Below are 54,884 nucleotides of genomic sequence, written 5' to 3'. Positions count from 1 at the left end.
ACGACGCTGGTGCGCCGCAGGAACCTGTTCGGCTATTTTTACCTCGCCGCCATCACGCCTTTTCACAAGGCGATCGTTCCGGCATTGCTCGCGCAGCTGAACGAGCCGGTGCAATCGATCGTCAGTTGACGGGCGTGACGGTGAAGCCCTGCTGGCGCAGGAGTTCGACCAGGCCTTCCTTGCCGGGCAAATGCAGCGCGCCGACCGCCATGAAGACGTTGCCGCCTTTCAGGATGGGTTCGGCCCGTACTGCCATGGTCCTGTTGCGGTCGACGATGATCCGCTGCTCGAAATCGGCGTAGCCGAGATCGCCGGGCGAGATTTTTTCGGCCACTGACCGCATCATCGGCATGATCATGCCGGTGTCGCCGGCGAGATAGAGGTCGGTCATCGTTGTCAGCACGTCGTCGATCGTCTTGCCGAGCGCGAGCGTTTCGATGAGCGCCCGCAGATGCCACTCAACGGGAAGCGAATCCATCGCGGAGAGCTGCTCGACCAGGGTCTCCAATCCCTTCAGGGACTTGCCTCGGCTGACGGCGTCCTCGGCGAGCTTCTTGTCGAGGAAGGAGGCGCCGGCGGACTTGCGGGTGAATTCGCAGGCCGGCAGGGCGACGAAGCTGGCGATCATCCAGGGTTTCATCCTGGCGACCAGGGGGAGCGGAATGCCGCGCGCCTTGAGGCCGTCTTCGAGAAGCGCCTCGTCCTTCGGCTCGAGGAAATCGTTGATCGTCCTGTTGTCCGCAAACATCGTCAGCTCGGGATGCATCAGGATAGCGGCGCTCGCCTTCTTCTCGTCGATGATCTCGTCGGACTCGACGACGACGGTCAGCGCCCCGGCATAGGCATCCGCGGCGCCGGCGGGCATCGCCAGCACGCGCGGATCGGTCACGTGCATGGTGCCGAGCAGGAAGGACGGCGCCAGACCTTGCCCTTCGATCTTCCAGAACAGGCCCTTGCCGTTCGGTACGGCATCGGCTTCGCGGCGTATTGCGGCCAGGCGCGCCGGGTCGGACCGCTCGAGACCGGCGAGAACATTGCTGCCGTCGCAGTCGGCCCCTTCTGCGGCCTCGGCCTGCGAGATCGAGAGCAAGGTGACGAGAAGGCTCGCGGCCAACAAGACGTGCATCAGCGCGATCAGCCACAGCAGGCCGTCGGCCGCCTTGGCGGCAAGAGTGCGAACGGGTTCTGTGAGCGTCGTCATGCGTGTCGGTCCCCCTGCAAATATAGTTCGAACCCTACGCCGCCCCGGTCACGGGTTCCTTAACGCGCGTGGTTAATGGGCGAGCGCGTCGAATTCTAGGACGGTTTCAGGAAAGGCGTGAGCAGTTTTGGGAGTTAATCCTTTTAGGCGCGTGGATGGGCGCGATCGTAGATTTCCAGGAGCCGTGCCGAATCGACGCCGGTATAGACCTGCGTCGTCGAGAGACTGGCGTGGCCGAGCAGTTCCTGGATGGTGCGGAGATCCCCGCCGCCGGCGAGCAGATGGGTTGCGAAGGAATGGCGCAATGCATGCGGCGTCGCCGAATCGGGCAGGCCGAGGGCGGAGCGCAGCTTCTGCATCTCGCGCTGGATGATGGCGGGCTGCAGTTTACCGCCGCGGGCGCCGCGGAAGAGCGGCTCGCCCGATCCGGGATGGTAGGGGCAGAGCTTCCTGTAGGTCGCCACCGCCTCGGTCGCCGCTCCGATCAGGGGGACGATCCTGGTCTTGCCGCCCTTGCCGGTGATGCGCAGCGACGCCACGCCTGAAAAGTCGTCGGGCGTCAGATCCAGCGCTTCCGATATGCGCAGGCCGCAGCCGTAGAGGAGCGTGAGGACGGCGGCGTTTCGCGCAGCGATCCACGGCTCCTCGGCGAGCTGTGCATCGGTGGTCACGACCTTCAGGGCGTCGCGATCGGTCAGCGGTTTCGGCAGCGATTTGGGCTGCTTCGGCGAGCGCACGGCGCCGGCGCCGGCGGCGTTGGCAAGGCCGTTCTTCTCCAGATAGCGAAGGAACGAACGAAGCCCCGCAAGGCCGCGACCCAGTGTGCGCGCGCCGGCTCCGTTTTTGCGCCGCTGCGCGAGAAAGCCGCGCAGATCGGCCGGCCTGAGGGTGCGGATGTCCGCCAGCCGCGGCGGGCCGGCGAGATGCCCGGTCAGAAATGTCAGGAATTGACGCGTGTCGCGCTCATAAGCCTCGATCGTCTGTCCGGACAGGCGACGCTCTTCGGCAAGGCTTGCAAGCCACCGCTGACGCTCCGCCATCACCTCGGGGTGGCCGATCACAAGAAGCTCGTTCATAGGCGCCGTCCGTATCTGATTCCATCGGCGAGCATGCCTCCAGGCCTCTTATGTTTTTGCTAACATGCTCTTGGAATTTGTCATTCTTCGATCATATTGAATTGCGATGTTCGCTCTCAGCAACCAGCGGATGGGACCATGGCGAGACGTGATTCGGCGAGCGCGCTGGCGCATTTTGCGGAGGCAGTGGCGCTGGTCTCGCAAGGGCGCCCCGGGCATATCGTCGACACGCTGATCGCCGAGCGCGGCCAGAAGATCGTCCGCCATCCTCTGTGGCCCGTCATGCGGCCCTTTCTCCATACGCTGCTCAACTATCGCAAGGCGATTGAGTTCGCCAATGCGGTTGCGAATATGCCTGGCTTCCAGGCCTTCGAGCATTTGAGCGCGCTGCTTTCGCTCGACATTCGCGTCGACAAACCGGAGCGCATCCCGGCAAGCGGCGGATTTCTGCTCGTCAGCAACCACCCGACCGGCATCGCCGACGGCATTGCAGTGTTCGATCTCCTGAAGAGCCGCCGCCCGGACATGATGTTCTTCGCCAATCGCGACGCAATCCGGGTCAATCCGCGTTTCGTCGAGATGGTCATCCCGGTCGAATGGCGCGAGGAGTATAAGAGCAAGCTCAAGGCGCGGGAAACGCTGCAGGTGACGAACCGGGCGATCGAAGACGGCAAGGCGACCGTGCTTTTTCCCTCCGGCCGCATCGCTTACTGGGCCGATGGACGCCTCAACGAGCGCCCCTGGAAAAGCTCGGCCGTCGGCTTTGCCCGAAAGTACGACCTGCCGATTCTGCCGGTCCATATGAGCGCGCGCAATTCCGGTCTCTTCTACTGGTTCGCCAAATGGTCGACGGAACTGCGCGACATGACCGTGTTCCACGAACTCTTGAACAAGAAGGGCGACCTCTTCGATTTTCGTGTCGGCAATCTCATCCCGCCGGAGGCGATTGACGGCGACCCGACGGAAGTGACCCGCGCGCTCGAGCACCACACAGTCTTTGAACTCGCCAAGGATAGCGACGCGATTTTCGCCGGACCGGTGACGGGATAGGACATGCCCCCGAATCCGGGCTGCCGGCCAGCTTCTCCGCGCAGGCGGGATGAGGGGCAATTCACCGGCACTCCCGACCCCCAAAGCACGAAGGCCCCGCATCGCTGCGGGGCCTGCGAACGCTGCGCGTGATCTCAGATCGATCAGGCGATCCGCTGGCCGGTCTTGGCCCAGTCGGCGAGGAACATTTCCAGGCCCTTGTCGGTCAGCGGGTGCTTGACCAGTGCCTTCAGTGTCGCCGGCGGGGCCGTGACGACGTCGGCGCCGATGAGGGCGGCTTCCTTGACGTGGTTGACCGTACGGATCGAGGCAGCAAGGATTTCCGTCTCGTAGCCGTAGTTGTCGAAGATGTGGCGGATTTCGCGGATCAGGTCCATGCCGTCGAAGGCGGTGTCGTCGAGGCGGCCGATGAACGGCGACACGAAGGTCGCGCCGGCCTTGGCGGCGAGCAGAGCCTGGTTGGCGGAGAAGCAGAGGGTGACGTTGGTGTGATGGCCGTCCGAGGTCAGCGCCTTGCAGGCCTTCAGGCCGTCAAGCGTCAGCGGCACCTTGATGCAGATGTTGTCGGCGATCTTCGCAAGCGCGGCCGCCTCCTTCATCATCTCGCTATATTCGGTGGCGGTCACTTCGGCCGAAACCGGCCCCTCGACGATCGAGCAGATCTCCTTGGTAACCTCGACGATGTCGCGCCCGGACTTCAGGATCAGCGACGGGTTGGTGGTTACGCCATCGAGCAGACCGAGATCGTTCAGTTCCCGGATTTCCTTTACGTCGGCGGTATCAACGAAAAATTTCATGGGACCGTTCCTTTGGCATTCAGCCGTTCAGACGCCTTTCCGCTTGCGGGGAAAACCACGGCGGAAATCGCGCGCGTTGAAACTCGGGTGGAACCGTGACAAACCCTTGCTCTGCAAGGAGGCGGTTCGCTGTGCAGTTTTCTTTAACTGAAAGCGGTGGCAAGGTCACGGCAAAATGACGCTTGATTCAACCGATTTATTCGGCGCTCTCTTCGACCGTCGCGTGGTGCCCGTTCTGGTGCCGATGCCGGCACTGAGGCCCTATTCCTACGCGGTGCCGGACGGCATGGCGGTCGAGCCGGGCTCGATCGTGCAGGTGCCGCTCGGGCCGCGGCTCGTCGTCGGCGTCGTCTGGGACGGTCTGGACGACGGCACCGTCGATCCGAAGAAGCTGAAGGAGGTCGAGAAGGTCTTCGACTGCCCGCCGCTGACGCGCGACATGCGTGCTTTTCTCGATTGGGTAACGTCCTACACGATCACGCCCCCCGGCCTCGTCGCTCGCATGGCGCTGCGCGCGCCGACCGCCTTCGATCCCGAGCCGATGGTCGAAGCGCTTCGGCTGACCGAACGGCGCCCGGAACGCATGACCGCCGCCCGCGAGCGCGTCCTTGCGACGGCGAGCGACGGCTTTTCCTGGACCCGCTCCGGCCTTGCCCATGCGGCCGGCGTCTCGTCGGGCGTGATCGACGGACTTCAAGCGCAGGGCGTGTTCGAAACGGTGTTCATGCCGCCGCCGCCGGTAGTTGCCGCACCCGATCCGGATTTCGCGGCGCCGCGCCTCGAGGGGCCGCAGAAGCAAGCTGCCGCCGATCTGCTCATGGCCGTCGAGGAAAGAGACTTCTCCGTTTCGCTGATCGACGGCGTCACGGGCTCCGGCAAGACCGAGGTCTATTTCGAGGCGGTCGCCGCGACGCTCCGGGCCGGCAAGCAGGTGCTCATTCTGCTGCCGGAGATCGCGCTCACCGCAAGCTTCCTGGAGCGCTTCCAGAATCGCTTCGGCGCCAAGCCGGCCGAATGGCACTCCGACCTCGCCCCGCGCATGCGGGAGAAGGTGTGGCGGCAGGTGACCACCGGCCAGGTGCGCGTCGTCGCAGGCGCCCGCTCGGCGCTGTTCCTGCCCTTCGAGGATCTGGGGCTCATCATCGTCGACGAGGAGCACGACCCGGCCTACAAGCAGGAGGACCGAGTGTTCTACAATGCCCGCGACATGGCGGTCGTGCGCGGGCGGATCAGCGGCTTTCCCGTCGTGCTGGTTTCCGCGACCCCTTCCATCGAGAGCCGGGTCAATGGCGAGGTCGGACGCTACCGGCCGATCCACCTGCCGACCCGTTTCGGCGATGCGGCGCTGCCGCAGCTTGGGGTCGTCGACATGCGGCGGCATCCGCCGGAGCGCGGCGGCTTCCTCTCGCCGGTGCTCCTGAACCAGGTCGGCAAGGCGATCGGCCGCGGCGAGCAGTCGCTCCTGTTCCTGAACCGCCGCGGCTATGCGCCGCTGACGCTCTGCCGCGTCTGCGGCCATCGCTTCCAATGCCCGGACTGCTCGAGCTGGCTGGTCGAGCACCGCTTTCGCGGCCAGATCCAGTGCCATCATTGCGGCTATTCCGAACGGACGCCGGAGGCCTGCCCCGAATGCGGCACGCTCGATCACCTGGTCGCCTGCGGCCCGGGAGTCGAACGCATCGCCGAAGAGGTCGAGCGGCATTTCCCGGAAGCCCGCACGATCGTGCTCTCCTCCGACCTGATGGGCGTCAAGCGGCTGAGGCTGGAGCTCGAGGCGATCGCCCGCGGCGAGGCGGACATCGTCATCGGCACGCAGCTCGTCGCCAAGGGGCACAATTTCCCGATGATGACGCTGGTCGGCATCGTCGATGCCGATCTAGGCTTGGCCAATGGCGATCCGCGTGCGGCCGAGCGGACCTTTCAACTGCTGTCGCAGGTGACGGGACGCGCCGGGCGGACGGGTCTCAAAAGCCTCGGCCTGTTGCAGACCTACCAGCCGCAGCACCCGGTCATGCAGGCAATCGTGTCCGGCGATTCGGATGCCTTCTACGATCGCGAGATCCATGAGCGAGAACGGGCGGCGCTGCCGCCCTTCGGCCGGCTCGCCTCGATCATCGTCTCGGCGGATACGCGCGGCGATGCCGAGGGCCATGCCCGCGGTTTGCGCAATGCCGCGCCGCGCGTCGACGGCATTTCGGTGCTGGGCCCGGCGGAGGCGCCGCTGGCGCTCATCCGCGGCCGACACCGCTTTCGCCTGCTCATCCACGGACGGCGCAACAGCGACATGCAGTCCTTCCTGAAGGCGATGATTTCGGCAGGCCCGAAGGAGCGCGGCTCGGTCAGCGTCCAGCTCGACGTCGATCCGCAGAGTTTTCTGTGATCTGAGGGTTCGGTCACACGATGCGGCCGATTCACATCGTCGCAAACATGCGCTAGACCAAAAGACGCGCCGCCGGGAATCGCTTTCGGGCGGGCGATAGTGACGATCTGGCGCGGGGATGGGCATGGAGTTTTACATTCCGACGGAAACCGGGGAGTTCCTGGCCTTTTGCGCGGCCGGCGCGGCGATGCTGATCGGCCTCGTCATGCTTTTTGCACCACGTCTCGCCTTTCGCGCCGCCGGTATCGGCATCGCCGAGGGACGGCGCGGCGGCCTGGCGGAGGCGCGCTCGACCATGGGCGGCATGCATGTCGGCCTCGGCCTTGGCGCCATTCTGCTTGCCCAGCCGATGGTCTATCTCGCCGTCGGGGCTGCTTTCGCGCTTGCGGCGTTCGGCCGCATATTGTCGATGATGAGCGACAACGGCGCGACGCTTTTCAACTGGGCGGCACTTGTCGTCCAGTCGGCGCTTGCGATCCTGCCGCTCGCCTATGTTTTCGGGTTCATCTGACGATCCTGGCAGGGGCGCAAATCCGGGCTCCACGAATTTACGGCAAAATTCCGCCGAAGGGGGCGGTGTTATGCCGCATTCCTGCCGTTGGCGTGTTGCGAGTCCAAACATCCTATGCTAGACGAACCGCGAATTGCGGGGGAAGTGGGTCGAAAGGCCTCGATATCCTGCGAGTTATTGCAGCAAATTCAAGATGTTAAGCCAACGGTTCGCCGCAGCTGACGCTCTTGGATGATTTTGAGAGAAGCTTGTGCCCGTGGCAGACACATCCCAGCTTATTTCCGGCGTTGCAGAAAGATATGCGTCTTCGCTTTTCGAGCTCGCCCTCGAGGCTGGTTCGGTCGATGCGGTCGGTACCGATCTCGATCGCGTGCAGGCGCTGATCGACGGCAGCGACGACCTGAAGCGGCTGATCGTGAGCCCGGTCTTTTCCGCCGACGATCAGTTCAAGGCCGTCTCGGCACTCGTCGAGAAGTTCGGCTTCTCCGGCCTGGTCGGCAACTTCCTCAAGGTCGTGGCGCGCAACCGCCGCCTCTTCGCGCTGCCGGGCAGCATCCAGGCGTTCCGCCTGATCGCCGCACGTCACCGTGGCGAAATCACTGCCGACGTCACGTCGGCACATGCGCTCACCGAGGCGCAGCAAAACGAATTGAAGGCGACGCTCAAGGGCGTCACCGGCAAAGACGTGGCGGTCAACGTCACCGTCGACCCGTCTATTCTTGGAGGTCTGATCGTCAAGGTCGGGTCCCGCCAGATTGACACCTCCCTTCGCACCAAACTCTCTACCCTTAAGCTTGCACTGAAAGAGGTCGGCTGATGGATATCCGCGCCGCGGAAATTTCCGCAATTCTTAAAGATCAGATCAAAAATTTCGGCCAGGAAGCGGAAGTTTCCGAAGTCGGCCAGGTGCTTTCCGTCGGTGACGGTATCGCCCGCGTCTACGGCCTCGACAATGTCCAGGCAGGCGAGATGGTCGAATTCCCGGGCGGAATTCGCGGCATGGCGCTGAACCTCGAAGCCGACAATGTCGGTGTGGTTATCTTCGGCTCCGACCGTGACATCAAGGAAGGCGACACCGTCAAGCGGACCGGCGCCATCGTGGACGTCCCGGTTGGTCCGGAACTGCTCGGCCGCGTCGTCGACGCGCTCGGCAATCCGATCGACGGCAAGGGCCCGATCAACGCCAAGCAGCGCGCTCGCGTCGACGTCAAGGCTCCCGGCATCATTCCGCGCAAGTCGGTGCATGAGCCGATGTCGACCGGCCTCAAGGCCATCGACGCCCTCATCCCGGTCGGCCGCGGCCAGCGCGAGCTCGTCATCGGTGACCGCCAGACCGGCAAGACCGCGATCATTCTCGACACGATCCTCAACCAGAAGGCCATTCACGACAATGGTCCGGAAGGTGACAAGCTCTACTGCGTCTACGTCGCCATCGGCCAGAAGCGCTCGACGGTCGCGCAGTTCGTGAAGGTGCTCGAAGAGCGTGGCGCTCTGCAGTACTCGATCATCGTTGCCGCCACCGCTTCCGATCCGGCGCCGATGCAGTACCTCGCTCCGTTCGCCGGCTGCACGATGGGCGAATACTTCCGTGACAACGGCAAGCACGCCCTGATCGGCTATGACGACCTTTCGAAGCAGGCCGTTGCTTACCGCCAGATGTCGCTGCTCTTGCGCCGCCCGCCGGGCCGCGAAGCCTATCCGGGCGACGTCTTCTACCTGCATTCCCGTCTGCTGGAGCGCGCTGCAAAGCTCTCCGACGACAACGGCGCCGGCTCGCTGACGGCTCTGCCGGTCATCGAGACCCAGGGCAACGACGTGTCCGCGTTTATTCCGACCAACGTTATCTCGATCACCGACGGCCAGATCTTCCTTGAAACCGACCTGTTCTACCAGGGCATCCGCCCGGCCGTTAACGTCGGTCTCTCGGTTTCGCGCGTCGGCTCCTCCGCCCAGATCAAGGCGATGAAGCAGGTCGCAGGTTCGATCAAGGGCGAACTCGCGCAGTACCGCGAAATGGCGGCCTTCGCGCAGTTCGGCTCGGACCTCGACGCCGCTACGCAGCGCCTCTTGAACCGCGGTGCACGCCTGACCGAACTCCTGAAGCAGCCGCAGTTCTCGCCGCTGAAGACGGAAGAGCAGGTCGCGGTGATCTTCGCCGGCGTCAACGGCTATCTCGACAAGCTGCCGGTCAACCAGGTCGGCAAGTTCGAGCATGGTCTGCTTTCCTACCTGCGGTCGGAAGGCAAGGCGCTCCTGGATACCATCCGCACGGAAAAGGCGATCTCGGACGACACCAAGGCCAAGCTGAAGGCTGCAATCGACAGCTTCTCCAAGTCTTTCGCCTGAGCGGACCTCAACTAGGACGGACAACGGATGCCTTCACTTAAGGATCTGAAGAACCGGATCGCCTCCGTCAAGGCGACGCAGAAGATCACCAAGGCGATGAAGATGGTCGCCGCGGCGAAGCTTCGGCGTGCCCAGGAGGCGGCCGAGGCCGCCCGGCCCTATTCGCAGCGCATGGCTGCCGTTCTCGCCAACATCGCCCAGGCGGTCGGCGCGGACGACAGTGCGCCGGCGTTGATGACGGGTACCGGCAAGGACGACACGCATCTGCTGGTCGTCTGCACGGCCGAACGCGGCCTTTGCGGCGGCTTCAACTCGCAGATCGCCCGCTTTGCCCGCGATCATATCCGCAAGCTGCTCGCTGAGGGCAAGACGGTCAAGATCATCTGCGTCGGCAAGAAGGGCTTCGATATCCTGCGGCGTGAATTCGCGTCGCTGATCATCGACCGCGTCGACCTGCGCGAGGTCAAGAAGATCGGCTTCGAGAATGCCGACCGGATCGGCCACAAGGTCATCGAACTCTTCGAAAAGGGCGAGTTCGACGTCTGCACCTTGTTCTATTCCGAGTTCAAGTCCGTCATTTCGCAGATTCCGACCGCCCAGCAGCTCATTCCGGCGTCGGCCGGCGCGGTAGCTGCCGAGGCCGACAGCGCATCGGCGATCTACGAATACGAGCCGGACGCTGCGGCCATCCTCACCGACCTCATTCCGCGCAACATTTCCGTCCAGATTTTCCGGGCCCTGCTCGAGAACGTCGCCGGCGAAATGGGCGCCAAGATGAGTGCCATGGACAATGCGACGCGCAATGCCGGTGAGATGATCAACAAGCTGACGCTCAACTACAACCGTCAGCGGCAGGCGCAGATCACCAAGGAACTCATTGAAATCATCTCGGGCGCTGAAGCGCTCTAAGGTTACGAGAAGAGGGTAAGGATTATGGCTAAGGCAGCTACCCCGAAAGAAACCGCAGCGGTGAAGAAGCCCGCTGCTCCGAAGAAGGCAGCTACCGCCAAGACCGCCGCTGTTGTGGCTACGGGTGCTGTCGGCCGCGTGACGCAGGTCATCGGCGCCGTCGTCGACGTCGCATTCGAAGAAGGCCAGCTCCCACAGATCCTGAACGCGCTGGAGACCGACAACAAGGGCAACCGCCTGGTTCTCGAAGTCGCACAGCATCTCGGCGAAAACTCCGTCCGCACGATCGCCATGGACTCGACCGAAGGTCTGGTTCGCGGCCAGTCGGTCACCGACACGGGCGGCCCGATCTCGGTTCCGGTCGGCAAGGAAACCCTCGGCCGCATCATGAACGTCATCGGCGAACCGGTTGACGAAGCCGGCCCGCTGAAGACCTCGGCGCGCCGTGCGATCCACCAGGACGCGCCCTCCTATGTCGAACAGTCGACGGAAGCGCAGATCCTCGTCACGGGCATCAAGGTCGTCGACCTGCTCGCGCCTTACGCGAAGGGCGGCAAGATCGGCCTGTTCGGCGGCGCCGGCGTCGGCAAGACCGTTCTGATCATGGAACTGATCAACAACGTCGCCAAGGCACACGGCGGTTACTCGGTCTTCGCAGGCGTCGGTGAACGCACCCGCGAAGGCAACGACCTCTACCACGAAATGATCGAGTCGGGCGTGAACAAGCATGGCGGCGGCGAAGGCTCCAAGGCCGCGCTCGTCTACGGCCAGATGAACGAACCGCCGGGCGCGCGTGCTCGCGTTGCTCTGACCGGGCTGACGGTGGCCGAACAGTTCCGTGACGAAGGTCAGGACGTTCTGTTCTTCGTCGACAACATCTTCCGCTTCACCCAGGCCGGTTCGGAAGTGTCGGCTCTGCTCGGCCGCATTCCGTCGGCCGTGGGTTATCAGCCGACGCTCGCCACCGACATGGGCGCGATGCAGGAGCGCATCACCACGACGACCAAGGGCTCGATCACCTCGGTGCAGGCGATCTACGTTCCGGCCGACGACTTGACCGATCCGGCACCGGCGACCTCGTTCGCCCACCTCGATGCGACGACCGTTCTGTCGCGCTCGATTGCCGAAAAGGGCATCTACCCGGCCGTGGATCCGCTCGACTCGACCTCGCGCATGCTCGACCCGATGATCGTCGGCGAAGAGCACTACGAAGTGTCGCGCAAGGTGCAGTCGACCCTGCAGCGCTACAAGGCGCTTCAGGACATCATCGCCATCCTCGGCATGGACGAGCTCTCGGAAGAGGACAAGCTCGCCGTTGCCCGCGCCCGCAAGATCGAGCGCTTCCTGTCGCAGCCGTTCTTCGTCGCCGAAGTCTTCACCGGCTCGCCGGGCAAGCTGGTCGCTCTCGAAGACACGATCAAGGGCTTCAAGGGCCTCGTCAACGGTGAATACGACCACCTGCCGGAAGCCGCCTTCTACATGGTCGGCTCCATCGACGAAGCGATCGAGAAGGCCAAGAAGCTGGCTGCCGAAGCCGCTTGATGGGCGATGCTCTAAATCAGTTCTGCTGCGACACCCTGAGGGAGGTCGCGGCAGAACTTCCCGAACCAGCAGAGCCAACGGTCTACATTTCGGAAGGCGGTGTGCTGATGATGGTCGTAGGGATAGTCCAAACCGAGGAAGGGCTCGGTTATATGGATCATGTGGTCATGCACTGCCCGTTTTGCGGAACCAAGTTGCAGGACTCTGAAGCCATCGCTGAAAAGGTAAGTCACTAATGGCCGACAGTTTCAATTTCGAGCTTGTTTCCCCGGAGCGCCTGCTGCTTTCCGCAAAGGTGACCGAAGTCGTCATCCCGGCAACCGAGGGTGAGATGACCGTTATGGCCAATCACGCCCCGACGATGACGACCGTCAAGCCGGGTGTGGTCACGGTCAAGACGGCCGACGGCAAGACCGAGCGTTTCGCCGTCTTCGGCGGCTTCGCCGACATCCTGCCGACGGGCTGCACGCTGCTTGCCGAATCGGCGGTCCATGTCGACGAACTCGATCGCACGGTTCTCGAAAACCGCATCGACGAGGCGCGCGCCGAGCTGGAAGGGGCGATCGACGAGAAGAAGACCCGCGTCGAACAGTTTATCGCAGAACTGACGAAGCTCGGGGAGATCGTCATCCCCGCCTGAAAGGGACATCCCGACAAGGGAAACGACCGATAGACACATCAGACCCTGCCTCGAGCGGGGTTTTTTGTGTCCACTCACGGGCCGCGCTCCCGCATTGCAGCAATGCCGTGGCCGTAGTCTTCTCCTCGCAGGCGGGGCAAGGGGACTGGGAAGGCGTCACGTGTGTCTCTCACCCCGCTTGAGGAGAGAAGGTGGCCGCCAGGCTGGATGAGCTGGAATGCTAAGCTGAGATCGCCACCAACGAAGAACGCCCGGACGATGTCCGGGCGTTCTTCGTTGGTGAGGACGGGAGGATCGCCCTCCGGGGCACCAAGCTTAGCCTGCCGCCCGTTCCGTTTCGCGCTTCTGGGCGTAGTAATGGCCGAAGCGGTTTGTGAGGAAGGTGTCGAGGGAAATGTCTTCCTGGCGGATAAAGCCCCTGGTCGGGATATTGCCTTCGGCGAGCAGGTCGAGGACGGCGCAGATGCTGCCGGCCGTGGTGATCTGGATGCCGCTCTGCATGCGCCCGGCGACAACGCCGCTATAGACCTTGTTGGCATAGGTCTCCTGGATCAGGCGGCCTTGGCGGAAACCGGAAACGGTCACGAAGATGACGACGACGTCCTGGGTCGTGGTCGGCAGCGCGTTTTCGAGAATGTCCTTCAGCACCTCGCGGCGATGGCGCAGCCCGAGATCGTTCAGCAGCGCCTTGAAGATCGCGGCATGGCCGGGATAGCGGATCGTCTTGTAGTTCAGCGTCCGGACCTTGCCCGTCAGCGTCTCGCACAGCGTGCCGAGGCCGCCGGAGGTGTTGAAGGCCTCGTAGGTGACTCCGTCGAGCGAGAACTCCTCGCGCTCCTCCATCGCCGGAACCTCGATCAGCGACCCTTCGACGATCGCCTCGCAGGGCTCGATATATTCGTTGATGACGCCGTCCGTGCTCCAGGTGAGGTTGTAGTTCAGCGCGTTCGACGGATATTGCGGCAGGGCGCCGACGCGCATGCGGACGCTTTCCAGCGTGTCGAAATGCCGGGTGAGATCATTGGCGACGATCGAGATGAAGCCGGGTGCCAGGCCGCATTGCGGGATGAAGGCTGTCTTGGCCTCCGCCGCGATCGCCTTGACCTGGCGGGTCGATTCGACGTCTTCGGTCAGGTCGAGATAGTGGATCTCGGCCTCGGCGGCGGCCTCGGCGATTGCCACTGTCAGGTGGAACGGTGCGGCGCTGAGCACGGCGAACTTGCCGGAGAGCAGGCCGACAAGAGACTTCTTGTCGGCGATGTCGATGACCGCCGTCGAGATCGCCTCATGGCTCTCGACCTGCTGCAATTGCTCGGCGCTGCGGTCGGCGACGCAGACGCGGTAGTCGCCGGTATGGGCCAGCATGCGGGCGATGGTGGAGCCGATCTTGCCGGCGCCGATGACAACGATGTCTTTCATTTTTTCTTTTCCCTCAGGGTATGAGCCTTTTCATTGCCATTGTCCTCCAAGTAGAAGTTGATTCGAAGCTGCAAAATAGCTAAATCGTCGGTCTATAATCGGCACTTTGCCGAAATGGATCGACGATATGCAGGTCACCGATAAGGACAGAGAGCTTCTTGCCATTCTCAGCGAAAACGCCCGCATGCCGACGGCGACGATCGCACGGCGATTGGGCTTGTCGCGCACGACCGTGCAGGCTCGCATCGAACGGCTCGAGCGCGAGGGTGTGATCGCCGGCTATGGCGTGCGGCTTGCCGAAAGCTACGAGAAGGGCCTGGTGCAGGCGCATGTGCTGATCACCATCGCACCGCGGGCGCTGGGCCGCGTCACGCCCGAACTGACTGCGATCAGCGAGATCCGCACGCTGCATTCGGTCAGCGGCAGCTTCGACCTGATCGCCATCGTCGCGGCGGCCTCGATCAGCGAACTGGACTTGCTGATCGATCGGATCGGCGAGATCGAGGGCGTCGAAAAGACGCTGTCGTCGATTATTCTCTCGACACGCATCGACCGCTGACGGCGCCTGACTTTCAGTGCGCGGTACCGCTTCCGGATGCCGTGTTCCAGGCGCTCGGACCGCGAATGACGGAATTGATCGAGCCATCCCCGGGCGCAAGCCACGTCTCGCGGTCGAAGTACAGTTCGGCGGCGCTCTTCGGTTTCGTGCGTGCCGTCTGGTTGGCAAGGAAATTGTAGCGGGGCGTGTCACCCGATTCGCGCCGGAATTGGATGCGGCTGCCGAAACGCTTGAGATCGAATTCGCCGAGCGCCTGTATCTTCAGCGCGATGCTCTCGCTATCGGCCCAGTGAACCTGACTCAGGAAGACCGAAGCAGCGGCGGCGGCCGCGCTGGTGACCGCCTGGGTGTCTTCCGCATGCTCGATGTTGAGCTTCACGCGGAACGAGGTGATTTCATCCTCGTCGCTGCCCTTGACAAGAATGAAGATGGACGAGCTTTTTTCCACGCCCGGGCGGGCAAAGGGGATGAGCGAAGAGCATTCCCATCGACCGCTTTCGGCGGATTTCCATTCAAGCTCGCGGAAGCCGGCCTCCCGCAGGCCATCGCAAAGAGCGCGCGGGTCGCTGCGGATCTGGCGGATGAATTGCTGCTCCGGCGTATCGAGATCCTCGAATGTCCGGGCCGGCAACAGCGCCCGCGGCGGCTCCGCTTTCCTGGGGCGCGTGCGGACGGGCTCGGGCGCAGGCGCGGCCTGAGGGAGCACCTCTTGCAGTCCCATGGCCGTCAGCATCTGCTTCAGGTTGCGTTGCTCGTTGGCTAGCAGCACGGTCGCCAGGATCGCCGTGAAAATCAACGCCACGGCGGACAGGAAGAAAGCAACGCCGGAACGGCCTTTCTGCTTCTTCTCCATGCCACCGTTGCTCCGCCACGAAGCCGATCCCCGACTTTTCGCCCGGGCATCGCTCCACACTCAAAAGACGGCGCACAATACGGGATCATCGCGCCGGCGTCCAAGGGGCATCACGCGCGAAAAGGTCTGTTGTGGGGAGGGGTCGCCGGCGAAAATTCCTATTCGACGCGGGTCCGCCGTGCCTCGGCGCGCGCGGTCCTCCAGGTGGAATGGGCGAAGGCGAGGAGAAAGACCACCGTCATCAGGAGGACGATGGTGGGCGCCGGGGCGCTGTCGATGAAGAAGGAGAGGTAGACGCCGGAGAAGGAGGCCAGCACCGCGACAGCGACGGCGACGATCAGCATGCTGCGGAACGTCCGCGTCAGGAGAAAGGCGATGGCGCCGGGGGCGATCAGCATGGCGATGGCGAGAATCAATCCGACGGCCTTCAATGCGCCGACGATGGTCAGCGACAGGATCGCCAGCAGCCCGTAATGCAGCCATCCGACCGGCAGGCCTACGGCGCGCGCCTGGGCCGGATCGAAGGCGTGCAGCAGCAGGTCGCGCCATTTCAGCGAGAGGATGCCGGCGGCGAAGAGTGCGATCAGGCCCGTTTCGAGGATGTCGCCCCAGCCGATGCCGAGCATGTCGCCGAACAGGATGTGGTCGAGGTGCACGTCGCTCTGGATCTTGGTGTAGAGCACCAGGCCGAAACCGAACATGCCGGAAAAGACGACGCCCATCACCGTATCCTGCTTGATGCGGCTGTTTTCCTTGAGATAGCCGGTCAAGAGCGCGCAGGCCATGCCGGCGGTAAAGGCGCCGACGGCAAGCGGCAGGCCGACGATGTAGGAGACGACGACGCCCGGGAAGACCGCGTGCGAGATTGCGTCGCCCATCAGCGACCAGCCCTTCAGCACCAGGAAGCAGGAGAGCATGGCCGTCGGGATGGCGACCAGCACGGAGATCAACAGCGCGTTGCGCATGAACTCGAATTCGAAGACGGCGGTGAGCATGTCGAGAGACATCATCGCGTGGCCTCCAGGGCTTCGGACGCGCGACGACGGGCGGCGAGCAGCCCATGCTTCGGCGCGAAGACAAAGGCGAGAAGAAAGATCAGCGTCTGCAGCACGATGATGATGCCGCCGGTGGCGCCGTCGAGGAAATAGCTCGCATAGGCGCCGAAGAAGCTCGTGAGCGCGCCGATGGCGATGCTGATCAGGATCAGCCGCGGGAAGCGGTCGGTCAGCAGATAGGCAGTGGCGCCGGGGGTCACGACCATGGCGATGACCAGAAAGGCGCCGACCGTCTGCAGCGCGGCCACCGTGCTTGCCGAAAGCAGCGTGAAGAACAGAACCTTCAGGAAGGTCGTATTGATGCCGATCGAGCGGGCATGGCTTTCGTCGAAGAAGGTGACCATCAGGTCCTTCCACTTCGCCGACAGGATCACCAGCGAGACGAGGCCGATGATGGCGAGCTGCAGCGTATCGGCCGGGGTGATGGCGAGGATGTTGCCGAGCACGATGGTCTGGATGTTCACCGAGGTCGGCGACAGCGACACCATGAACAGGCCGAGGCCGAAGAAGGAGGTGAAGATGAGGCCGATGATCGTGTCTTCCTTCAACCGCGTGCGCTGGTTCAGGAACAGCATGGCTCCCGCCGCGAGTGCACCGGAGAAGAAGGCGCCGAGCGAGAAGGGCAGCCCTAGCATATAGGCGCCGGCGACGCCGGGCACGATCGAATGGGAGAGTGCGTCACCGATCAGCGACCAGCCCTTCAGCATCAGATAGGCCGACAGAAAGGCGCAGACGGCCCCGACCAGCGCGCTGACCCACATGGCGTTCAGCATGTAGCCATAGGTGAAGGGTTCGGCGAGCGTGGAGATCATTCGCTGTCTGTCTCCGTCTCGGGTCTCGCCGGTTGCGTCACCATCTTCCCGGTCGCGCCATACATGACAAGCGGACGCTCGTCGTCCGTAATGACCGCCAGCTGTCGTGGATCGGCATCCTCATGCAGGCTTTCGCCGCCGAGCACGAAATGGCGCAGCACGCCGCCGAAGGCGAGTTCGAGATTGTCGCGGGTAAAGGTGGTCTCGGTCAGGCCGTAGGCGAGCACGGTGTTCTTCAGGAGCACGGTCCGGTCGCAGAATTCCGGGACGCTGCCGAGATTGTGGGTGGAGACGAGCATCACGCGTCCCTCGTCGCGAAGCGCCAGGAGCAGGCGGATGATCGCGTCCTCGGTCTTCACGTCGACACCCGTGAAGGGTTCGTCGAGCAGGATGACGCGGCCATCCTGGGCGAGCGCGCGGGCAAGGAAGACGCGCTTCTTCTGGCCGCCGGAAAGCTCGCCGATCTGGCGTCTGCGGAAATCGCTCATGCCGACCCGCGCCAGCGCTGCCTCGACCGCCTCGTGGTCGGCCCGTTTCGGCATGCGCAGCATGTTCATGTGGCCGTAGCGGCCCATCATCACCACGTCCTCGACGAGGACCGGAAAATTCCAGTCGACCTCCTCGGCCTGCGGCACATAGGCGACGAGGTTCTTCTTCAGCGCCTGCGGCACGTCGAGGCCGAGGATCGAGATATCGCCCTTGGCCAGCCGGACGAAGCCCATGATCGCCTTGAACAGGGTCGACTTGCCGCTGCCGTTGACCCCGACCAGCGCGGCGATCGTGCCGGTCGGTATTTCGAAGGACGCGTCATGCAGAGCGCGATGGCCGTTGCGATAGGTGACGGTGGCGTTGCGGACGCGGATGCCGCTGCCCTCGTCCTGGGGACTCGGGCGCGGCGTCGGCCGGGCCTTTACCTGAAGGTTCATTGCGAAAGACCTTTCGCGATCGTTTCGGACGTCACGCGCAGGAGATCGATATAGGTCGGGACCGGTCCGTCGGCCTCGCTCAGGGAATCCACATAGAGCACGCCGCCATATTTGGCACCCGTCTCGCGCGCCACCTGCTGTGCCGGATCGGGCGAAATGGTGCTCTCGGAGAAGACCACCGGAATATGATTGGCCCTGACCGCGTCGATTACCTTGCGCACCTGCTGCGGCGTGCCCTGCTGGTCGGCATTGATCGGCCAGAGATAGAGCTCCTTCAGGCCGAAATCGCGGGTGAGATAGCTGAAAGCGCCTTCGCTCGAAACCAGCCACCGCTTTTCCGCCGGGATCTTCTCGAGCTCTGCCTTGATCGGTGCGATGGTCGCTTCGATCTTCTTCTTGTAGGCCTCGGCATTCGCCTTGTAGGTCTCGGCATTCGCCGGGTCGAACTTCACGAAGGCGTCGCGGATATTGTCGACATAGATCATCGCCGCCGACGGCGACATCCAGGCATGCGGGTTCGGCTTGCCGGTATAGGGGCCTTCGGCAATGCCCATCGGCTCGACGCCCTCCGAGACGACGACGCCGGGTATCTCGTCGAAGTTCTGAAAGAATTTTTCGAACCAGAGCTCGAGGTTGAGGCCGTTCCAGAGGATGAGCTGGGCGTCATGCGCCTTGAGGATGTCACGCGGCGTCGGCTGGTAATTGTGGATCTCGGCGCCCGGCTTGGTGATCGATTCGACGATCGCCGCGTCACCCGCGACGTTCTGCGCCATGTCGGCAATGACCGTGAAGGTCGTGACCGCCTTGAATTTCTCCGCTGCTGCTGCTGCGGGCAGGAGGGAAAGGACAGCCACTGCCGTTGCTGCCGTCAGTATCATGCGCCGTGTCCGATCGATCATCCATCGCTCCTCAATCCTGAACCGGCGCTATGGGTAGGCGAATGGCCTGCATAAGTCAATGCACATGAGAACCATTTGCAACTGGCTATTCCCAAAAGGTTTGCCCTTGGCTAGTGTCGCCCGCATGAGACAAAGCAAGAATCGGATCACGGAACTGGAAGGCCTTCTTCGTGAAGGGGGCGTGCGCGTGACCCGTCAACGGGCTGCGATTCTGAAGATTCTCGCCGAGGCCGAAGACCATCCGGACGCGAGCGAACTGCACCGGCGCGCCAAGGAAATCGATGCGACCGTGTCGCTCTCGACCGTCTACCGCACCCTGTCGGCGCTGGAGCAGCAGGGGGTCGTGCAGCGACACGCCTTCGAGAATGCCACCGCCCGCTTCGAGACGGCCGATGCGCCGCATCACGATCATCTGATCGATATCGATACCGGCGCCGTCATCGAATTCCGCTCCGACAAGATCGAACAGCTGCAGGCGGAAATCGCCGCCGAGCTCGGCTACGACCTGGTGCGCCACCGGCTGGAGCTCTATTGCCGCAAGCGCAAGGATTGACCTCATCGGCGCGGCCCGTGGACACCCGATTGGGCATCCTTGGTGCGCCACTGGAATTTGCGCGAGTAGCGTCTCTGAGCTAGCCGCGCCTAATACTCTCTCTCGAAAAAGATACCGCCGGCTGCCGCGCCGTCGCCGGCTGCCTCGCCCTTCAGCTTCACGCCGCGGCCGATGTCGAGATTGATGATCGCCTTGCTGGAGGCCGAATCCGAGCCTTGCTGCAGCTCGAGATAGGTCCGGTCGTTCAAATATTTGCCGGCCCGCACCTGGGCACCGCCGCTCTCGTCGGTAGTGATGTCGAGGTCGTCAACGCCGAGCTTGTTGCGCAGGCCGTCGAGCAGCGAGGTCGAGCCGCCGCCGGCAAGCTGGCTGACGGCCGAGGCGAGCTGGGCGATCTGGAATGCCGACAGGTTGTTGAGCGACCGGTTGAAGATCAGCTGCGCCAGGATCTCGTCCTGCGGCAGTGCCGGCGAGGAGGAGAAGGTCACCGTCGGGTTGTTGGCGGGCCCGGCGATGTTGACGGTGATGGTGGTCGAACCGGCGCTCGAGGTGGCGTCGAGGTCGAGCGTCGGTACGAGGTCGCCGCCGAAGCCGATATGACCGTCCGTGAAGGTCAACCGCTTGCCGAGAATTTCGAGCCGGCCGCGCCGCATGTCGAAATCGCCGGAGACGATCGGCCGGACAGCGGTGCCGCGGATCGTCAGGTCGCCGCCGAGTTCGGCATCGATGCCACGGCCGCGCACGAAGAACTGTCCCGGCGAACGGACCGCGAGATCGAAGGCGATGACGCCGCCGCCGTTGACGCCGGAGCCGCCGCCGGACGTATCCCTGCGCACGTCCCGCGCCATCTGCCGCACGCCGGCCGGCGCGTTCCTGTGCTGGATGTCGATCGCCGAGAGTGACGTCGGCAGCCTTTCCGGCACGGTAATGGCTGCCCTGCGGATCGTTAGCTGGCCACCAAGCGTCGGTGTGGCGACGAGCGGACCCTTGAGTGTCAGGTCGCCGGCAAGATTGGCGGTGAAGAGCGTGCCGTCGACATAGGTGGCGTTGCTGAGGCGGATTCTGAGGTCGGCCGGGAAATTGGAACCGGCCGCAATGCCAATCGTGCCGCTCGCCTCGATCGACCCGCCGCTGGCGAGGTTGCCGGAAAGCCTGGTGATCGTCGCCTGTCTGCCGTCGAGCGTGACATTTGCCGCAAGGTCATTGAGCGCGAGATTGCGCCGGACATCGACGAGCCGGCCGCCGGCCGTCGACACGGTGCCGGTGATCTGCGGCGCGCGGGCCGGCCCGGAAAGGGAAAGATCGACCTTGGCCGAGCCGGTGAGGGTGAATCCCTGCTCTGCCATGGTGGCGGCAAGCAACGCGAAGGGGACATCACCGGCGAACTTCATGGACATCGGCATGCTGCCGGCAATATCGATATGGCCGCCGCCTCGGAAGGAAAGGCCACCCGGCCCCGAGACGGTCGCGTCGAGCGTGACGCGGTTGTCGGCAAAGCGCCCTTTCGCAGCGATTTGGAGCCCCGATACGCCGGCGCCGCGCGCGGCCGCCACCGAAGCGCCGCTCCATCTGAGATCATAATTGACGGCGGGTGCCGCGGCGGTGCCGCTGATCTCGACCGTTCCGTCGATCGTCCCTTCGGCGCCGAGCGTCGCCGCGAAAGTGTTGATCAGCGCGGCGGGCAGAGCATTGAGCTTCGCGGAAATGTCGAGCCTCGCGCCGGCGGTTCCGGCGACGGCGATCGTGCCCCTCGACGCCTGGATGGTGAGGTCGCCGAGGCGGACGGTGCCGTTCTCGATGGCGACGACGGTCGGCTTGGCGAGCCTCAGCGGCAATCGCCGCGGCGCCGCCGAAAACGAGGCGAGGCGGATTTCGGTACGGCCGTCGGCGCTTGCCAGATCGCCCTTGGCCGAGAGCGGCGCCCCGTCATACTGGCCGCCGAGATCAAAACCCGTCCTGCCGCCCTGCTGGTCGAAGGCCAGTTCGAAAGCGGAGACGCGGTTCTGCCCCTGGGCGACGCTCTCGGCCCTGACGGTTCCGCGGATCGCCAGCGCGGCGATATCGGCGATGCGGATATCGGCCACGGGCCTGGTGACCGTCAGCGCGTCGCGCTTGATGTTGCTGCCGCTTGCCTTGACCGACACGGAGGTGACGCCGTTCGCAGTCGCGATTGCCGCCGACCCCGAAAGATCGCCGGATGCCTTCTGGCCGGCCATGGCGGCGACCAGGCCGAGATCGGGAAGGCTGAAGTCGATGGTGCCGTTCGGCTTGAAATCCGCCGTCAGCTCGATCGCGCCGGTGACGCGATTGTCGCCGATCTTGGCCTCGAGCGTCGGAATGGATGTGAGGCCTTCCGCCGATACCACTTCGGCCCTGACGTCGATCGGCTGGCCGTCGAGGGCGCCGGTTGCGGTGAGTTTTGCCTGCGGGCTCCCCGGTTTGACCGTCGCGTCCGCGGTGACCGTCAGGTCGCTCAGCGACCGGCCGGCAAGCCTTGCGCCGCTCGACGTCAGCTCTCCCTTGATGGCGAGCGCATCAAACGGGCCGGAAATGTCGGCGTTGAAGCCGGCCTTGCCTTCAGCATCGGCGAGCAGCTTGCCGAGATCGGGCAACGTGCCCTCGACATCGGCCGTCAGCTGACCTGCCGCAACCGTCGCCGAGCCATTGGCGTTGACGGTGCCGGACTGTACGTCGAAGGCGCTCAGCTTGACGCTGCCATCGGCACCGGTCTCGACCTTGCCCGAGACGGTCACCGGCGTGTCGAATCTCGCAGCCAGCCCGCCCGGCAGGAAGCTTGGCTCGGCATGCACTTCGAAGCTTGCCGTTGCCGCTTTTTCGGCGCGGGCGAGACTGCCGGTGATATTGCCGCGGAAGCCGGGGCTCTCGATCACCGTCGGGTCGAAGCTGATCGTCGCCTCCGTGACGGTGACCGTGCCCTTGGCGGTGAGGTCCTGCGGGGCAAGACCGCCGGATCTGAGCGAGGACATCGAGGCGCCGCTCCAGGCGAGGTCATAAGCGATCACCGGCGCCTGCGCTTCGCCGTCCATATCGACGGTGCCGGCAATGGTGCCTTCGGCGCCGAGTGTCGGCGCGAAAGTGTTGATGAGCACGGCGGGCAAGTCGTCGAGATTCGCCCTGAGGTCGAGCTTGTCGCCGGCTGTCCCGGAGACGGCAACGGTACCCGTCGATGCCTGGATGGTGAGGCCGTCGAGCTGCGCTACGCCGTTTTCGATCGCGATCATGGTCGGCGCTGCGAGCTGCAGCGGCAAGCGCCGCGGCGCCGCCGAGGCGGAGGCGAGGCGGATTTCGGTGCGGCCGGCATCGCTCGTCAGCTCGCCCGAAGCCCTGAGCGGTGCGCCGTCATAGAGGCCCTCGGCCGAAAAGCCGGTGCGGCCGCCCTGCTGTTCGAAGGCGAGGTTGAGGTCCGCAACCCGGTTTTCACCCTGCGCAATGCTCTCCGCGCTGACACTGCCCTTGATGGCCAGCCTGGCAATATCGGCGATGCCGAGATCGATCGCCGGCTTGGCGATCGTCAGCGCGCCGCGCTCTACGCTGTTGCCATTGGCCTTGAGCGCCACCGAAGTAACGCCATTGACGGTCTCGAGCGCCGCCGAACCGGCGAGGTCGCCGGAGGCCTGCTGGCCGGCCATGGCGGCGAGCAGGCCAAGATCGGGCAGGGTGAAGTCGAGCTTGCCGTTCGGCTTGAAATCGGCCGTCAGGTCAATCGCACCGGTCAAGCTGTTGTCGCCGATTTTCGCTTCCAGGGTCGGAATGGACGTAAGACCGTCCTTCGAGACGACGTCGGCGCGAATGTCGATCGGCTGGCCGTCGAGCGTGCCAGTGGCGGTAAGCTTCGCTTCGGGACTGCCGGGCGTCGCCGTCGCATCGGCGTTGATCGTGAGTTCACTCAAGTTACGTCCGGCAAGCGTTGTGCCGCTCGACGTGATCTCCGCCTTGACGCCGAGCTTGCTCAGCGGACCGGATGCGGCCGCCTGGAAATCCGCGCTGCCCTTCGCGTCCGGCAGAAAGCGGCCAAGCTCCGGAAGCGTGCCCTTGATATCGGCGGTCAATGTCTGGCCCGATAGCGTGAGCGAGCCGGAGGCTTCGACCGCTTCGGATTTGATCTCGAGGCCGCTCAGCTGGACGCTGCCGTCCTCTTCGGTGACCAGATTGCCGGAGACGGCGATCGTCTTCTCGAATTTTTCGGCGAGCGCCGGCGGCAGAACCGCCGGAACGGCGAAGAGCTTGAAGGCCGCCTCGAGCGTCGAGTCGGCGCGATCGAGGCCGCCGGTGACGGAGCCGCCGATGCCGGGGCTCTCAAGCGTCAGCGGATCGAACCGAATGGCATCCGGCGCGATCGCGATCGTGCCGGCGAGCTTCATCGGCGCCTGTAGCGCCCGATTGAGATCCGCGTTTGCGAACCGGGCCTCGCCGATCTCCACGGTCGCCTTCAGCGATCCCGCCTGCGTTTCGAGGTTGAAGGCGTCGCTTTGCGCTGCGAGCCGGATGGCGCCGAGATTGCCCTGCGGGAGCCCGAGCGAGACGACGTCGGCGGCGACGTCGAGGATCGCCGATTGTCCCTCGCCGATCAGCGACAGGTTTGCCGTATTGATCCGTGCCTGCAGTTCGCCATCCTTCAGCGGCCAGCGGAAATCGAACGGTCCGCCGGTGCCGGCTACGCTTGCCTGAAGGTTGTTCTCGCCGCGGCTGTCGACGGTTCCCGAGGCGTTCAGCGTCAAGGCGCCGGTCGCGAGCTTGCCCGCTTCGATCCGGACCTTGCTCTTCCCGTCGAAGGCGGCGGTCAGGTCGATGCTGGTCGATCCCTCAAAAAGCGGCCTGAAAGCGGCCGGCATCAGCTGGGCGAAAGCCCCGCCGCCGGAGACTGTGAGGTTGTGCATGCCGTCGGCCGCCAGCACGTGGCGGCCTTCCAGCCGTAGAAGCTCGCTGCCATCGAGCGATGCGGTGCCGGAGCCCGTCCAGTCGGAGAGAGGTCCCTGTCCGGTCACCTGGATATCGACTGCGGGCCCTCCCGGCAGCCGCAGCAGCGTGGCGAGCAGCCCGCCCTTCGGCTCGGAGATTTCGGCCTCGAGCCTCAGCGCGTTTCCGGCCGGATTGAAGACGAGATCGGCGATGGCGCGTGCTTCCGGCCGGTCGCGCTCGGCGGCATCGATCGCGAGCGCAATGCTCGAACTGGTGGCGTCGACCTTGCCTTTCGCGGTCAGGAACTGGTCCTTGCCGGCGATCGCCTTGCCGATGACGATCTCCTTGAGATCGAGGGCATCGATCTTCACGTCGACCGGCAAGGCGAGTGTCCGTCGCACTACTTTCGTTTCGGTGGAGGGGATCGGCAGCCGTTCGAGGCGGACGGCAGCCGCCGAGATGCTGCTTGCATCGAAGCGCATCGACAGAAGCTCGGCCGGCGACCAATTCACCGAGAGGTCGCGGACCTCCGCATAGATTCCCTCGCCGTCGAAAAGCGTCACTGTTCCAGCCGTGAAGTCGCCGGTGAGCAGCGCGCCGGGATCGGAAATGCGGACGATCTGATCGGGGGTTGCCGCATATTTTTCGATCGCCCAGGCGACGACGCGTGCGCCGGGCACGGTGAAGCCGAGAAAGGCGACGAGGAGAAGCAACGCGACCACAGTGACGCCGAGAAAGGCGAAAAAGTAGCGCAGCGCTGATCGAAATGTGCCGATAACCTGATTCATGTCCTATCCATAGACCATGTTACGCCGCTCTGGAATCGGCAGGGCGCAAGCGCATTGCGCCTACAGCGACGCGTCCAACCAGACGCGCAAGGTCGCTGCGGCACTTTCAATTGCTGCATGATTTTGTCCCTAACCCGATTCGGATCTCAGGAATCATGCAGTGGCCTATCCTATCACGGCTTGTCCGCGCGCATCAGAAGGATTGGCCGATGCCTGCGTAGATGCCGTAATCGGTGCCGTCCGGATATTTGTTGAGCGGCACTGCGAAATCGAGACGGATGGGCCCGAAGGGCGTCGCATAGCGCAGGCCGATGCCGGCGCCGGCGCGAATGTCGGAAAAATCGGGCGTCGTGCTCGCCGAAACGCTGCCGGCGTCGATGAAGGGTACAACCCCGATCGTATCGGTGACCGCAATCCGGACCTCCAGCGAGCCGTTCACATAGGAGCGGCCGCCGGTCTCCTCGTTGTCGGCATTGCGCGGGCTGATCTCCTGGAAGGAATAGCCGCGCACCGAGCCGCCGCCGCCGAGGAAGAAGCGCCGGGTTGCCGGAATGTCGGAAAGTTCGTCGCCGCCGACCAAAACGCCGGCGCCGAGCTTGCCGGCAAGCACGAAGCGATTTTCGCTACCCGGTGCGTAATAGGCGGAGGCGGAGGTCTCGAAGGAGCTGAAGAAAGTCTGGCCCTCGATCTCGTAGCTCGGCTTCGCATTGATCATCGCCCGATAGCCTTCGGTCGGGTTCAGCTTGTCGTCGCGGGTGTCGCGGACATATTCGAGCGGGATCGCGGCGGTCAGGTAGGAATTCGAGCCGAAGGCGTCGTCGATGTCCGCCCAGCCCAGCTCGGCTCCGAGAGAAACGGTATCCTCGGGCGTAAGCTCGAAACCGGCGCCGGCCGCGGCGGTGATGGTCTTGGCGTTATAGGCATCCGGATCGGCGATTGCCGCCTTGAGGCTTGCCGTGAAGGTCGACGCCGGGCCGAAGGCACCGGGCTTGGCAAAGAGAATTCCGGCCGAATAGTCGAGACCGCCGACATCCGTGGTTTCGCCGATCCGGTCGACGGAGCCCTCGATCCTCAGCGATTCGGCGCGGCCGAAGAGATTGCGATGACCCCAATAGCCCTGCAGGCCGAGGCCGTCGGTCGTCGACACTTGGCCGCCGAAACCGAAATAGCGGTGCTTGCCCTCGGACACCTGGATGTTCATCGGGATCGTGCCATCCGACGCAAGCTGATCGGCCTCGACGATGGTGACGCTGGAGAAGACGTTCAGCGTCCTGAGCCGCTCCGCAGCCTTGCGGATGTTTTCCGGCGAATAGGGCCGGCCATGGTTGAGGCGCGAATAGTCGCGCACGAAATTCGGATCGACGGTCTTGGTGCCGGTAACCGTGAGCGCGCCGACCGGCGCGACCGGTCCGGATTCGGCCCTGATCGTCACGTCGACCGTGGAGGTCGCATGGTCGGCGACGACGCTGCGCTCGGTGATCTTGGCAAGCGGCCGGCTCTGTTCCTTGAGGTCGATGACGATCTGCTCGCCCGCCTTGATGATCAGCGTCGAGTCGGCACGGGCGCCGCGCGTGAGGTCGTAGGTCGCCGGGTCGAGCCCCGCGGCATCGCCCTCAAGCCTGATCGCATCGAGCGTGAAGGCCGGTCCCGGCGAGACGCGCACCGTCACCGGCACCGCCTGGCCATCGGGGAAGGAGGGGTCGGGCGGCAGGCTGTCGATGTCCTGGCCGTTGATCAGGATCGTGATGGTGCCGCCGTAACGCGCCTTTTCGTAGAGCGCGGCCAGCAGCCGCTCCCGGTCGTCGCGCGCCTTGATCAAAAGGCCGAGGTCGCCGGAGACCGGCTTCTGCTGATCCTGATTGAGCTGTGAAGAATTTTCGAGCGCCTCGCGCAGCTCCTCGTCGTCCGTTCCTGGCTCGAATGTAAGCGTGTAGTTGACGGGGTCGAGAACCTGCACCTGCTCTTCGGCGCTCTCGAAAAAACGCATGCCGAAGATTTTGATCGCATGCGCCTTGCCGGCGAAAATCGGCCCGAGCGCCGTCGACGCGGCAAGAGCGAGTGCGGTCGCCGCCTTCCAGTACGCATTACTCGAGCGTGGTGGAGACATCCTCCGCATCCCGTTTCAGGCGACTCTTTACTCACTGCCTGCATGTGCGGCAATGGGCACTCTAGCAGGGCAAAGTTTTCCATTTGTTAACGATCAGCGCCGGTCGCATCCACCCCCGAAGCGGCGATTCGGGTCGGATTTTGCGCAAAAAGGAGTCATTCTGTGGTGCTTCGGGCACAAAAGAGCGGCGGGCAGCCGGCCGGGGCGGACCGGGGCTCCAAGCGGCCGTCGCAGCGATCCTGACGACCGGAATGGACGGTGCGCGCTCGCTTCGCCGCCCGTCGTAGCGGGAGGAACAAGCCCGGCTCATGGCTTCCTGCTCGCGTCCTGCTTCCGGAATGGCTGCCTCTGCGGCGCTCGACATCGCGACCTACTTTTCGTCTGGAGCCGCGCTTTCGACGTAGCTGTCGTGCCAGTTCCACCACTCGTAGGGCGGGGTCTGGGGATAGCCCTCGGGCGAGTCCTCCCAGGCCTCCTGCCGGCCGAGCGGCGTGATGTCGAGGTAATTCCAGGTGCTGCCCATCTGCTCGTCGCCGCGGTTGTTGATGAAGTAGGTGCGGAATATGCGGTCGCCGTTGCGGTAGAACACATTCGTGCCGTGCCACTCGTCCACGCCGAAGTCGGCGTCGAAGCCGTCTGTCACCGTGAACCACGGCACCGCCCAGCCCATCCGCGCCTTCAGCCGCGCGATGTCCGCCTGCGGCGCCCGCGAGACGAAGACGAGGGTTGTGTCGCGGGCGTTGAGATGGGCGAGGTGGGCGACGTGGTCGGCCACCATGGAGCAGCCCACGCAGGCGTGGTCGGGCCAGCCTTCCACGCCAGGCTCGAAGAAGGCGCGGTAGACGATCAACTGGCTGCGGCCCTCGAACAGGTCGAGCAGGCCCACTTTGCCTGTTGGCCCCTCGAACCGATACGCTTTCTCCACGGCCATCCACGGCATTCGCCGGCGCTCGGCGGCGAGCGCGTCACGGGCGCGGGTCAGGGCTTTTTCCTTGACGAGCAGCTGCTTGCGGGCCGCCTCCCATGCCTGCGGTGAAACGACCGGTGGCGTTTGCATGGCTGGCTGTGCGTTTTTCTGTCCGTTCCTCACTGATGTGGGCATGGCCTCAAACCTCCTAAGCCGGCGAAATTTCCGCGCTCCCGAGGTGAAGCGCGATCCCATTCGCCGTTCATCACTCTGTTGGTCCCGAGGTAGTCTTGCACACAAGTGTGGCGGCATGCCGATGAAGCGGCTCGCGTGGTTCGACTTTCCCCGAGCCCTGCACCGCTTGGTCTTGAAGGCTCGCTGCCGCTCCGTCTGTCGACATCGGTGAAAAGCGACCTATCTTGCTCGACTGTCGTCTATCAACGGAGTGTGACATCAATGGCCGACAAGACGTCCATCAAGCCGGCGAAGGTCGCTGCGAAGGCGGGCAAGCCGCGCGAGCCGGCCGCCAACTCCCCGGCCCGAACATCCGCAAAAGCCACGGCGAAGAAGCGGACGGCATCGCCCAAGGCCACCGCGACCAAGACAAGCGCTTCCGCGGCGGCCGCGGATGCGACGCTCCTCTCCGGTGGCAACCCGCAGATCGCCAAAGGCCATGGCGACGCGCCCGTGCAGGCCTATATCGCCGCCATGCCGGGTTGGAAGAGCGACATCGGGCGCCGCCTCGACGCGCTCATTACGCGCACGGTTCCCGACGTGCGCAAGGCGGTGAAATGGAACTCGCCGCTATACGGCATGGAGGAGCAGCACTGGTTCCTCGGCATCCATTGCTTCACGAAATATATCAAGGTGGCTTTCTTTCGCGGCACCTCGCTTAGTCCCGTGCCGCCTGGCGACTCCAAGCAGAAGGAGGTGCGTTATTTCCATATTCACGAGGAGGATGAGCTCGACGAGGCTCAGTTTGCCGCCTGGGTGAAGCAAGCCAGCCAGTTGTCCGGCGAACGCATGTGAGCGGAGGGGGCAAGGGCGTGCGTGACTGCAATCTTGAAGAGAGTGAAACAACCATGGAGAAGAGGATGGAAGGGGAAAACTCTCCCTCTCAGCTGATAGATGCGAGGATCGAAGAGCTGAGCGATTGGCGGGGTGAGACGCTCGCCGGAGTTCGAAAGCTTATCAAGGAGGCCGACCCGGAAGTCATCGAGGAGTGGAAGTGGCAAGGGGTTCCGGTGTGGTCGCATGCCGGGATCATCTGCACCGGCGAAACCTACAAGAGCGTCGTCAAGCTGACCTTCGCCAAGGGCGCTGCGTTGGAGGACCCTGCACGCCTGTTCAACTCCAGCCTCGAAGGCAATACCAGGCGCGCCGTCGATATCCATGAGGGCGAGAAAATCGACGAAGAGGCGTTGAAGGCGCTCGTTCGGGCCGCGGTGGCACTGAACCTGTCGGCCAGAGCGGCCGGCCGCTCTCAGAAGAATGCAAAGAGCGCTTGAGAGCTCATGCAACGGCCCGGATTCGAAACGACCCCGGATCGCTCCGGGGCCGGTTGTCCGATGATCGTCGCGGCAATCAGCAAGCGTCGATGTAGCGGCGGCCGTAGCGGTCGCGGTAGTAGCACTGGCCCGGCTGGTCGGTGACATGGCCGATGACGGCGCCCGAAACACCGCCGATGGCAGCGCCGACGGCGGCGCCGCGCACGTCGCCGGTGATCGCGCCGCCGATGATTGCGCCCGACGCGGCGCCGATGCCGGCGCCCTTTTCCGTCTGCGTGCAGCTTGCGACCGCCAGGGCGACCAGAACGAGTGCGATGGCTTTCTTCATGTTGTCCTCTCCGATATCCACGGATGTCAGCCTGTCGCCTCGTCCGTCTCTTGAGTGATGGTGGCAGGACGCGACCCGCGTCCTCCACTTGAACTTGCAAAGCGGAAAATACCCCGCCGCCCAGGAAAGTCCACTGGAGGCGGCGTGATCGTCCGGCCGCAAGATAATCCGATCCTTCCTGAACAGAAGATGAAGGCGCTGTTCCCGACGTCACATGCCATATCGGCACCCGAGACGGTTGCGACATCCGAAAAAGGACAAATGATACAATGCCGCCAACGGGCCCCGGCACGCCCGTGAACACACTTGGGCCGAATTGGCCCTGCGTTGGCGCGAGAGCGGATGGCGAAATGCCAATGACGCCAGGTGCGCGGCGTCTGCGATGATCGGGCGTTGTTGGTGCAGCTTATCCGCGAAATTCCGGATTGACCGGTGCCCATGTCGACTGCGACATGCATCGTAAGGCGTGGGTGCCGCCCATTTGGCGGTGATCGGCCTTCGGCGCAGGCGCAGGCTCGTCAAGCGCGACCATGGCGGCGCGCGAAGCCGGCATGGTCTCGGTCACGCTCGCGGATGTGACGGCTATTGCATCGAATTTGCTGACAAACCTTCTTGCCCGCGCGGCGTACCGCGCCAAATTCGTCAAGCGTATGACCAGAGGCACGCTCGCGGCTGCCCGACGCGGAGGCGGACACTACAAAAAAGGGCGGCCCGGGCGTCTTTTTTGCAATTGCTTGACTTCGATCAAAGTTAAGGGGATTGAGTTGCCCTAGCCATTTTGGAATAGTTCAAAACTAGGGGCCTTTTGCCGCAGACAGCGCGCGAGGGTCATTCCGGGGTTGACCCCTGGCCCGCTTTGAAAGAACAAAGGCGGCAGGGCATCGGAGATGATGATGGATTTCGAGAGTTTCTTTAAGAACGAGCTGGATGGGCTGCATCAGGAAGGCCGCTATCGGGTCTTTGCCGATCTCGCCCGCCATCGCGGCGATTTCCCCAAGGCGACGCGCTACACGGCCGACGGCGCCCAAGAGGTCACCGTCTGGTGCTCGAACGATTATCTCGGCATGGGCCAATCTCCGGTCGTCACCGAAGCGATGAAGCGGGCGATCGACGAATGTGGCGCCGGCGCCGGCGGAACGCGCAACATCTCCGGAACCAATCACTATCACGTTCTGCTCGAGCGCGAGCTTGCCGACCTGCACGGCAAGGAATCGGCGCTGCTCTTCACCTCGGGCTATGTCTCCAACTGGGCCGCGCTCGGCACGCTCTGTTCGAAGATTCCCGGCGTCATCGTCTTCTCGGACGCCGGGAATCACGCTTCGATGATCGAGGGGATCCGCCATTCGAAATGCGAGCGCGTCATCTTCAAGCACAATTCGGTGGCCGATCTCGAAGCGAAACTGGCGGCGGCCGATCCGCGTGCGCCGAAAATCATCGCCTTCGAGTCGGTCTATTCGATGGACGGCGACATCGCGCCGATTAAGGAATTCTGCGATCTCGCCGACAAATACGGCGCGATGACCTATCTCGACGAAGTGCACGCGGTCGGCATGTACGGCCCGCGCGGCGGCGGCATCGCTGAACGCGAAGGGCTGATGCGCCGGCTGACCATCATCGAGGGCACGCTCGGCAAGGCCTTCGGCGTCATGGGCGGCTACATCACCGGTTCGGCGGCGCTCTGCGATTTCATCCGCTCCTTCGCCTCCGGCTTCATCTTCACGACCGCCTTGCCGCCGGCGCTCGCCGCCGGCGCGCTCGCCTCGATCCGCCACCTCAAGGGAAGCCAGCTCGAACGTTTCGCCCATCAGGAGCGGGTGCGCCGGCTGCGCTCGCTGCTCGACCAGCGCGGCATCCCGCACATGGTCAATCCGAGCCACATCGTCCCGGTGATGGTCGGCGACGCCGCCAAGTGCAAATGGATCTCCGACCTGCTGCTCGACAATTTCGGCGTCTATGTCCAGCCGATCAACTATCCGACCGTGCCGAAGAAGACCGAACGGCTGCGCATCACCCCGACGCCGCTGCATTCGGATGCCGATATCGACCATCTGGTCGGCGCGCTGCATTCCCTGTGGTCGCGCTGCGCGCTGGCACGCGCCGTCGCGTAAGCTACGGCGTACCTATATCAGATCAGCCCGGCCGCCGTTTGCCGGGCTTTTTCATCCGCCGCGAAGACATCCTCCATGGTCGCGGCGGCCGGCAGGTCTGAGAGCCGATCCATCACTTTTTCGACGATTTCAGCCATGGCGAGAAAGCCGATGCGGCCCTTGATGAAGGCTTCGAGGGCAGTTTCCTTGGCGCCGTTCAGCACCGCGCCCTGGATGCCGCCGGCCTCCATGGCGTGTCGCGCCAGGCGGATCGCCGGGAAGCGCGTCTCGTCGGGAGCTTCAAAGTCGAGCCGGGCGAGCTTGGCGAAGTCGAGCCGCTCGATCGGCAGCTCGCAGCGTTTCGGATAGGAAAGCGCGTAGCCGATCGCCGTCCGCATGTCGGGGCAGCCGAGCTGCGCGAGCACCGATCCGTCGCTGTAGCCGACCATCGAGTGGACGACCGACTGCGGATGGACGATCACCTCGATCTGGTCGGGGCGCAGGCGGAAGAGATGGCGTGCCTCGATCATTTCCAGCGCCTTGTTGAACATCGAGGCGCTGTCGATCGAGATTTTCAACCCCATCGACCAGTTCGGATGGGCGCGGGCGACGTCGGCCGTCACATGCCGCATCTCGTCGAGCGTCTTGGTGCGGAACGGGCCGCCGGAGGCCGTCAGGATGATGCGCTCGACGGCATGGCGCTGGTCGTTTTCAAGCACCTGGAAGATCGCGTTGTGCTCGCTGTCGACGGGCAGCAGCCGGCCGCCGCCCTTGGCGACCGCCTCGATGAACAGGCTGCCGGCGGAGACGAGACATTCCTTGTTGGCGAGTGCGATGTCGGCGCCGCGGCGGGCGGCGGCAAGCGTCGGGCCGAGCCCGGCATTGCCGACGATGGCCGCCATGACCCAGTCGGCGTCGCGTTCGGCCGCTTCGATCAGGCCGCTCCGCCCGGCCGCCACTTCGATGCCGCTGCCGCCGAGCGCATCCTTGAGTTCGCCATAGCGGTGTTCGTCGGCGGTTACCGCCAACTCCGCGCCCATCCGACGCGCCTGGTCGGCAAGCAGCGGTATGTTGCCGTTTCCTGTCAGGGCAGCGATTTCGAAACGGTTGCGCCCGCCGAGCCGCTCGACGACGTCGAGCGTATTGGTTCCGATCGACCCGGTGGCCCCCAGTATCGTCAGACGGCGCTTCCTTTCGTCGCCGGATGCCATTGCCAAATCCCGTATTCTTCTCGTTTGATCGATTTAGATAGGCTGTACAGCCGAAAGCCGCCGGCAACAAGGGCAGAGGTGGCCGCTCTTCTCTCTCCGGCACTGCTGGAGTAAGAATCGATGTGGCGGCAAGGTTGCGCCGTTTTCGTGAGGAGTTCCCGATGCTCAAAGCCCTGACAGCCGCGTCCTGTGCCTGCGTGCTGATCGAACTCGCTTCGACGCGATCGGTCGCCGCGGAAAGCGTGCCGGAAGAACTGATCGGCTCGTGGCTGGCCGACGATATTGGCGGTGACAGGGTCATCGATCATCCGCAGACGGTGCTGGAAATTCGCGAGGACGGTACCTACGGCGGCATGGGCGGCTGCAACATGTTCACCGGCGCCTTCAACCTTTCGGAAAAGACCATCACCTTCGGACCCACCGCCGCAGCGCGCACCATGTGCGCTCCCGAAATCATGGAGCAGGAGCAGCGGTTCCTTGATACGCTGAAAAACGAGCTCAGCTGGAAAGTGAATGGCGTGAGGCTCACGCTGACGGGACCGGACGGCACGCCCGTGATGCGGCTCGTGTCGGCAGAGGCGTCGTCTTCCGGGGTCGCAGAGGTGACGCTGCGAATTCCGGGCGCCGACGCGGCCGAGCGGCAAAAGGTTCGCTACGACTGCGGCGGCGAGAGGGTGGAAGCCGAATACATCCATGCTGGCTCCGTCTCGCTCGTCGCCTTCTCGGTCGGCGGTTACTACGTTGTTGCCTCGGGGATCATCTCCGGGTCGGGAGCGAGATATGCCGGCGACCGCTACATCTGGTGGACGGAAGGCGATGGTGCGACGCTCTTCGATGTTTCGAAGGGGGAGGAGGATCCCGGTATTCTGTGCGAGAGGAGGGGATAGGCTGCTCGCGCTCTGCGAGGCGGTTCTCTGCGGCGAGCTTGGTCGCGACAAGCGCATCCTTGAACGTTTCCCTACGACTGCATAGGTGGTGAGTTGCGCACCAGCAGTGCCCGCGGGTGCGGACACTGCCTACAGCGAAGGTGGGGGACTTGATTGCCGCTCCCATGTTTGGAGCGATACCCAAATAATTCGCCACGCAGAAAATTGTTCCGGAGCCTCAGCGAAACCGGCTCGATCGGCCGGTGCCCAGGGTGGGTCGTGAAAAGAGTCGCGGGACATCGCCGCAGGAACAATTGGCCGGAGCCGATCATTATTCCGCCGTTGCAAGCGTGTTCCGGATCGAACGCGAAGGAGAGAGACATGGCGGAGTCACAGGCGATATCCCGGCCACAGCGGGACTCAGACTACCCGGGCCGGCAGGCGGACTGCATTGCGGCTCTGCGGCCCGCGGTCGCGGACCTCGCCGCAACGTCGCAGGACAGCATTGTCGCGGCGATCGGCGGAGAAATGACCGGGGATCTGGTCGCCCTAGCGCACGACGCCGAAGGGGCCGGCTGGAGCTTCAAAGAGGCGTCTGCCGCCATCGAGACCCTGGCGCGGGAATATGAGGGGGCGAAGGGGGCCATCTTCGACTGAGGCCCAAGCGCGGCCTCCACCGATGCTGCGCTACGTGCTGATGGCGCCAAACGGGCGTCGCCGGGGCGGTTCCCCGGCGAGACGGCGTTTGCGTCGGCGGTTCAGTCGGACTTCGGCGTTTTCACCTCGCCAAAGCGCACTTCTTCGCGCGAAGGGTTGTCGGCGATCGACTGCTCCTCTTCATCGTCCGGAAGCGCCTCGTCCGGGTCGAGATTCTGTTCGTCCCTGCTGCGCACCGGAGGCACCCGGCCTTGGAAGACCGTCTGCACTTTCATGCTTTCCGGCGTTCCGGCCGCCTCTTCGGCGGGCAGATTGCGGTCCCTGCGGGGCTCGTCGGGGGTGTTGCGTGCCATCACATGCTTCCTTCTCACTGAGAAAGGAAAGCGGAGGCGGGCGGTTTGTTCCCGTTTCAAGCGAGCGATAATCGTGGGCAGGGCGCGCCTTCTCGGAACAAATCCAATCTCAGGCGATTGATAGTGGGGCGGCACAACCGCCGCTTTTCCGTTCCCATCAGCACTATTGCCGGAACGTACGATGTCCAAAACCGCAGCCGCAGCAGTGATCGTCGTCCTCATACTGGTTGCGGTGCTGTGGACGGTTTTTCCGTTCGACGGCCCTGCCGAAGAGGGACAACCGGCGCCGCATGCGATCGACCAGTCGGAGTGACCGGGAGGCCGCGCCCTCCGGTCACGATCCAACTCTTGGAAGCGATGCAATCCCGAAAAACCGCAGCACGCTTTTCTCTAGAGTATCGGCTTGCCGCCGGTGACCGCGATCGTCGCGCCGGAGACGTAGCTCGACAGCGGGTCGGCCAGCATGACGTAAGTCGAGGCGAGTTCAACCGGTTGCCCCGGCCGTTTCATCGGCACCTGCTTGCCGAAATTCACGACCGAATCCTCGGGCATCGTGGAGGGGATCAGCGGCGTCCAGATCGGGCCCGGCGCGACCGCATTGGCGCGTATGCCCTTGTCGGCAAGCAGCTGCGCCAGGCCGGCGGTGAAATTCTGGATCGCCCCCTTGGTGGTCGCATAGGCGAGCAGGATCGGGTTCGGGGCATCCGCGTTGATCGAGGCGGTGTTGATGATCGAACTGCCGGGCTTCATGTGCGGCACGGCCGCGCGCGTGAGAAAGAACATGGCATGGATGTTCACGCGGAAGGTCAGCTCCCATTCCTCGTCGGTAATGTCTTCGATCGTCGGAAAGGAGGCCTGGTGGGCGGCGTTGTTGACGAGGATGTCAATGCCGCCGAGTTCTTTCACTGCCGTCTCGACAAGACGCTTGCAGTGAGCCGAGGTCTGGATATCGCCGGCGACGAGCACGGCCTTGCGCCCCGCCTCTTCGACAAGCGCCTTGGTCGACTTCGCATCCTCGTGCTCGTTCAGATAAGAGATCAGGACATCGGCGCCCTCCCGGGCATAGGCGATGGCGACCGCCCGACCAATACCGCTGTCTCCGCCGGTAATAATTGCCTTCTTGTCCTGTAGACGGCGGGATCCCTTGTAGGAGCTTTCCCCGTGGTCCGGCAGCGGGTCCATGCGGTCCGTGGTTCCGGGCATGGGTTGGTTCTGACGCTTGAATGGCGGGCGCGGGAAATCTTGCATGGTCCAGGCCTCCTTTGTGGGGTTTTCGCTACGGCGGCTTTCTGCCCCGTCTTCGATCAATGGTCGCCGCCCCAACTCGCGCCTGGAGGGCTTTGTTCCGAGGCCGAGGCTCGTCGGGACGGTCCGTCATGGAACTTCACCTTCGGGCCGACGTTGACCGAGCGACAACCCTTGAGGAGGGCGAAATGGCAAGAACCGACCAAGGACCGAAGCGCGTCCCGGACGCACGGGCGGGCACGAGCGAGCCCGTCAAGACCGACCGCGACCTGCATCCGGAAGCGGGCAGCGCGCCTCTGGAGCCGGATGAGCTCATCAAGCAACGCGCCGCCCGCGAGGCACTGCGCAGAAAAAGGGACGACTATCTCGTCGAGTCCGACCTTGAGGATGAAGACCAACGTTTTCCGCTCCCGGCGATGAAGGAGCAGGACTGATACGGCGGGACGAACAGGAGAAAGATCATGAAAAGCCCCAAAGACGGAGCGCCCGGCACCACGGAGCAATCGCCGCGCTGGGAAGGCCCGAAGGAGACGCGGCCGAGAGGCTATCTGCCGGCAAAGGACGACCCGGAGCATGACCGCGATGCGGCCGGCGAAAACCTCAAGGACCCGCATCGAGGCAAGGTCTCGGACGCATTGAAGACGAAGGACGACTGATCCGCCAACTCGTGCTGCGCAATGCGGAACCGAGAGCCTGCTCGCCGGTTTGAGACACGGACCACATCGACACAAGAAAGGAGCAACCGATGCCCAGGAGAAAAGACTGGAGGCGGGAAGACCCCTATTGGCGCGCCCGCGAATCCGGGAGGGATTGGCAGGGGGACGACCGGCGCGCCCAGCGGCGCTTCGCGGAGACGGTCGAACCGCGTGGCGCAGACTACGAGAATTCCGAGGATTTCCCCGATCAAGAGTCGGGCCGGGCCGGACCCTATCGCCGGATGGACGAGGACTACGGGCGCTGGAACCGAGATCGCGGCTATGGCTCCGATTACGGCTACAGAGCGCAATCTTCCTATCCGCGACCCGATCGGGATTGGGACGAGGACCGGGGATTCTTCGAGCGGGCCGGCGACGAGATCGCCTCATGGTTCGGCGACGAAGATGCCGAGCGGCGGCGCAGAATGGATCAGCACCGCGGCAAGGGTCCGAAAGGCTATACCCGTTCCGACAGCCGCATCCAGGAGGATGTCAGCGACCGCCTGAGCGACGACGGCGCACTCGATGCGTCCGAGATCGAGGTTTCGGTGGCGAATGGCGAGGTCCAGCTCAGCGGTTTCGTCGAATCCAAGTGGGCGAAGCGCCGCGCCGAGGATCTGGCGGAAAACGTCTCCGGCGTCCATCATGTCCAGAACAACGTTCGTGTCCGGGACGCCGGAGGGGCGCCCGGCTGGAACACCGGCGGAACCACCCAGAACCTTTGATCAGACGACGGCGGGGCGTAGTCCCGCCGTCCGCCCGTTCGGGGTGGTTGCCGTCGCCGGAGAATGTGCTGCGCGTGCAAGATAATTGAGCATCCGTGCCTCCTCGACACGCAGGCCAGGGCCGGCGCGTCCACGGCGGCGCAGCTGTTTGGCGGTCGCCGCGCGACCGGAATCCGCGAGAGCGATGATATCCGGATGAATGTAACTCTTGCGGCAGATTGCCGGCGTGTTGCAGAGCACGGAAGCCGCCGCCTCGCACATCCTCTTGACGGTTGGTCGCTCCCCTCCCTCCAACGCCTCGCGCGCTGCCGTAAAGGCGGCAACGCTGCCCGCCCAGGTCCGGAACGTCTTCGCCGACACCGAAAAACCGGCGATTTCCGCGAGATAGCGGTTGAGGCGACCCGAGTCGACGGGGCGCAGGGTATCGGTATCGTCCCTCCAGACGAAGAGCTGCCGTCCCGGCAGGTCGGCAATGTCCTCCAGAAGGCGCTGCAGTTTTGGGCGGCGTAGCCGCCTCTGCACGCGTTTGCCTCCCTTGGCGACGAACCGGAGTTCGATGCAGCCATCAACGAGCCGCAGGTGACGCTTCAACAGCGTCGTCGCGCCATAGGTCGAATTTGCCTGGACATAGGCGGGACTGCCCGTTCTGAGATGCACCTCATCGAGCAAGGCGACCAGCCCGGCGAGAACGGTGCGTGGATCGCCGGTCGCCCCCACCATGTGGCGGCGGATGGTGCGTCGGATTCGCGGCAGAGCCTTGCCGAAAGGAAGAAGCTGGGCGAACTTGTCGCCACTTCTGAGCGCCTGCCACTGCGAATGGTAGCGGTACTGCTTTCGGCCCCGCGCGTCGTAGCCCGTCGCCTGCAGGTGCCCGTTCTCGTTCAGGCAGATCCATACGTTCTCATAGGCGGGCGGCAGGCCCAGCGACAGGATGCGGGCCTTTATGGCCGGATCGGCCAGGATCGAACCGTCCGGCAGCCGGTAGGCGAAGCCCTTGCCGCAACGCTGCCGCCTGATACCGGGCTCGGAATCGCTGACATAGACGAGTTCCCTTGGAGGCTCATCTGGCGGAGTGCGGACAGCGCTCCTCTTGAGGCGACCTCCTATCGGCGATGCACGGTCGGTCGTAGAATTGGAAGTGACTTGCAGCGGCATAGAGTGCCCCGTCGCAGTGCGGTCAGAATTCGAGGATCGCGTATGGGCGGCCGGTCGGCTTCTCGACATGGGCGGCGACGTTGTAGACCGGCGCGCCACCCGGTGTCCTTCCCTTGTAGGTGCCCTTGTGCGCATGGCCGTGCACGACGGCGCTGACCCGGAAGCGGTCGATCGTTTCGGCAAAGCGCGAGGAGCCGAGGAAGGGATAGATTTCCTCCGGCTCCCCCGCGACCGTCTCGGCGATCGGCGCGTAGTGGAGCACCACCACGGAGTGCTGGGCGCTGGTTTTCCTGAGCGCGTTTTCCAGGCGCATCGCCTCGTCGACGGTCGCGGATACCATCGTCTTCAGCGCCGTTTCGCCGAAAGAGCCGAGCATGTGCCGCCCGAAACCACCGACGAAACCCTTCGTGCCGGCAAAGCCGATGCCGGCGATTTCGATCGCCTGCCCGTCAAGGAGATGGACCCCCGCCTTCATGAGGATCGACGAGATCTCTTCGACGGCATCGCATTGGTGATCATGGTTTCCGAGAACGGCGACCACAGGGACGGTGCAGGATTTCAGATCGGCGACGAGAAGTTCCGCTTCGGCAGGCTTGCCGAGATCGGTCAGGTCGCCGGCGATCACGAGCACATCGGCGACCTTCGAAATCTCCGTAAACAAATCCGTATAGGAGACCGAACCATCTTCTTTCACGTGGAGGTCGGCGACCGCGGCCACCTTCAGCTTGCCCATGGTGACAACTCCCTATTTTCCTGTCCGCATCTCGAGGTCGCCGCCGACATCGGCGAAACCCCATTCGGTGACGTCGATCTCGTAGTCGCGTCGCGAGTACATCCTGCCGCGGCAGATCTTCGTCTGGGGCAGCGGCAGATCCCGCTGCGCCGCCAGCCGGCTCAGGAGCTCGTCCATGAGCCAGGCGGGAACCCGGTCGCGCTCGGAGGGATAGATCCACCGGAAGTTCAGAAGGTGGATCAGCAGCACTTCCCAGTGTGCTTCCATATATTCGAGAAGCCTGCGCCAATCGATCCGGTCATGGGTCTTGAGGATCGTGTGGGCGACGTCGGCGCCATCGTAGCGCTCGCGCAGCTGGATGAAGGACTTCGACCAGACCAGTTCGGTCGGCGCGACGATCGATACCGGCGAGGCGCTGAGCTCCACCGGAAGAGCGTGTTCGAACCATGCGTCGTTGACGAGCATCGTTCCGTTCGGCGAGGCGAAGATGACGTCGAAGAAGAACTTGCCCTTGTAGACCTTTCCCAGCCACCGGTCGTCCTCAATTTCGACCGAGTAGCCGCGCGACTTGAAATGCTTCAGGATTCGGGTGTAGTCGCCCGCCTTGCAGAAGACGTCGAGATCCTTCGTCGGCCTCGAAATGCCGGTATAGGCGCTGACGGCGAAGGTGCCGGCGACGAGAAACGGGATTTTCGATTTGACGAGCTCCGCTATGGCGATGTCCACGAAGGCTTCGGCCTTCTCGTCGACAAGCTGTGGCAGGGCAAGGGGAGGGCGGGTCGCCCGCCGCGATTTCGACTTCGGTGGCATTGCCGACGGCATGCTTTCTCTCCTGCGAAGGAACACCTACTGCATGTCTTTGTCCTTAAATCGACCTCGATTTAAGGACAAAGACATGCGGCAATTCAAAGTGCTACAGCGACCTTTGCGCGTCCGATAAGACGCGCGGCGCTGTAGGAGAACACGCGAGAACTCGGCTAGGTTCCGCAGCGCCAAGTCCGTCGATGCCGGAAGCTTGCGGTGGGAAGGATTGATTTCCCGGGTTCAGCCGCGGTCGTCGGTGTGAAGAGCGCCTGCAGCGTCCTGCGTCTTCTCAGACGCAGGACGCTGCAGTACCTGCGGAGTTGCCGGGTGGCGAGCCGCTACAGCGCCGGCGGGCGGTAGCGGTCATGCTCACTTCGAACCTCGTCGAGGCTGTAGGGGGCGGACGCATCGTCGAAGCGCGTCCAGCCTTCTTCCGTGTAGGCCCGCCGGCGAACGGAGGTATCGACGGCGTTGCGGTTTCTGAGGATCGCGTCTGCCTGGGGAAGCAGGGCCTCATCGACCCTGGCCAGCACCAACGTGCCGCCGCGGCGTACACCCTCGGCGTAGAGATGGGCGTCCTCTTCGGGAATGCCGGAATCCGTCAGCGACCCTATGATGCCGCCGGTGGCGGCGCCCGCCACGGCTCCGGCGATCGCGCCCGCCGCCGTCGATGCGAGCCAACCAGCGGCGACCACCGGCCCGACGCCCGGAATGGCCATCAGTCCCAGCCCGGTCAGCAGCCCGACGGCGCCGCCGCCGGCCGCGCCCAACCCGGCACCGACGCCCGCACCTCCGGCCGCCCCGGAGCTCTCCTCCGAGTAGCGATCACCGGCATTGTTGGCGACGATGCTGATATCCTCCGACGGAATGCCGGCTGCCTCCAGGTCGTTCACTGCCTGTCGGGCGTCGTGATAGTCGTCGAAAAGACCTGCCACAGTTCTCATCTTCTTCTCCATTCCGTTACAGCGCCGCGCGTCTCAGTAGGCGCGCAAAGGTCGCTGTACCACTTATAGTTGCTGCAGGATTTCTCCTTAAATCGATTCCGATTTAAGGAATCATGCAGTAGCGCTGGAACGGGAACGAGCGGATTTTCCGCATTCCCGGCTGCAAACATTGACCTACAGGGCGGTGACGTTGCCCTGGTAGTCGAGGGCGACGGTGACGGACTTGCCGTCCTTCATGGCCGTTGCCCGCCAGATTCCCTGGTCGTCGAGTTTCAGGCCCGTGACGTCGGCGTAACCGGCTTCCTCGATCCGCTCGCGCGCCTGATCTTCCGTGAAGCTGTTTTTGCCGGCGACGGGGGCCTCGGGGTTCTTGGTGCCGGGCGTGGCGATCGCCGGTGTGCTGGCGCCCGAGGATGCCGACTGCGCAAGAGCCGGCATTGCCGCAGCGCTCAACAGCACTGCGACGCCAAAGATCGTGTTTTTCATAGTCTTACCTCTCTCGGGGATTCTCGTTCCCGACCAACCAAACCGTCCGGGCATGGATTGGTTCCGCGGCGCTTTCGGGCGGAAGCCGGCGAGGGAGGAGCGTTCGCGCGAACTGTCTCCAAAGGAGGCGGCCAAGAGCGACGAACGAAGAAGGAAGCAGGCGCAAGGACCGACCACAAACAAAAAGGCCGGGCTCGGCCCGACCTTTCATCGCCACCTCCCGCCGCTGCCAGTACATCCGTGGTCAGCGACGAGAGGGACAGTAAAGGCAGTCTAGGCGCCGATTGTTACAGTGGCAAGACGCTAAAAAGGGGGAGGGCATTCAGGTTAGCGCTGGTCGAGAGCTCTGATCGATCGGCACAGGCTCCATGCCAATTCTTTCGGTAAACGGAGCCATGCTACGACATCGGCCTTAGGCACTCCATCACCATCTTAAGTGATGGCTGCGAAGGACAACCGGATGATCCCGTCCGTCTCGACAAGCTCGGTCACCAAGTCCGCATGCAGCGGCGCGACGCCGTCATCGAAGATAATCACAACCTGATCGCCGTCGGCGACCTTTCCCACCGATCGCCTCATGCCCAATCTCCGAGAAGAATGTTGACATGGTGATCCCGGCGCGATTCGAACGCGCGACCCCCAGATTAGGAATCTGGTGCTCTATCCTGCTGAGCTACGGGACCACTCGGTATAGACCCATACAAAAGCAAGGCCTCTTCGCCAAGTGTTTTTGCATTCGCGACCGGCGATTTGCGGTGCTATGGGCACGTCGCAGTTTTGCGAAGGTCCGGTGCGCCGATGCGAAATCATGGGGCTAGCATCGCGGACAGGGTGAATGCTAAGCAGGAGCCGGCGCGGCCCAAGGAGATGCCGCCCGTTCCCGAAGCGACATCCATCCTGGGACCTGATCCGCACATGCTTATCGGAATTGATTGGGGCGGCACCAAAATGGAAGTCATCGCGCTCGACGGCGATGGCGAGACGCGTGCCCGGCACCGCGTTGCGACCCCGACCAGCGGCTATGACGCCTGTATCCGCGCCGTGGTCGAACTCGTCGCCGCCGCCGAACGGACGGCCGGCGAACGCGGGTCGATCGGCATAGGCATTCCCGGAAGCCCCAATCCGCGCACCGGGATCGTCCGCAATTCCAACGCCGTGCTCATCAACGGCAAGCCGCTCGGGCGCGATCTCGAGGCCGCACTCGGTCGAAAGGTGCGGCTTGCCAACGACGCCAATTGCCTGGCGGTCTCCGAGGCGGTCGACGGGGCCGGAAAGGATGCGCATGTCGTCTTCGGCGTCATCGTCGGCACCGGGCATGGCGGCGGGCTGGCGATCGGCAAGAAGGTGCATGCCGGCTACCAGGGCATTGCCGCGGAGATCGGCCACTACCCGCTGCCGTGGATGCGACAAGACGAATATCCCGGCCACAAATGCTGGTGCGGCAAGCTCGGCTGCCTCGACATGTATGCCTGCGGCACCGGGCTCGAACTCGACTATCGCCTGACGACCGGCGTCGAGCGCCGCGGCCGCGACATCATCGAGGCGAAGCGTGCCGGCGATCCGGCCGCGACCGGCGTCTACGACCGCTTCGTCGACCGGCTTGCTCGCAGCCTCGCGCTGCTGACCAACATCGTCGATCCGGATGTTTTCGTGCTTGGTGGCGGCATGTCGAATGTCGACGAGATCTACGGCGAATTGCCGGAGCTGATCACAAAATATCTGTTCGGCGACAGTTTCGAGACGCCGATCCGCAAGGCGGTGCACGGCGACAGTTCCGGCGTGCGCGGCGCAGCCTGGCTCTGGAAGGCGTAGGCGGCGCAGCACGCGCGAACCTTTCCGCGCGTCCCACGTCTCATTTTCCGAATCGACCACGACAAGCGGAGGCATCATGAACATCGACAATGATTTGCGCCGGATCGCGCTTCAGGAACAGCAATTGCAGTTCGAGCGCTTCGACCTCGACACGGCCTGGACGCTCGGCTCGACGCTGCGCCGCATGGCCGCCGAGCGCAAGCTTGGCGTCGTCATCGACATCACGCTGTTCTCCATGCAGGTCTTCTATGCGGCGCTCGACGGCGCGACACCGGACAATCCGAACTGGGTGCGGCGCAAGCGCAACACGGTTTTCCGCCTGTTCAGAAGCAGCTACGCCACCGGCCTCAGCCTCTTGAAGCAGCAGACGAACCTGCAGGCGAAGCTCGGCCTGCCCGATCAAGAGTTTGCCGCGCATGGCGGCAGCTTCCCGATCGTCGTGAAGGGAACCGGCTGCATCGGTGCCGTCACCGTCTCCGGACTGCCGCAGCGCGACGACCATAATCTCGTCGTCGAAGCGCTGGCCGAAATCCTCGGCGCCGATCACGGCGCGCTGAAACTCGAGAATTCATAGGAACAGACGCGGCATGGATATTGTCTTGCAGGCGACGGAACTCGATCGCTGGCTCGCGGAGGCCGCCCTGCCGCTCTGGCGCGAAAAGGGGTTCGATGCGGCGGGCGGCGGCTTCGTCGAAACGATCGACATGGCCGGCGAGCCGACACGGGCCAATCGACGCTCGCGCGTCCAGCCCCGCCAGGTCTATTGCTTCGCCGAGGCAGGGCGGCGCGGTTGGCGCGGCGACTGGCGTAGCGTCGCCGAGGGCGGGCTTTCTTATTTCGACCGCGTCTACCGACAGCCGAGCGGCTTTTATGGTGCGCTTGCCGATGCCGACGGGGAGATCGTCGATCCCTCCTTCGATCTCTACAATCAGGCCTTCGCGCTGCTTGCCTTCGCCTATTTGGCCGAGGTCATCCCGGAACGGAAGGCCGAGATGATCGGCCGCAGCAACGATCTTCGCCAAAGGCTCGAAGCCCATTGCAGGCATCCGGTCGCCGGCTTCGAGGAGGACAACCCGCCGCGTCTACCGCTTGGTTCCAACCCGCACATGCACCTCTTCGAGGCCTGCCTGGCCAGCGAAACGGTCGAGGGATTCGATTTGGTCGCCTGGGCCAATCTTGCCGACGAGATCGCCCATCTGGCGATGGGTTGCTTCATCGATGCCGAGACCGGCGTGCTGCGCGAGTTCTTCGATCACGACTGGACGCCCTTTCCGGGCGAGAAGGGTCGCATCGTCGAGCCCGGCCACCAGTTCGAATGGGCCTGGCTGCTCCTGCGCTGGGCGGAGCGGCGCGGCAATGCGGAAGCGATCGTCAAGGCACGGCGGCTTTTCGAGATCGGCGAAGCGCACGGAATTTGCGGCAAGCGCGGCGTGGCCGTCATGACCCTCTTCGACGATCTATCGGTTGCCGATCCGGTGGCGCGGCTCTGGCCGCAGACCGAATGGCTGAAGGCGGCGATCCGCTTTGCCGCCCTTTCCGACGGCAGCGAACGGCAACGCTATCTCGCCTCGGCCTCGCGTGCGGCCGCAGCGCTGCAACGCTTCCTGGAGACGCCTATCCGGGGGCTCTGGCGCGACAAGCAGAAGGCCGACGGCGCCTTCGTCGACGAGCCCGCGCCGGCCAGCAGCTTCTATCACATTCTCTGTGCGATCTATGAAGTCGAGGATTGCCTGAAGCGGATGTGAGCATCGGCTCCCGTTGCGCCTTCAACGGCCCGTCGCGATCGCGGCGGGCCTTTTCTTTTTCGGTTGTCTATTCGCCTGGCAAAAATTGTGATCAGATCGTATGTTGACATAAAGATATCTTTATGTGACTTAATCGACAAGTATTTGTCGTTTTCAGAACGGGAGATTTCCCATGTCCGCCGCGTCCCTCTTCGGAGATCTCTCCCCCAGGCCCGACGGCTCGGAAATTTTCCGGGCGCTCAACCAGGCGGCAAGCGAGCGCATCCTGATCATGGATGGGGCGATGGGAACCGAGATCCAGCAGCTCGGTTTTGCCGAAGATCATTTTCGCGGCGAGCGCTTCGGCGGCTGCGCCTGTCATCAGCAGGGCAACAACGATCTCCTGACCCTGACACAGCCGAGGGCGATCGAGGAAATCCATTACCGCTACGCCATGGCCGGCGCCGATATTCTCGAAACCAACACCTTTTCCTCGACGCGGATCGCCCAGGCCGATTACGGCATGGAGGACACGGTCTACGAGCTCAACCGCGACGGCGCGCGGCTGGCGCGGCGAGCTGCAAAGCGCGCCGAGGCTGAGGATGGCCGGCGGCGCTTCGTCGCCGGCGCGCTCGGACCGACCAACCGCACCGCCTCGATCTCGCCCGATGTCAACAATCCCGGCTATCGCGCCGTCAGCTTCGACGATCTCAGGCTTGCCTATGCCGAGCAGGTCCGCGGCCTCATTGATGGCGGCGCCGACATCATCCTGATCGAAACGATCTTCGATACGCTGAACGCCAAGGCGGCGATCTTCGCGACCCAGGAGGTTTTTGCCGAGAAGGGGATCCACCTGGCGGTGATGATTTCCGGCACGATCACCGATCTCTCCGGCCGGACGCTTTCCGGTCAGACGCCGACTGCCTTCTGGTATTCGGTGCGGCATGCGGCGCCGTTCACCATCGGCCTCAATTGTGCCCTCGGCGCCAATGCGATGCGTGCCCACATCGACGAGCTCTCGACCGTCGCCGACACGCTTGTCTGCGCTTATCCGAATGCCGGCCTGCCGAACGAATTCGGCCGCTACGACGAGAGCCCCGAGGCGATGGCGGCACAGATCGAGGAATTTGCCCGCGACGGTCTCGTCAACATCGTCGGCGGCTGCTGCGGCTCGACGCCGGCGCATATCCGCGCCATCGCCGACGCCGTCCAAAAATATCCACCGCGCCGGATGCCGGAGATCGAGCGCCGCATGCGGCTCTCCGGCCTCGAACCCTTCACGCTCACCGATGAGATTCCCTTCGTCAATGTCGGCGAGCGCACCAATGTCACCGGCTCGGCGAAGTTCCGCAAGCTGATCACCGCCGGCGACTATGCCGCCGCACTCGACGTAGCGCGCGACCAGGTGGCCAACGGGGCGCAGATCATCGACATCAACATGGACGAAGGGCTGATCGATTCGACCCGCGCCATGGTCGAATTCCTGAACCTCGTCGCTTCCGAACCGGACATCGCCCGCGTGCCGGTGATGATCGATTCCTCCAAATGGGAGGTGATCGAGGCCGGCCTCAAATGCGTCCAGGGCAAGGCGCTGGTGAACTCGATCTCGCTGAAAGAAGGCGAGGAAGCGTTTCTCAATCATGCGCGGCTGGTGCGCGCCTATGGCGCCGCCGTGGTGGTGATGGCCTTCGACGAGAAGGGCCAGGCCGACAGCAAGGCGTGCAAGGTCGAGATCTGCGGACGCGCCTATCGGCTGCTCACCGAAGAGGTCGGCTTTCCGCCGGAAGACATCATCTTCGACCCGAACATCTTCGCGGTGGCGACGGGCATCGAGGAGCACAACAATTACGGCGTCGATTTCATCGAGGCGGCACATGAGATCGTCGCGACGCTGCCGCATGTGCATGTCTCGGGCGGCGTCTCGAACCTCTCCTTCTCCTTCCGCGGCAACGAGCCGGTGCGCGAGGCGATGCACGCCGTCTTCCTCTATCACGCAATCCAGGCCGGCATGGACATGGGCATCGTCAATGCCGGCCAGCTCGCCGTCTATGACGCGATCGACCCGGAGGTTCGCGAGGCCTGCGAGGACGTGGTCCTCAATCGCCGTCCGGATGCGACCGAGCGCCTCCTGGAGGTCGCCGAACGCTATCGCGGGCAGGGCGGTGCGCAGGGCAAGGAGAAGGACCTCGCCTGGCGTGAGGGGCCGGTCGCCAAGCGGCTCGAGCACGCGCTCGTCAACGGCATCACCGAATTCATCGCAGCCGACACGGAAGAGGCGCGGCTTGCCGCCAAGCGCCCGCTGCACGTCATCGAAGGACCGCTGATGGCCGGCATGAACGTGGTCGGGGACCTCTTCGGCGCCGGCAAGATGTTCCTGCCGCAGGTGGTCAAATCGGCGCGCGTGATGAAGCAGGCGGTCGCCGTGCTGCTGCCCTACATGGAGGCCGAGAAGCTTGCCAATGGCGGCGAGGGGACCCGCGAGAGCGCCGGCAAGATCCTGATGGCGACCGTCAAGGGCGACGTGCACGACATCGGCAAGAACATCGTCGGCGTCGTGCTCGCCTGCAACAATTACGAGATCATCGACCTCGGCGTCATGGTGCCCTCGGCAAAAATCCTCGAAGTGGCAAGGCAGGAGAAGGTCGACGCGATCGGGCTTTCCGGCCTCATCACCCCGTCGCTCGACGAGATGGTGCATGTCGCCTCCGAACTGGAGCGCGAGGGCTTCGACATTCCGCTCTTGATCGGTGGGGCGACGACCAGCCGCGTGCACACGGCGGTCAAGATCAATCCGCGCTACAGCCTCGGCCAGACCGTCTATGTCACGGATGCCAGTCGCGCCGTCGGTGTCGTCTCGAGCCTGCTCTCGCCGGAGGCGAGCGACGCCTACAAGCAGACGATCCGCGCCGAATATCTGAAGGTCGCCGACACCCATGCACGCAACGAGGCGGAAAAGCGTCGCCTGCCGCTGTCGCAGGCTCGCGCCAATGCGCAGAAGCTCGACTGGAAGGCGCATCAGCCGAAGACGCCTTCCTTCCTCGGCACGCGCGTCTTCGAGAGCTGGGACCTGGCGGAGCTTTCCCGCTATATCGACTGGACGCCCTTCTTCCAGACCTGGGAGCTGAAGGGTGTCTATCCGCGCATTCTCGACGACGAACATCAGGGGCCGGCGGCACGGCAACTCTTCGCCGACGCCCAGGCGATGCTCGAAAAGATCATTGCGGAAAAATGGTTCGCGCCGAAGGCGGTGGTCGGCTTCTGGCCGGCCGGAAGCGCCGGCGACGACATCCGCCTCTTCACCGACGAGACGCGTAAGCGGGAGCTTGCCACCTTCTTCACGCTTCGCCAGCAATTGACCAAGCGCGACGGCCGGCCGAACGTCGCTCTCGCCGATTTCGTCGCTCCGGCCGACAGCGGCAGGCACGACTATCTCGGCGGCTTCGTGGTGACCGCCGGCATCGAGGAAGTGGCGATCGCCGAGCGTTTCGAGCGCGCCAATGACGATTATTCCTCGATCCTGGTCAAGGCGCTCGCCGACCGCTTCGCCGAGGCCTTTGCCGAGCGTATGCACGAATATGTCCGCAAGGAGCTCTGGGGTTACGCTCCGGACGAATCCTTCACGCCGCAGGAACTGATCGCCGAACCCTATGCCGGGATCCGCCCGGCGCCCGGCTATCCGGCACAGCCCGACCATACCGAGAAGGAGACGCTCTTCCGTCTGCTCGATGCCGAGGCGGCAATCGGCGTCAGCCTGACGGAGAGCTACGCGATGTGGCCGGGTTCGTCCGTTTCCGGCCTCTATATAGGCCATCCGGACGCGTACTATTTCGGCGTTGCCAAAATCGAGCGCGACCAGGTCGAGGATTACGCGACACGCAAGCGCATGGATGTCCGCGAGGCGGAGCGCTGGCTGTCGCCGATCCTCAACTATGTGCCGATGCCGGAGACGCAAGCGGCGGAGTAGACTGCTACCGGTTCCTCGCAAGGATCATCGCGGCCGCTTTCTCGGCGATCATGATCGTCGGCGAATTGGTGTTGCCCGACGTGATCGTCGGCATGATCGAGGCGTCGGCGATGCGCAGGCCCTCAAGGCCGCGCAGGCGCAGCTCCGGATCGACGACGCTCCCCGGGTCCGAACCCATGCGGCAGGTGCCGACCGGGTGAAAGATCGTCGTGCCGATCTCGCCGGCGGCTTGTTTCAGCTCGGCATCGGTCTCGTAGCGCGGCCCGGGCTTGAATTCGACGGGCTGGTAGCGCGCGAAGGAAGGCTGCGAAACGATGCGGCGTGTGAGCCGAATGGCTTTCACGGCAATGTCGCGATCGGCTTCGGCGGTGAGATAGCGCGGGCGGATGTCGGGTGCGGCGGCGAAATCCGGCCCTTTCAGGTGCACCGAACCACGGCTTTCGGGCCTCAGGTTGCAGACGCTGGCGGTTATCGCCGGGAAGGGATGCACCGGCTCGCCGAATTTTTCGAGCGTCACGGGCTGCACGTGATACTGCAGGTCCGGCGTTTCCTTCTCGGGACCCGAGCGGGTGAAGATGCCGAGCTGGCTCGGCGCCATGGCCATCGGGCCGGAGCGCCGGACGAGATATTCGAGGCCGATCGCCGCCTTGCCGAAAACCGAACTCGCCTTCTCGTTCAGCGTCGGAACGCCGGTGACCCTGTAGGCAAGACGGAGCTGCAGATGATCCTGCAGGTTCTCGCCGACGCCGGGCAACGCGTGATGGACTTCGTTCCCGTTGGCGCGAAGGATTTCGGGATTGCCGATGCCGGAAAGTTCTAGAATATGCGGCGAGCCGATCGCGCCGCCGCAAAGCACCGTCTCGTGGCGGGTGCGCACGCTCTTTGTCACGCCGTCATGCTGGAACTCGACGCCCGCGACGCGCCCCGCTTCAAGGATCAGCCTGCGGACATGCGCCTTGGTCAGGATCGTCAGATTGCGCCGTTGTTTAGCCGGCTTCAGGAATGCCTTGGCGGTGTTCCAGCGGATGCCGGAGCGCTGGTTGACGTCGAAATAGCCGGAGCCCTCGTTGCTGCCGCGGTTGAAATCGTCGGTCTCGGGAATGCCAGCCTCGGCCGCCGCCTTCTGGAATGCGTCAAGCACCGCCCAGCGGACGCGCGCCTTCTCGACACGCCATTCGCCGCCTGCGCCATGCATCTCGTTGGCACCGCGATAGTGATCCTCTGATTTCTTGAAGAGCGGCAGCACCTCCTCCCAGCTCCAGCCGGTGCAGCCGAGTTGGCGCCAGAGGTCGTAGTCGCGCGCCTGGCCGCGCATGTAGATCATGCCGTTGATCGAGGAGCAGCCGCCGAGCACCTTGCCGCGCGGATAGAAAAGCGACCGGCCATTGAGGCCCTCTTCAGCGGCCGTGGTGAAACACCAGTCGGTGCGCGGATTGTTGATGCAATAGAGATAGCCGACCGGGATGTGGATCCAGTGATAATTGTCGCTGCCGCCCGCCTCGAGCAGCAGCACGCGATGTGCCGGGTCCTCGGAAAGGCGGTTGGCGAGGACGCAGCCGGCGCTTCCCGCTCCGACGACGATATAGTCGAACGTTTCCATGGGCTTCTCTGAGGGTCAGTGCTTCTGCCGGTGCTCGAAGCCGAGCCGGCGGCCAAGGCGCGAATTGTAGAACTCGCCGACGATGCCGCGGCGGAACAGAAGCACGCAGGCCATGAAGACGACGCCGGTGATGATCGTCACGGGAAATTCCGAGGTGGCCAGATAGTTCTGCAGCGTCACGACGAGTGCTGCGCCGAAGAGCGGTCCGATCAGCGTGCCGATGCCGCCGAGCAGGGTCATCAGAATGACCTCGCCCGACATCTGCCAGCCGACATCGGTGAGCGTCGCGAACTGGAAGACCAGCGCCTTAAGGCCGCCGGCGAGACCGGTCAGTGCAGCCGACATGACGAAGGCGGCGAGCTTGTAGTTCCTGACCGAATAGCCGAGCGAGATCGCCCGCGTCTCGTTTTCGCGGATTGACTTCAGGATCATGCCGAAGGGCGAATTGATGATCCGCCAGATGATCGCGATGCCGATGACGAAGATGGCGAGCACGAAATAGTACATGTTTGAGGACTGCGAGAGGTCGAGGAGGCCGAACAGATGGCCGCGCGGCACCGACTGGATGCCGTCCTCGCCATGGGTGAACTCGGCCTGCAGGCAGAAGAAATAGAACATCTGCGCCAGCGCCAGCGTGATCATCGCGAAATAGATGCCCTGGCGGCGGATGGCGAAGAAGCCGATCACCGCGCCGAGAAGGGCGGCGCCGACGACGCCGACGAGGATGCCGAGTTCGGGCGGCACGCCCCATTCCTTGACCGCATGGGCGGTGAAATAGGCCGCACCGCCGAAGAAAGCGGCATGGCCGAAGGAGAGCAGCCCGGTATAGCCGAGCAGCAGATTGAACGCGCAGGCGAAGAGCGCGAAACACAGGATCTTCATCAGGAAGACGGGATAGAAGAACAGCGGCGCGAGCAGGAGAAGCACGAGGCCGAGCCCAAGAAATACCGTCTGGGCGACGACCGGGGTACGTTCCTTCTGCTTCTGAAGTTCGAATGTCAGTGTCATATCAAGCATCCCGGCCGAAGAGGCCTGCGGGTCTCAGCAAAAGAACGATGGCCATGATCACGAAGATCACGATATTGGAGGCCTCCGGATAGAAGACCTTGGTCAGGCCCTCGGCGACGCCGAGCAGGTAGCCGGTGACGATCGCCCCCATGATCGAGCCCATGCCGCCGACGACCACCACGGCGAAGACGACGATGATGATGTTCGATCCCATCAGCGGCGATACCTGGTAGATCGGCGCGGCAAGCACGCCGGCGAGCGCCGCAAGCGCCGCGCCGAGGCCATAGGTCAAAGTCAGCAGGAAGGGCACGTTGATGCCGAAGGATTGCACCAGCACCGGATTTTCCGTCGCCGCGCGCAGATACGAGCCGAGCTTGGTCTTCTCGATGACGAGCCAGGTGCCGATGCAGACGATGAGCGAGAAGACGATCGCCCAGCCGCGATAGACGGGCAGGAACATGAAGCCGAGATTGGCGCCGCCGGTCAAAAGCGCCGGCGTCGCATAGGGCTGACCGGAGGCGCCGTAGAGATAGCGGAACGTGCCTTCGACCGTCAGCGCCAGGCCGAAGGTGAAGAGCAGGCCGTAGAGCGGGTCCAGCGAATAGAGCCTTCTCAGCATGGTACGTTCGATCGCGGCGCCGAGAAGGCCGACGAGAAGCGGCGCGAGGATCAGCGCCGGCCAATAGCCGATGCCGAAATGGGCGAGCAGCAGCCAGGCGATGAAGGCGCCGAGCATGTATTGCGCCCCGTGGGCGAAATTGATGACCCGCAACAGGCCGAAGATGATGGCGAGGCCAAGACTCAAGAGCGCATAGAAGGAGCCGTTGATGAGGCCGATCAGCAGCTGTCCGAGGAAGGCTTGGAGCGGAATTCCGAAGATCATCGTCATCACTTACACCCCGAGGACGTCGTGCAGCATGTCCATGCGCGCGGAAAGCTCCGAGACCGGAAACTCACCCGCCACCTTGCCGTGATCCATCAGATAGAAGCGGTCGGCGACCTTGCTGGCGAAGCGGAAGTTCTGCTCGACGAGGAGAACCGTCATGCCGCGCTCCTTGAGTTTCTTCAGCACCTCGCCGATGCGCTGGACGATGACCGGGGCGAGGCCCTCGGTCGGCTCGTCGAGCAGCATCATCCTGACCCCGGTGCGCAGGATCCGGGCGATCGCCAGCATCTGCTGCTCGCCGCCGGAAAGCTTGGTGCCCTGGCTGTTGCGGCGCTCGTGGAGATTGGGAAAGAGCTCGAAAATCTCGTCGATCGTCATGCCGCCTTCGGCGACGGCCGGCGGCAGCAAAAGGTTCTCGTAAACGGAGAGCGTCGAGAAGATGCCGCGCTCCTCGGGAACGAAGCCGAGGCCGCGATGGGCGACGCGATGGAGCGGCACGCGGATCAGATCCTTGCCGGCAAAGGTTATTTCGCCCTTGCGCTCGCGCACGATGCCCATGATGGCCCTGAGCGTCGTCGTCTTGCCGACGCCGTTGCGGCCGAGCAGCGTCACCATCTCGCCCTCGCCGACGGTCATGTCGACACCGTGGAGGATGTGGCTCTCGCCGTACCAGGCGTTGAGGCCGGAGACCTGGAGCAATGGTTTCATCTCAGGCTTCCTCCGTGCCCATATAGGCAGTGCGCACGCGCGGATCATCGGAGACCGATGCGTAGTCGCCTTCCGCCAGAATCTCGCCGCGCTGCAGCACGGTGACGTGATGGCAGAGCGTCGCGACGACGGAGAGATTGTGCTCGACCATCAGCACGGCGCGCTCGCGCGCCACCTCGCGGATGATCTCGGCGACCATGCCGACATCCTCGTGGCCCATCCCGGCCATCGGCTCGTCGAGCAGCAGGACCTTCGGGTCGAGTGCGAGCGTGGTGGCGATCTCGAGCACCCGCTTGCGGCCATAGGAGAGATCGGCGGCCAACGCGTTGCGCTCCTTTTCGAGCCCGACGGAGCGGATCAGTTGGTCAGCTTTGCCGTTCAGAGCGTCGAGCGCCGACAGCGGCTTCCAGAACTGGGTCGCCAGCCGGTTCGGCCGCTGCAGGGCGACGCGGACATTGTCGAGGACCGTCAGGTGCGGGAACACCGCCGAGATCTGGAACGACCGCACCAGCCCCATGCGGGCGACCTTGTCGGGCGCCGTGTTGGTGATGTCCTCGCCGAGCAGCGTGATCGTGCCGTGGGTCGGCTGCAGGAACTTGGTCAACAGGTTGAAGACCGTGGTCTTGCCGGCCCCGTTCGGGCCGATCAGCGCATGCACGCGGGCATGATGGACGTCGAGGTCGACGTCCTTGACGGCGGTGAAGCCGCCGAAGTCACGGCGGAGACCGCGGGCGGCCAGAACCACCCGCGGCGCTCCATTATCGAGAGGCACGGCGACGCTCATCGCTCGGCGCCGGTCAGGATTTCACGAGGTCGCAGCCGCTCTGGGCCGGATCGATGAAGGCCTCCTTGCCGGGGATGGTCGCCAGCACCTTGAAATAGTCCCAGGGCTCCTTGCTCTCGTCCGGCTTCTTGACCTCGAGCAGGTACATGTCGTGGATCATCCGGCCGTTCGGCGCCACCGTGCCGTTCTGTGCGAAGACGTCGTTCACCGGCATCGCATGCAGTTCCTTGGAGACCGCGTCGGCGTCATCGCTGCCGGCCTTTTCGATCGCCTTCAGATATTGCGTGACGGCGGAATAGGTGCCGGCATGGACCATGTTCGGCATCTTGCCGGTGCGCTCCATGAAACGCT

The 54,884-nt window shown here is 64.0% G+C and carries 53 protein-coding genes and 1 tRNA gene (2 of these 54 running past the window's edge); 25 read left to right on the top strand and 29 right to left on the bottom strand.

All coding sequences use genetic code 11. From position 1 onward, the window contains the following. A protein-coding gene (locus RHIBR816_RS0107240; protein WP_018235862.1) for a DUF2867 domain-containing protein crosses the window boundary here: on the top strand, window positions 1-129 show its 3' end. It extends 360 nt beyond the left edge of the window; only the last 129 of its 489 coding nucleotides appear in the window; the start codon falls outside the window, past its left edge; it ends in the stop codon at window positions 127-129. Here RHIBR816_RS0107240 and RHIBR816_RS0107235 read toward each other — a convergent pair. Beyond that, a complete protein-coding gene (locus RHIBR816_RS0107235) occupies window positions 122-1,201 on the bottom strand; it encodes a TraB/GumN family protein (protein ID WP_018235861.1) in 1,080 nt (359 codons plus the stop codon). The genes RHIBR816_RS0107240 and RHIBR816_RS0107235 overlap by 8 nt on opposite strands. A gap of 143 nt (window positions 1,202-1,344) precedes the next feature. Then, entirely contained in the window at window positions 1,345-2,277 is a 933-nt protein-coding gene (locus RHIBR816_RS0107230) for a tyrosine recombinase XerC (protein WP_018235860.1), read from the bottom strand. A gap of 138 nt (window positions 2,278-2,415) precedes the next feature. On the opposite strand from RHIBR816_RS0107230, the gene RHIBR816_RS0107225 reads away from it, so the two are divergent. Further along, window positions 2,416-3,327, top strand: coding sequence for a GNAT family N-acetyltransferase (locus RHIBR816_RS0107225; protein WP_018235859.1), 912 nt, complete (start codon window positions 2,416-2,418; stop codon window positions 3,325-3,327). Window positions 3,328-3,470: 143 nt separating this feature from the next. Here RHIBR816_RS0107225 and fsa read toward each other — a convergent pair whose 3' ends face one another. Then, on the bottom strand, window positions 3,471-4,124 hold the full coding sequence (gene fsa, locus RHIBR816_RS0107220; protein ID WP_018235858.1) for a fructose-6-phosphate aldolase: 654 nt from the start codon (window positions 4,122-4,124) through the stop codon (window positions 3,471-3,473). Between the two features lie 175 nt (window positions 4,125-4,299). On the opposite strand from fsa, the gene RHIBR816_RS0107215 reads away from it, so the two are divergent. The 8 genes from RHIBR816_RS0107215 to RHIBR816_RS0107180 all read left to right on the top strand — a co-directional run bounded on the left by RHIBR816_RS0107215 (window position 4,300) and on the right by RHIBR816_RS0107180 (window position 12,452). Continuing rightward, window positions 4,300-6,504 carry a primosomal protein N' gene (locus RHIBR816_RS0107215; protein ID WP_018235857.1) on the top strand — a complete coding sequence of 735 codons (2,205 nt, stop codon included), beginning with the start codon at window positions 4,300-4,302 and terminating at the stop codon, window positions 6,502-6,504. A gap of 124 nt (window positions 6,505-6,628) precedes the next feature. Beyond that, window positions 6,629-7,015 (top strand): hypothetical protein, encoded by a 387-nt coding sequence (locus RHIBR816_RS0107210; RefSeq protein ID WP_026186728.1) that lies wholly within the window; start codon window positions 6,629-6,631, stop codon window positions 7,013-7,015. 250 nt (window positions 7,016-7,265) lie between these two features. Then, window positions 7,266-7,832, top strand: coding sequence for a F0F1 ATP synthase subunit delta (locus tag RHIBR816_RS0107205; RefSeq protein ID WP_018235855.1), 567 nt, complete (start codon window positions 7,266-7,268; stop codon window positions 7,830-7,832). Continuing rightward, window positions 7,832-9,361, top strand: coding sequence for a F0F1 ATP synthase subunit alpha (gene atpA / locus RHIBR816_RS0107200; RefSeq protein WP_018235854.1), 1,530 nt, complete (start codon window positions 7,832-7,834; stop codon window positions 9,359-9,361). The genes RHIBR816_RS0107205 and atpA overlap by 1 nt, the downstream gene beginning before the upstream one ends. A gap of 27 nt (window positions 9,362-9,388) precedes the next feature. After that, complete coding sequence (locus RHIBR816_RS0107195; protein ID WP_018235853.1) at window positions 9,389-10,270, top strand: F0F1 ATP synthase subunit gamma; 882 nt, start codon at window positions 9,389-9,391, stop codon at window positions 10,268-10,270. A gap of 24 nt (window positions 10,271-10,294) precedes the next feature. After that, window positions 10,295-11,812: a F0F1 ATP synthase subunit beta gene (gene atpD, locus RHIBR816_RS0107190; RefSeq protein ID WP_026186727.1), complete on the top strand. Its 1,518-nt coding sequence runs from the start codon at window positions 10,295-10,297 to the stop codon at window positions 11,810-11,812. Then, complete coding sequence (locus RHIBR816_RS0107185) at window positions 11,812-12,048, top strand: hypothetical protein (protein WP_018235851.1); 237 nt, start codon at window positions 11,812-11,814, stop codon at window positions 12,046-12,048. The genes atpD and RHIBR816_RS0107185 overlap by 1 nt, the downstream gene beginning before the upstream one ends. Next, window positions 12,048-12,452, top strand: coding sequence for a F0F1 ATP synthase subunit epsilon (locus tag RHIBR816_RS0107180; protein WP_018235850.1), 405 nt, complete (start codon window positions 12,048-12,050; stop codon window positions 12,450-12,452). Before RHIBR816_RS0107185 ends, RHIBR816_RS0107180 begins: the two co-directional genes overlap by 1 nt. Window positions 12,453-12,767: 315 nt before the next feature. Here the strand turns inward: RHIBR816_RS0107180 and RHIBR816_RS0107175 are convergent, their stop codons facing one another. Further along, window positions 12,768-13,871: a saccharopine dehydrogenase family protein gene (locus RHIBR816_RS0107175; protein ID WP_018235849.1), complete on the bottom strand. Its 1,104-nt coding sequence runs from the start codon at window positions 13,869-13,871 to the stop codon at window positions 12,768-12,770. Between the two features lie 127 nt (window positions 13,872-13,998). Here RHIBR816_RS0107175 and RHIBR816_RS0107170 point away from each other — a divergent pair, with 127 nt between their 5' ends. Then, complete coding sequence (locus tag RHIBR816_RS0107170) at window positions 13,999-14,430, top strand: Lrp/AsnC family transcriptional regulator (protein WP_034816023.1); 432 nt, start codon at window positions 13,999-14,001, stop codon at window positions 14,428-14,430. 13 nt (window positions 14,431-14,443) lie between these two features. Here RHIBR816_RS0107170 and RHIBR816_RS0107165 read toward each other — a convergent pair whose 3' ends face one another. The 5 genes from RHIBR816_RS0107165 to RHIBR816_RS0107145 form a co-directional block, all read right to left on the bottom strand. Continuing rightward, window positions 14,444-15,283, bottom strand: a complete 840-nt coding sequence (locus RHIBR816_RS0107165) for a DUF6030 family protein (RefSeq protein ID WP_018235847.1) — start codon at window positions 15,281-15,283, stop codon at window positions 14,444-14,446. Window positions 15,284-15,441: 158 nt separating this feature from the next. After that, window positions 15,442-16,293: a metal ABC transporter permease gene (locus RHIBR816_RS0107160; protein WP_018235846.1), complete on the bottom strand. Its 852-nt coding sequence runs from the start codon at window positions 16,291-16,293 to the stop codon at window positions 15,442-15,444. Continuing rightward, window positions 16,290-17,150: a metal ABC transporter permease gene (locus RHIBR816_RS0107155; protein WP_018235845.1), complete on the bottom strand. Its 861-nt coding sequence runs from the start codon at window positions 17,148-17,150 to the stop codon at window positions 16,290-16,292. The genes RHIBR816_RS0107160 and RHIBR816_RS0107155 overlap by 4 nt, the downstream gene beginning before the upstream one ends. Further along, on the bottom strand, window positions 17,147-18,076 hold the full coding sequence (locus RHIBR816_RS0107150) for a manganese/iron ABC transporter ATP-binding protein (protein WP_018235844.1): 930 nt from the start codon (window positions 18,074-18,076) through the stop codon (window positions 17,147-17,149). The genes RHIBR816_RS0107155 and RHIBR816_RS0107150 overlap by 4 nt, the downstream gene beginning before the upstream one ends. Continuing rightward, entirely contained in the window at window positions 18,073-18,975 is a 903-nt protein-coding gene (locus RHIBR816_RS0107145; RefSeq protein WP_018235843.1) for a metal ABC transporter substrate-binding protein, read from the bottom strand. Before RHIBR816_RS0107145 ends, RHIBR816_RS0107150 begins: the two co-directional genes overlap by 4 nt. Window positions 18,976-19,099: 124 nt before the next feature. On the opposite strand from RHIBR816_RS0107145, the gene RHIBR816_RS0107140 reads away from it, so the two are divergent. Further along, entirely contained in the window at window positions 19,100-19,528 is a 429-nt protein-coding gene (locus RHIBR816_RS0107140; protein WP_018235842.1) for a Fur family transcriptional regulator, read from the top strand. 89 nt (window positions 19,529-19,617) lie between these two features. Here the strand turns inward: RHIBR816_RS0107140 and RHIBR816_RS0107135 are convergent, their stop codons facing one another. The 3 genes from RHIBR816_RS0107135 to RHIBR816_RS0107125 all read right to left on the bottom strand — a co-directional run bounded on the left by RHIBR816_RS0107135 (window position 19,618) and on the right by RHIBR816_RS0107125 (window position 28,400). Beyond that, window positions 19,618-25,236, bottom strand: coding sequence for a translocation/assembly module TamB domain-containing protein (locus RHIBR816_RS0107135; RefSeq protein WP_018235841.1), 5,619 nt, complete (start codon window positions 25,234-25,236; stop codon window positions 19,618-19,620). A 193-nt stretch (window positions 25,237-25,429) separates the two neighbouring features. Then, a complete protein-coding gene (locus RHIBR816_RS0107130; protein ID WP_018235840.1) occupies window positions 25,430-27,343 on the bottom strand; it encodes an autotransporter assembly complex family protein in 1,914 nt (637 codons plus the stop codon). 370 nt (window positions 27,344-27,713) lie between these two features. Next, the gene (locus RHIBR816_RS0107125; RefSeq protein WP_018235839.1) at window positions 27,714-28,400 is read right to left on the bottom strand and encodes a DUF899 domain-containing protein; all 687 of its coding nucleotides are present in this window, start codon (window positions 28,398-28,400) and stop codon (window positions 27,714-27,716) included. A gap of 306 nt (window positions 28,401-28,706) precedes the next feature. Here RHIBR816_RS0107125 and RHIBR816_RS0107120 point away from each other — a divergent pair, with 306 nt between their 5' ends. Together RHIBR816_RS0107120 and RHIBR816_RS37055 are read left to right on the top strand one after the other, a co-directional pair. After that, window positions 28,707-29,279 (top strand): DUF1801 domain-containing protein, encoded by a 573-nt coding sequence (locus tag RHIBR816_RS0107120; RefSeq protein ID WP_018235838.1) that lies wholly within the window; start codon window positions 28,707-28,709, stop codon window positions 29,277-29,279. 65 nt (window positions 29,280-29,344) lie between these two features. Continuing rightward, window positions 29,345-29,758, top strand: a complete 414-nt coding sequence (locus tag RHIBR816_RS37055) for a DUF1801 domain-containing protein (protein ID WP_018235837.1) — start codon at window positions 29,345-29,347, stop codon at window positions 29,756-29,758. Window positions 29,759-29,834: 76 nt separating this feature from the next. Here the strand turns inward: RHIBR816_RS37055 and RHIBR816_RS37050 are convergent, their stop codons facing one another. Next, the gene (locus tag RHIBR816_RS37050; protein WP_014329995.1) at window positions 29,835-30,086 is read right to left on the bottom strand and encodes a glycine zipper domain-containing protein; all 252 of its coding nucleotides are present in this window, start codon (window positions 30,084-30,086) and stop codon (window positions 29,835-29,837) included. A gap of 893 nt (window positions 30,087-30,979) precedes the next feature. On the opposite strand from RHIBR816_RS37050, the gene hemA reads away from it, so the two are divergent. Beyond that, a complete protein-coding gene (gene hemA / locus RHIBR816_RS0107095) occupies window positions 30,980-32,194 on the top strand; it encodes a 5-aminolevulinate synthase (RefSeq protein ID WP_026186724.1) in 1,215 nt (404 codons plus the stop codon). 17 nt (window positions 32,195-32,211) lie between these two features. Here the strand turns inward: hemA and dxr are convergent, their stop codons facing one another. Next, window positions 32,212-33,384 carry a 1-deoxy-D-xylulose-5-phosphate reductoisomerase gene (gene dxr, locus RHIBR816_RS0107090; protein ID WP_018235833.1) on the bottom strand — a complete coding sequence of 391 codons (1,173 nt, stop codon included), beginning with the start codon at window positions 33,382-33,384 and terminating at the stop codon, window positions 32,212-32,214. A gap of 161 nt (window positions 33,385-33,545) precedes the next feature. Here dxr and RHIBR816_RS0107085 point away from each other — a divergent pair, with 161 nt between their 5' ends. Both RHIBR816_RS0107085 and RHIBR816_RS0107080 read left to right on the top strand, forming a co-directional pair. Continuing rightward, complete coding sequence (locus RHIBR816_RS0107085) at window positions 33,546-34,271, top strand: META domain-containing protein (RefSeq protein WP_018235832.1); 726 nt, start codon at window positions 33,546-33,548, stop codon at window positions 34,269-34,271. 360 nt (window positions 34,272-34,631) lie between these two features. Continuing rightward, window positions 34,632-34,907, top strand: a complete 276-nt coding sequence (locus RHIBR816_RS0107080) for a hypothetical protein (RefSeq protein WP_018235831.1) — start codon at window positions 34,632-34,634, stop codon at window positions 34,905-34,907. A gap of 101 nt (window positions 34,908-35,008) precedes the next feature. On the opposite strand, the gene RHIBR816_RS0107075 is transcribed toward RHIBR816_RS0107080, so the two are convergent. Beyond that, window positions 35,009-35,260 (bottom strand): hypothetical protein, encoded by a 252-nt coding sequence (locus tag RHIBR816_RS0107075; protein ID WP_018235830.1) that lies wholly within the window; start codon window positions 35,258-35,260, stop codon window positions 35,009-35,011. A gap of 181 nt (window positions 35,261-35,441) precedes the next feature. Here RHIBR816_RS0107075 and RHIBR816_RS38855 point away from each other — a divergent pair, with 181 nt between their 5' ends. Continuing rightward, window positions 35,442-35,573: a hypothetical protein gene (locus RHIBR816_RS38855; RefSeq protein WP_018235829.1), complete on the top strand. Its 132-nt coding sequence runs from the start codon at window positions 35,442-35,444 to the stop codon at window positions 35,571-35,573. 77 nt (window positions 35,574-35,650) lie between these two features. Here the strand turns inward: RHIBR816_RS38855 and RHIBR816_RS0107065 are convergent, their stop codons facing one another. Beyond that, window positions 35,651-36,508, bottom strand: coding sequence for an SDR family oxidoreductase (locus RHIBR816_RS0107065; RefSeq protein ID WP_018235828.1), 858 nt, complete (start codon window positions 36,506-36,508; stop codon window positions 35,651-35,653). A 185-nt stretch (window positions 36,509-36,693) separates the two neighbouring features. Between RHIBR816_RS0107065 and RHIBR816_RS0107060 the strand changes: the two genes are divergently transcribed. The 3 genes from RHIBR816_RS0107060 to RHIBR816_RS0107050 all read left to right on the top strand — a co-directional run bounded on the left by RHIBR816_RS0107060 (window position 36,694) and on the right by RHIBR816_RS0107050 (window position 37,925). Continuing rightward, window positions 36,694-36,939 (top strand): hypothetical protein, encoded by a 246-nt coding sequence (locus RHIBR816_RS0107060; RefSeq protein WP_018235827.1) that lies wholly within the window; start codon window positions 36,694-36,696, stop codon window positions 36,937-36,939. A gap of 27 nt (window positions 36,940-36,966) precedes the next feature. Then, entirely contained in the window at window positions 36,967-37,161 is a 195-nt protein-coding gene (locus RHIBR816_RS0107055) for a hypothetical protein (RefSeq protein ID WP_018235826.1), read from the top strand. A gap of 89 nt (window positions 37,162-37,250) precedes the next feature. Then, window positions 37,251-37,925, top strand: coding sequence for a BON domain-containing protein (locus RHIBR816_RS0107050; protein WP_018235825.1), 675 nt, complete (start codon window positions 37,251-37,253; stop codon window positions 37,923-37,925). Here RHIBR816_RS0107050 and RHIBR816_RS0107045 read toward each other — a convergent pair whose 3' ends face one another. The 7 genes from RHIBR816_RS0107045 to RHIBR816_RS0107015 form a co-directional block, all read right to left on the bottom strand. Then, window positions 37,926-39,080 (bottom strand): DNA topoisomerase IB, encoded by a 1,155-nt coding sequence (locus RHIBR816_RS0107045; protein ID WP_018235824.1) that lies wholly within the window; start codon window positions 39,078-39,080, stop codon window positions 37,926-37,928. A 22-nt stretch (window positions 39,081-39,102) separates the two neighbouring features. Beyond that, on the bottom strand, window positions 39,103-39,813 hold the full coding sequence (locus tag RHIBR816_RS0107040; RefSeq protein ID WP_018235823.1) for a metallophosphoesterase: 711 nt from the start codon (window positions 39,811-39,813) through the stop codon (window positions 39,103-39,105). 12 nt (window positions 39,814-39,825) lie between these two features. Beyond that, complete coding sequence (locus tag RHIBR816_RS0107035; protein ID WP_018235822.1) at window positions 39,826-40,635, bottom strand: hypothetical protein; 810 nt, start codon at window positions 40,633-40,635, stop codon at window positions 39,826-39,828. Window positions 40,636-40,955: 320 nt separating this feature from the next. Beyond that, entirely contained in the window at window positions 40,956-41,561 is a 606-nt protein-coding gene (locus RHIBR816_RS0107030; protein WP_026186723.1) for a general stress protein, read from the bottom strand. A 174-nt stretch (window positions 41,562-41,735) separates the two neighbouring features. Next, window positions 41,736-42,047: a PepSY domain-containing protein gene (locus tag RHIBR816_RS0107025; protein WP_018235820.1), complete on the bottom strand. Its 312-nt coding sequence runs from the start codon at window positions 42,045-42,047 to the stop codon at window positions 41,736-41,738. Window positions 42,048-42,479: 432 nt separating this feature from the next. Beyond that, complete coding sequence (locus tag RHIBR816_RS38290; protein WP_018235819.1) at window positions 42,480-42,626, bottom strand: hypothetical protein; 147 nt, start codon at window positions 42,624-42,626, stop codon at window positions 42,480-42,482. 27 nt (window positions 42,627-42,653) lie between these two features. Continuing rightward, window positions 42,654-42,730, bottom strand: a tRNA-Arg gene (locus RHIBR816_RS0107015). Between the two features lie 232 nt (window positions 42,731-42,962). Here RHIBR816_RS0107015 and RHIBR816_RS0107010 point away from each other — a divergent pair. The 4 genes from RHIBR816_RS0107010 to metH all read left to right on the top strand — a co-directional run bounded on the left by RHIBR816_RS0107010 (window position 42,963) and on the right by metH (window position 49,547). Next, a complete protein-coding gene (locus RHIBR816_RS0107010; protein ID WP_018235818.1) occupies window positions 42,963-43,859 on the top strand; it encodes an ROK family protein in 897 nt (298 codons plus the stop codon). A gap of 76 nt (window positions 43,860-43,935) precedes the next feature. Next, on the top strand, window positions 43,936-44,433 hold the full coding sequence (locus RHIBR816_RS0107005; protein ID WP_018235817.1) for a heme-degrading domain-containing protein: 498 nt from the start codon (window positions 43,936-43,938) through the stop codon (window positions 44,431-44,433). 13 nt (window positions 44,434-44,446) lie between these two features. Beyond that, entirely contained in the window at window positions 44,447-45,604 is a 1,158-nt protein-coding gene (gene pmi / locus RHIBR816_RS0107000; protein ID WP_018235816.1) for a mannose-6-phosphate isomerase Pmi, read from the top strand. A 172-nt stretch (window positions 45,605-45,776) separates the two neighbouring features. Then, window positions 45,777-49,547 carry a methionine synthase gene (gene metH, locus RHIBR816_RS0106995; RefSeq protein ID WP_018235815.1) on the top strand — a complete coding sequence of 1,257 codons (3,771 nt, stop codon included), beginning with the start codon at window positions 45,777-45,779 and terminating at the stop codon, window positions 49,545-49,547. Window positions 49,548-49,551: 4 nt separating this feature from the next. Here the strand turns inward: metH and RHIBR816_RS0106990 are convergent, their stop codons facing one another. The 6 genes in view from RHIBR816_RS0106990 to RHIBR816_RS0106965 are tightly spaced (at most 15 nt apart) and all read right to left on the bottom strand, a layout consistent with a single transcriptional unit that may run on beyond the window. After that, window positions 49,552-51,147 (bottom strand): GMC family oxidoreductase, encoded by a 1,596-nt coding sequence (locus tag RHIBR816_RS0106990; protein ID WP_018235814.1) that lies wholly within the window; start codon window positions 51,145-51,147, stop codon window positions 49,552-49,554. Between the two features lie 15 nt (window positions 51,148-51,162). Further along, window positions 51,163-52,164, bottom strand: coding sequence for a branched-chain amino acid ABC transporter permease (locus RHIBR816_RS0106985; protein WP_018235813.1), 1,002 nt, complete (start codon window positions 52,162-52,164; stop codon window positions 51,163-51,165). After that, window positions 52,157-53,044, bottom strand: coding sequence for a branched-chain amino acid ABC transporter permease (locus RHIBR816_RS0106980; protein WP_018235812.1), 888 nt, complete (start codon window positions 53,042-53,044; stop codon window positions 52,157-52,159). The genes RHIBR816_RS0106985 and RHIBR816_RS0106980 overlap by 8 nt, the downstream gene beginning before the upstream one ends. A gap of 3 nt (window positions 53,045-53,047) precedes the next feature. Then, window positions 53,048-53,749 carry an ABC transporter ATP-binding protein gene (locus tag RHIBR816_RS0106975; RefSeq protein WP_018235811.1) on the bottom strand — a complete coding sequence of 234 codons (702 nt, stop codon included), beginning with the start codon at window positions 53,747-53,749 and terminating at the stop codon, window positions 53,048-53,050. Window position 53,750: 1 nt separating this feature from the next. Beyond that, complete coding sequence (locus tag RHIBR816_RS0106970) at window positions 53,751-54,533, bottom strand: ABC transporter ATP-binding protein (RefSeq protein ID WP_018235810.1); 783 nt, start codon at window positions 54,531-54,533, stop codon at window positions 53,751-53,753. Between the two features lie 13 nt (window positions 54,534-54,546). After that, window positions 54,547-54,884: the 3' portion of an ABC transporter substrate-binding protein gene (locus RHIBR816_RS0106965; protein ID WP_018235809.1), read on the bottom strand. 868 nt of this gene lie beyond the right edge of the window; 338 of the gene's 1,206 nt are visible here — the last part of the coding sequence; the start codon falls outside the window, past its right edge — the gene reads right to left on this strand; it ends in the stop codon at window positions 54,547-54,549.

It is taken from the genome of Ensifer sp. BR816, from assembly GCF_000378985.1.
GTDB lineage: Bacteria > Pseudomonadota > Alphaproteobacteria > Rhizobiales > Rhizobiaceae > Sinorhizobium.
This window is presented reverse-complemented; position numbering and strand designations above follow the sequence as displayed.

What these genes read in the sequence shown, in the direction of transcription:
- RHIBR816_RS0107235 (WP_018235861.1), bottom strand. Translation starts at nt 1,201, where the DNA reads ATGACGACGCTCACAGAACCCGTTCGCACTCTTGCCGCCAAGGCGGCC.
- RHIBR816_RS0107230 (WP_018235860.1), bottom strand. Translation starts at nt 2,277, where the DNA reads ATGAACGAGCTTCTTGTGATCGGCCACCCCGAGGTGATGGCGGAGCGT.
- RHIBR816_RS0107225 (WP_018235859.1), top strand. Translation starts at nt 2,416, where the DNA reads ATGGCGAGACGTGATTCGGCGAGCGCGCTGGCGCATTTTGCGGAGGCA.
- fsa (WP_018235858.1), bottom strand. Translation starts at nt 4,124, where the DNA reads ATGAAATTTTTCGTTGATACCGCCGACGTAAAGGAAATCCGGGAACTG.
- RHIBR816_RS0107215 (WP_018235857.1), top strand. Translation starts at nt 4,300, where the DNA reads ATGACGCTTGATTCAACCGATTTATTCGGCGCTCTCTTCGACCGTCGC.
- RHIBR816_RS0107210 (WP_026186728.1), top strand. Translation starts at nt 6,629, where the DNA reads ATGGAGTTTTACATTCCGACGGAAACCGGGGAGTTCCTGGCCTTTTGC.
- atpA (WP_018235854.1), top strand. Translation starts at nt 7,832, where the DNA reads ATGGATATCCGCGCCGCGGAAATTTCCGCAATTCTTAAAGATCAGATC.
- RHIBR816_RS0107195 (WP_018235853.1), top strand. Translation starts at nt 9,389, where the DNA reads ATGCCTTCACTTAAGGATCTGAAGAACCGGATCGCCTCCGTCAAGGCG.
- atpD (WP_026186727.1), top strand. Translation starts at nt 10,295, where the DNA reads ATGGCTAAGGCAGCTACCCCGAAAGAAACCGCAGCGGTGAAGAAGCCC.
- RHIBR816_RS0107185 (WP_018235851.1), top strand. Translation starts at nt 11,812, where the DNA reads ATGGGCGATGCTCTAAATCAGTTCTGCTGCGACACCCTGAGGGAGGTC.
- RHIBR816_RS0107180 (WP_018235850.1), top strand. Translation starts at nt 12,048, where the DNA reads ATGGCCGACAGTTTCAATTTCGAGCTTGTTTCCCCGGAGCGCCTGCTG.
- RHIBR816_RS0107175 (WP_018235849.1), bottom strand. Translation starts at nt 13,871, where the DNA reads ATGAAAGACATCGTTGTCATCGGCGCCGGCAAGATCGGCTCCACCATC.
- RHIBR816_RS0107170 (WP_034816023.1), top strand. Translation starts at nt 13,999, where the DNA reads ATGCAGGTCACCGATAAGGACAGAGAGCTTCTTGCCATTCTCAGCGAA.
- RHIBR816_RS0107165 (WP_018235847.1), bottom strand. Translation starts at nt 15,283, where the DNA reads ATGGAGAAGAAGCAGAAAGGCCGTTCCGGCGTTGCTTTCTTCCTGTCC.
- RHIBR816_RS0107160 (WP_018235846.1), bottom strand. Translation starts at nt 16,293, where the DNA reads ATGATGTCTCTCGACATGCTCACCGCCGTCTTCGAATTCGAGTTCATG.
- RHIBR816_RS0107155 (WP_018235845.1), bottom strand. Translation starts at nt 17,150, where the DNA reads ATGATCTCCACGCTCGCCGAACCCTTCACCTATGGCTACATGCTGAAC.
- RHIBR816_RS0107150 (WP_018235844.1), bottom strand. Translation starts at nt 18,076, where the DNA reads ATGAACCTTCAGGTAAAGGCCCGGCCGACGCCGCGCCCGAGTCCCCAG.
- RHIBR816_RS0107145 (WP_018235843.1), bottom strand. Translation starts at nt 18,975, where the DNA reads ATGATCGATCGGACACGGCGCATGATACTGACGGCAGCAACGGCAGTG.
- RHIBR816_RS0107140 (WP_018235842.1), top strand. Translation starts at nt 19,100, where the DNA reads ATGAGACAAAGCAAGAATCGGATCACGGAACTGGAAGGCCTTCTTCGT.
- RHIBR816_RS0107135 (WP_018235841.1), bottom strand. Translation starts at nt 25,236, where the DNA reads ATGAATCAGGTTATCGGCACATTTCGATCAGCGCTGCGCTACTTTTTC.
- RHIBR816_RS0107130 (WP_018235840.1), bottom strand. Translation starts at nt 27,343, where the DNA reads ATGTCTCCACCACGCTCGAGTAATGCGTACTGGAAGGCGGCGACCGCA.
- RHIBR816_RS0107125 (WP_018235839.1), bottom strand. Translation starts at nt 28,400, where the DNA reads ATGCAAACGCCACCGGTCGTTTCACCGCAGGCATGGGAGGCGGCCCGC.
- RHIBR816_RS0107120 (WP_018235838.1), top strand. Translation starts at nt 28,707, where the DNA reads ATGGCCGACAAGACGTCCATCAAGCCGGCGAAGGTCGCTGCGAAGGCG.
- RHIBR816_RS37055 (WP_018235837.1), top strand. Translation starts at nt 29,345, where the DNA reads ATGGAAGGGGAAAACTCTCCCTCTCAGCTGATAGATGCGAGGATCGAA.
- RHIBR816_RS37050 (WP_014329995.1), bottom strand. Translation starts at nt 30,086, where the DNA reads ATGAAGAAAGCCATCGCACTCGTTCTGGTCGCCCTGGCGGTCGCAAGC.
- hemA (WP_026186724.1), top strand. Translation starts at nt 30,980, where the DNA reads ATGGATTTCGAGAGTTTCTTTAAGAACGAGCTGGATGGGCTGCATCAG.
- dxr (WP_018235833.1), bottom strand. Translation starts at nt 33,384, where the DNA reads ATGGCATCCGGCGACGAAAGGAAGCGCCGTCTGACGATACTGGGGGCC.
- RHIBR816_RS0107085 (WP_018235832.1), top strand. Translation starts at nt 33,546, where the DNA reads ATGCTCAAAGCCCTGACAGCCGCGTCCTGTGCCTGCGTGCTGATCGAA.
- RHIBR816_RS0107080 (WP_018235831.1), top strand. Translation starts at nt 34,632, where the DNA reads ATGGCGGAGTCACAGGCGATATCCCGGCCACAGCGGGACTCAGACTAC.
- RHIBR816_RS0107075 (WP_018235830.1), bottom strand. Translation starts at nt 35,260, where the DNA reads ATGGCACGCAACACCCCCGACGAGCCCCGCAGGGACCGCAATCTGCCC.
- RHIBR816_RS38855 (WP_018235829.1), top strand. Translation starts at nt 35,442, where the DNA reads ATGTCCAAAACCGCAGCCGCAGCAGTGATCGTCGTCCTCATACTGGTT.
- RHIBR816_RS0107065 (WP_018235828.1), bottom strand. Translation starts at nt 36,508, where the DNA reads ATGCAAGATTTCCCGCGCCCGCCATTCAAGCGTCAGAACCAACCCATG.
- RHIBR816_RS0107060 (WP_018235827.1), top strand. Translation starts at nt 36,694, where the DNA reads ATGGCAAGAACCGACCAAGGACCGAAGCGCGTCCCGGACGCACGGGCG.
- RHIBR816_RS0107055 (WP_018235826.1), top strand. Translation starts at nt 36,967, where the DNA reads ATGAAAAGCCCCAAAGACGGAGCGCCCGGCACCACGGAGCAATCGCCG.
- RHIBR816_RS0107050 (WP_018235825.1), top strand. Translation starts at nt 37,251, where the DNA reads ATGCCCAGGAGAAAAGACTGGAGGCGGGAAGACCCCTATTGGCGCGCC.
- RHIBR816_RS0107045 (WP_018235824.1), bottom strand. Translation starts at nt 39,080, where the DNA reads ATGCCGCTGCAAGTCACTTCCAATTCTACGACCGACCGTGCATCGCCG.
- RHIBR816_RS0107040 (WP_018235823.1), bottom strand. Translation starts at nt 39,813, where the DNA reads ATGGGCAAGCTGAAGGTGGCCGCGGTCGCCGACCTCCACGTGAAAGAA.
- RHIBR816_RS0107035 (WP_018235822.1), bottom strand. Translation starts at nt 40,635, where the DNA reads ATGCCGTCGGCAATGCCACCGAAGTCGAAATCGCGGCGGGCGACCCGC.
- RHIBR816_RS0107030 (WP_026186723.1), bottom strand. Translation starts at nt 41,561, where the DNA reads ATGAGAACTGTGGCAGGTCTTTTCGACGACTATCACGACGCCCGACAG.
- RHIBR816_RS0107025 (WP_018235820.1), bottom strand. Translation starts at nt 42,047, where the DNA reads ATGAAAAACACGATCTTTGGCGTCGCAGTGCTGTTGAGCGCTGCGGCA.
- RHIBR816_RS38290 (WP_018235819.1), bottom strand. Translation starts at nt 42,626, where the DNA reads ATGAGGCGATCGGTGGGAAAGGTCGCCGACGGCGATCAGGTTGTGATT.
- RHIBR816_RS0107010 (WP_018235818.1), top strand. Translation starts at nt 42,963, where the DNA reads ATGCTTATCGGAATTGATTGGGGCGGCACCAAAATGGAAGTCATCGCG.
- RHIBR816_RS0107005 (WP_018235817.1), top strand. Translation starts at nt 43,936, where the DNA reads ATGAACATCGACAATGATTTGCGCCGGATCGCGCTTCAGGAACAGCAA.
- pmi (WP_018235816.1), top strand. Translation starts at nt 44,447, where the DNA reads ATGGATATTGTCTTGCAGGCGACGGAACTCGATCGCTGGCTCGCGGAG.
- metH (WP_018235815.1), top strand. Translation starts at nt 45,777, where the DNA reads ATGTCCGCCGCGTCCCTCTTCGGAGATCTCTCCCCCAGGCCCGACGGC.
- RHIBR816_RS0106990 (WP_018235814.1), bottom strand. Translation starts at nt 51,147, where the DNA reads ATGGAAACGTTCGACTATATCGTCGTCGGAGCGGGAAGCGCCGGCTGC.
- RHIBR816_RS0106985 (WP_018235813.1), bottom strand. Translation starts at nt 52,164, where the DNA reads ATGCTTGATATGACACTGACATTCGAACTTCAGAAGCAGAAGGAACGT.
- RHIBR816_RS0106980 (WP_018235812.1), bottom strand. Translation starts at nt 53,044, where the DNA reads ATGACGATGATCTTCGGAATTCCGCTCCAAGCCTTCCTCGGACAGCTG.
- RHIBR816_RS0106975 (WP_018235811.1), bottom strand. Translation starts at nt 53,749, where the DNA reads ATGAAACCATTGCTCCAGGTCTCCGGCCTCAACGCCTGGTACGGCGAG.
- RHIBR816_RS0106970 (WP_018235810.1), bottom strand. Translation starts at nt 54,533, where the DNA reads ATGAGCGTCGCCGTGCCTCTCGATAATGGAGCGCCGCGGGTGGTTCTG.